Consider the following 56,760-nt stretch of genomic DNA (forward strand, 5'->3'; position numbering starts at 1 on the left):
CGATCTCGAACTGGTCGCGCTCATGCGCGAGGTCGCGAGCGTTCCGGTGATCGCCTCGGGCGGTGCCGGCAAACTCTCCGACTTCGCCCCCGCTGTCCGCGCGGGTGCCGATGCGGTTCTCGCCGCATCCGTCTTCCACTCCGGTCTTTTCTCGATCGGTGACGTGAAGACCCAGCTCATGGGCGAAGGAATCGAGGTGCGCAGATGAGTGACCTGAGAATCGACCGGGTTCGCTTCACGGCGGACGGTCTCGTTCCGGCGATCATCCAGCAGCACGACACCCGAGAGGTTCTCATGCTGGGGTGGATGGATGCCGAGGCTCTCCGCCGCACGCTCACCGAGGGGCGCGTGACCTTCTGGTCGCGGTCGCGGCAGGAGTACTGGCGCAAGGGCGACACCTCGGGCCATGCGCAGTTCGTCAAGGATGCCCGCCTCGACTGTGATGGCGACACGCTCCTCATCGAGGTCGATCAGGTCGGCGCGGCCTGCCACACGGGTGATCGCACATGTTTCGACGCGGATGCGCTGGCCCCCGTGATCGGCGAACGGTGACGCGGCGCGGGCGCCTGTTTGCGGTGCTGGCGATCGTCGCCGGCGGCGCGCTGGCGATCATCTCGTCCACGCAGACGTGGATGGACATCGCCCTGAGTGCGGGCGCGACCGATCCGGTTCCGGTGCCGGGAGCTGCGGCGGTCACGCTGTTGGCACCACTCAGCCTTGCCGCGCTTGCCCTCGGCCTGGCCTTGACCGTCGTCGGTCGGGTGCTGCGCTACGCGTTCGGCGGGATCGCGGTGTTCATCGGTGTCGCCCTGTGTGTGCAGGCGCTCCGCGTCGGCTTCACCCTGCCCGTCGACGCGATCGCGGGAACGGTCACGACGACCACCGGTCTCACCGGAGACGACGCCGTCGCCAGCCTCGTCGTGTCGATCACGCCGACGATCTGGCCGTATCTGACCGGGATTGCGGGCGCGATCATCGGCCTCGGCGGCGTCCTGACACTCGCGACCGGTCATGCGTGGGCCTCCGGAGGTCGTCGCTATCAGACGGCTGACGGGGCCGCACCGGCGTCGCGTCCGCATGACGCGATCGACTCGTGGGACGACCTCTCGCGCGGCGACGATCCGACCTCCCGCTAGACTCTCTCAGAGAACACGCGCCACCGAAGGAGAACAATGAGCGACTCGATCGACGACCCCGGCCACGGACATTCGCCGGCCGCCTGGACCGCCGTCGTGATCATGCTCGTTGCGGTCACGCTCGGCACACTGTTCTTCTTCCTCGACATGCCCGCGCTCGTCTGGGCGTCCGCCGGGCTCCTGGCGGTCGGTGGCATCGTCGGCTGGGCGATGGCTCGCGCGGGCTACGGTGCCCACGGCGACAAGTACACGCCGAAGCAGCACTGACGTGCTCGACGGCCTCACGGCCGGCGCGGTAGCGGATGCGGAGGCTCGCGCACAGGCGCGTCCTCTCGCCCTCGTGGAGAAGACCGCCCTGGCACAGCCCCCGGCCCGCGATGCACTCGCGGCCCTCGCCCCTGCCGCGCAGGTGAAGATCATCGCGGAGGTCAAACGCGCGAGCCCGTCTCGCGGTGATCTCGCGGAGATTCCCGATCCGGCGCTGCAGGCATCCTTGTACGAGCAAGGTGGCGCTTCGGCGATCTCGGTGCTCACGGAAGGCCGGAAGTTCAAGGGATCGCTCGCCGACCTCGAGGCCGTCAAGGCGCGGGTGTCGCTGCCGGTGCTGCGCAAGGACTTCATCGCGACGCCGTACCAGGTGCTCGAGGCCCGGGCATCCGGCGCGGATCTTGTCCTGCTGATCGTCGCGGCGCTCGAGCAGCCCCTTCTCGCCGAACTGCACGAGTTGGTTCGCGAGCTCGGGATGACTCCGCTCGTCGAGACGCACTCGCGAGAAGAGCTCGATCGTGCCGGTGATCTCGGCGCGCGACTCATCGGCGTGAATGCTCGCAACCTCTCGACCTTCGAGCTCGACCGTGACCTGTTCGGGTCCCTGGCCGAACATTTCCCGTCGGATGCCGTCAAGATCGCCGAGTCGGCCGTCCTCACTCCGGCGGATGTGCAGCACTACCGTGCCGGCGGCGCCGATGTCGTCCTGGTCGGCGAAGCCCTTGTCACGAACGACCCCGTCACGACCCTGACGGCATTCTTGGAGGCCGGCTCATGAGCCTGCGTGACCAGCACGGACCGTTCTTCGGTGAGTTCGGCGGACGTTTCATGCCCGAGTCGCTGATCGCGGCGATCGATGAGCTGACGGCGGTCTACGAGGCCGCGAAGATCGACCCGACCTTCCAGGCCGAGCTGAGCGCGCTCCTGAACTCCTATGCGGGCCGTCCGTCGGCTCTCACCGAAGTAGCGCGATTCGCCGAGCACGCCGGGGGAGCACGGATCTTCCTCAAGCGGGAGGACCTCAACCACACCGGTTCGCACAAGATCAACAACGTGCTCGGTCAGGCGCTGTTGACCAAACGCCTCGGCAAGACGCGCGTGATCGCCGAGACGGGCGCCGGACAGCACGGCGTCGCGACCGCAACGGCGGCGGCCCTGTTCGGCCTCGACTGCACGGTGTACATGGGTGAGGTCGACACCGAACGCCAGGCTTTGAATGTGGCGCGGATGCGGCTGCTCGGCGCCGACGTCGTCGCGGTCACCACCGGATCTCGGACGCTGAAGGATGCGATCAACGAGGCGTACCGGGATTGGGTCGCCTCGGTCGATACCACGAACTACATCTTCGGCACCGCTGCCGGTCCGCACCCGTTCCCCGCGATGGTCCGCGACTTCCAGAAGATCATCAGCGAGGAAGCCCGCGAGCAGCTCCTGAAGGAAACCGGTCGCCTTCCCGACGCCGTTGTCGCGTGCGTGGGCGGCGGATCGAACGCGATCGGCATGTTCGACGCGTTCCTCGACGATGAGACCGTGCGCCTGTACGGCGTGGAAGCGGCCGGCGACGGCGTCGACACGCTCAAGCACGCGGCATCCATCGAACGTGGACGACCCGGTGTGCTCCACGGCGCCAAGACCTATGTTCTGCAGGACGAAGACGGTCAAACCGTCGAGTCGCACTCGATCTCGGCGGGGCTCGATTACCCCGGTGTAGGGCCGGAACACGCCTGGCTGGCCGACATCGGGCGCGCGACCTACATTCCGGCGACGGATACGGAGGCGATGGACGCGCTGCGGCTCCTCAGCCGCACCGAAGGCATCATTCCGGCGATCGAGTCGGCGCACGCCCTCGCCGGCGCGCTGCGTCTGGGTCGCGAGCTCGGTCCCGATGCGATCATCGCTGTGAACCTCTCCGGCCGCGGTGACAAGGACATGGACACGGCCGCGAAATGGTTCGGTCTGTATGACGAGGGTGCAGATCCGGTCGAAGCCGGGCCGTCGGCCGACGCAGCCTCGGGTGAAGGGATCGAGCTGTGAGCCGGGTCGCGGCCGCGATCGACGCCGCACACGCCGAGGGTCGTGGCGCCTTCATCGGCTACCTCCCGCTGGGCTATCCCGACCTGCAGACGAGCATCGATGCTGCCGTCTCTCTGGCGGAAAGCGGCGCCGACATCCTCGAGCTCGGCCCCCCGTATTCCGACCCGGTGATGGACGGAACGGTCATCCAAGAAGCGACCGTCGCGGCTCTCGCGGGGGGATTCCGCATGCGCGACACGTTCACCGCCGTCCGTGAGATCAGCGCGCGCGTGGATGTCCCCGTGCTCGTGATGACGTACTGGAATCCCGTCATGCAGTATGGCGTCGACCGTTACGCGGACGACCTGGTCGCTGCCGGGGGAGCAGGTCTGATCACCCCCGACATCACGCCCGATGCGGCCGCCGACTGGATCGCCGCGTCGGAGCGCACGGGCCTCGACCGCGTCTTCCTCGCCGCGCCCACCTCGACCGACGAACGCCTCGAGATGATCGCGCGTGCGTCGACGGGCTTCGTCTACACCGTGTCCACGATGGGCATCACAGGGGAGCGCGCCGAGTTGGATGCCGCCGCGCGCGCGCTCGTCGGGCGACTGCGTGCACACGGAGTCGAGAACGCGTGTGTGGGTATCGGCATCTCGACGCCCGAACAGGTCGCCGGCGTTGTGGACTATGCCGACGGTGCGATTGTGGGCACGGCCCTCGTGCGCGCACTCCGCGACGGTGGCGTCGAGGGCCTGGCGGCCGAAGCGCGCGCCCTGGCCGCCGGTACCGCCCGCTCCTGACGCGCGGTCGCTCCCCGTCGCCGCCGGCGACGAACTCCGCAGAATGTCACCAACTCCGCAGGGATAACCGGCATCCGGTGCGGACATCTCGACATTCTGCGGACATCGTGCGGTGTGAACGCGGCGTCGACGGCCGTCGGTCCACCTGAGGGCGAGCGGGATGCCGCCGACACCCGGCGCGACGGGGCACGTTCGCGGAGCGAAGTAGACTTCGTTCGTGCTTTCCTCCGTCGCCGTCGTGACCTCCATCCCGAGCCCGGGCATCAGCTCGTTTCCACTCGGGCCGCTGACCATTCACTTCTACGCCCTGTGCATTCTCGCCGGCATCGTCGTCGCGGCGTTCATGACCAACCGGCGCCTGACGAAGCGCGGTGCCGAGCCGTGGGTGGTCATCGACATCTGCCTGCTGGCTGTGCCGCTCGCGATCATCGGTGCGCGCATCTTCCACGTGCTGACCCACCCCGATTTCTACTTCGGCGAGGGCAAGAACCTTTGGGCGGTCTTCTTCATCTGGGAGGGCGGGATCGCGATCTTCGGCGCTCTCATCGGTGGCGCGGTCGGTGCCTGGCTCGGTTGCAAGTGGACGGGCATCCGGTTCTGGAGTTTCGCCGATGCCCTGGCACCCGGACTCCTGCTGGCCCAGGCCATGGGCCGCTTCGGAAACTGGTTCAACCAGGAACTGTTCGGACTGCCCACCGACCTCCCCTGGGGCCTGGAGATCGATTACCAGAACGCTGCGTGGCCGGCGGGCCTGCCGGAGGGGACGTTGTTCCACCCGACGTTCCTCTACGAAGTGATCTGGAACACGCTCGGCGTCCTGTTCCTCCTCTGGGTGGGCAAGCAGTTCCGCCTGCAGTGGGGGCGTCTGTTCGCGCTGTACCTCGTCTGGTACAGCGCGGGACGCATCGTCTGGGAGTCGATTCGCATCGATCCCAGCGAGATCTTCTTCGGAGTCCGCACGAACGTGTGGGCGGCGATCTTCGGGGTCGTCGTCGGTCTCGTGATCTTCTTCGTGCAGAAGCGGCGTCACCCGGGCCTCGAGCCCTCGCCGTACCAGCGCGGACGCGAATGGTCCGCCGACGGGGCTGTACACTCACAGAACACCGATGACTTCGTGGACGTGAGCGCACCCCCCACGTCCGACGTCAACGCAGGCACCGCCACAAGCGCCAGCGCCGTTAAGTAACGCATCCGGGCCGACGTCGTCCCAACTTGAAACAAGAGTGAGGACGGTTGCCATGCAAGCGAGCCCCCGCCACAGTGTCGGCACCGCCGGAGGAGTGTTCCCCGCCGCGCAGGGTATGTACAACCCGGCGTTCGAAAAGGATGCCTGCGGGCTGGCGATGGTCGCCACGCTCCGGGGCCACGCGGGCCACGACATCGTCCAGCTGGCGCTGGAAGCCTTGCGCAACCTCGAGCACCGCGGTGCGATCGGGTCGGATGCGGGTACCGGTGACGGTGCGGGCATCCTCACGCAGATGCCCGATGCATTCCTCCGCGAGGTCGTGGACTTCGACCTGCCACCCGCAGGCGAGTATGCCGCCGGCATGGCTTTCCTCCCTCTCGATGAGACTGCCCGCGGCGAGATCAAGGCCGGCGTCGAGGGCATCGCCCTCTCCGAAGGGCTGACGGTGCTCGGCTGGCGTGACGTGCCGACCGAACAGGAACACCTCGGCAAGCTCGCCCACGACGCGCGCCCCGCGTTCGAGCAGCTGTTCGTCTCCCGTCCTGCGGTGGGCGACGCACCCGCGCTCAGCGGGATCGACCTTGACCGTCGTGTGTACCGACTGCGCAAGCGTGCGCGCCGCGAGCACGACGCGTACTTCGTCTCCCTGTCGGCCCGGACGCTGGGTTACAAGGGCATGGTCACGACGCTGCAGCTCGAGCCGTTCTATCCTGATCTGCAGGATGAGCGCTTCCAGAGCGAGTTGGCGGTCGTTCACTCGCGCTATTCGACCAACACGTTCCCGTCGTGGCCGCTCGCCCAACCGCTGCGGATGCTGGCGCACAACGGCGAGATCAACACCGTGAACGGCAACCGCAACTGGATGCGTGCCCGCCAATCGCAACTCGAATCCGAGCTGATCGGCGACATCCGCCCCCTGCTGCCGATCTGCACGGGCGGCGCGAGTGACTCGGCGTCGTTCGACGAGGTCTTGGAGCTGCTCACCCTCACGGGCCGCAGCCTTCCCCACGCCATCATGATGATGGTGCCGGAGGCGTACGAGAAGCAGGCGGACATCACGCCCGAACTTCGTGCGTTCTACGACTACCACTCCATGCAGATGGAACCGTGGGACGGTCCCGCCGCCCTCATCTTCACCGACGGCACCCTGGTCGGCGCCACTCTGGACCGCAACGGCCTCCGCCCCGGACGATGGACGGAGACCACGGACGGTCTCGTCGTCATCGGCAGCGAGACGGGTGTGCTCGATTTCGAGTCGTCGCGCATCAAGCGGCGCGGACGCCTGCGCCCGGGCCGGATGTTCCTCGTGGACACTGCGCAGCAGCGCATCATCGAAGACCACGAGATCAAGGCGCAGCTCGCCACTCAGGAGCCGTGGCAGGAGTGGCTGGACAGCGGTCGCGTCCGCCTCAAGGACCTTCCCGAGCGCGAGCACATCGTGCATCCGATCGCGTCGATCACGCGCCGCCAGCGCACGTTCGGCTACACGGAAGAGGAAGTGCGCATCCTCCTCACGCCGATGGGGCAGAACGGTGCGGAGCCGCTCGGCGCAATGGGATCCGATGCCCCGATCGCCGTGCTCAGCGAGCGCCCGCGCCTGCTGTTCGACTACTTCACGCAGCAGTTCGCGCAGGTGACGAACCCGCCGCTGGACTCGATCCGCGAAGAGGTCGTCACCTCCCTCGCCCTCGGTCTCGGGCCCGAGCGCAACCTCCTGTCCTGGGGCGCCGAGCACACCCGGACGATCACGCTCGATTTCCCGGTGATCGACAACGACGAATTGGCCAAGCTTCAGAACATCGACAAGGCCCTGCCTGAGCGTCGGTCGGTCACGATCCGCGGGCTGTACCACTTCGACCAGGGTCCCGGTGCGCTCGAAGCGCGCCTCGAGGAGATGTACGCAGAGGTCGACGAGGCGATCGCGCAGGGCGCCGAGTTCCTGATCCTCAGCGACCGCGACTCGAACAAGGACCTTGCCCCGGTGCCATCGCTGCTCATGGTCTCGGCGATCCACCACCACCTGATCCGCCGCGAGAACCGGATGAAGGTCGGACTCGTGGTCGAGGCGGGCGACGTCCGCGAAGTCCACCATGTCGCGACGTTGATCGGGTACGGCGCGTCGGCGGTCAACCCGTATCTCGCGATGGAGACGGTGGAATACCTCGTCCGCGCCGGATTCATCACGGGGATCTCGCCGGCGAAGGCCGTCAAGAACCTCATCTATGCGCTCGGCAAGGGCGTACTGAAGATCATGTCGAAGATGGGGATCTCGACCGTCTCGTCGTACGCCGGCGCGCAGGCCTTCGAAGCCGTGGGGCTCTCGAAAGAGTTCATCGCCCAGTACTTCACCGGCACCGAGACCAAGCTCGGCGGCATCGGCATCGCCGAGATCGCGATCGAGAATCAGGCTCGGCACGCGTACGCCTACCCCGAAGACGGCGCAGCCCGCGCTCACGAACGGTTGTGGACCGGCGGCGAGTACCAGTGGCGCCGTGACGGTGCTCCGCACCTGTTCACGCCCGACACGGTGTTCCGCCTGCAGCACTCGACGCGCGAGCGTCGCTACGACGTCTTCCGTGAGTACACGAAGCTCGTCGACGACCAGGCCGCGGAGCTGAAGACCCTCCGTGGCATGTTCGGTCTCAAAACGGCCGGACGCCAGCCGGTGCCGATCGACGAGGTCGAGCCCGTATCTTCGATCGTGAAGCGGTTCTCGACCGGCGCGATGAGCTACGGCTCGATCTCGAAGGAAGCACACGAGACGCTCGCGATCGCGATGAACCGCATCGGCGGCAAATCGAACACCGGTGAGGGCGGAGAAGACGTCGACCGGCTCCTCGATCCCGAGCGCCGCAGCGCGATCAAGCAGGTCGCATCCGGTCGGTTCGGCGTCACGAGCATGTATTTGACGCACGCCGATGACATCCAGATCAAGCTCGCGCAGGGCGCCAAGCCCGGCGAGGGAGGTCAGTTGCCGCCCGCGAAGGTGTATCCGTGGATCGCGCGCACTCGTGGTGGTACCCCCGGCGTCGGGCTGATCTCGCCGCCGCCGCACCACGACATCTACTCGATCGAAGACCTCAAGCAACTCATCTTCGACCTGAAGCGTGCCAACCCGGCCGCTCGCGTCCACGTGAAGCTCGTGAGCCAGTCCGGCATCGGTGCCGTCGCTGCCGGGACGGCGAAGGCCCTCGCGGATGTGATCTTGGTGTCCGGTCATGACGGCGGCACGGGTGCGAGTCCGCTCAACTCCCTCAAGCACGCGGGTACTCCGTGGGAGCTCGGTCTTGCCGAGACGCAGCAGACGCTCATGCTCAACGACATGCGCGATCGCGTCGTCGTGCAGGCCGACGGTCAGCTCAAGACCGGACGCGATGTCATCATCGCCGCGCTCCTGGGCGCGGAGGAGTTCGGGTTCGCGACGACGGCACTTGTCGTCGAGGGATGCATCATGATGCGCGTCTGCCATTTGGACACCTGCCCCGTGGGTGTGGCGACGCAGAACCCGGTGCTGCGCGCGCGGTTCTCGGGAAAGCCCGAGTTCGTCGTGAACTTCATGGAGTTCATCGCGCAGGAAGTTCGCGAATACCTTGCCGAGCTCGGGTTCCGCAGCCTCGAGGAGGCGGTCGGCCACAACGAACTGCTCGACGTGAACGGCGCGATCGAGCACTGGAAGGCCAGCGGCCTGGACCTCACGCCGATCCTGGAGGGTCCCGCCTTCGCACCCGACGTGCCGCGACGCAACACCCGCCACCAGGACCACGAACTCGAGCAGCACTTCGATGTACCGCTGATCGAGCAGGCTCAGGACGTCATCGCCCACGGCGGGCACTTCGAGGTCTCGTTGCCGATCCGCAACACGGAGCGTGCCGTCGGCACGATGCTCGGCAACCGGGTGACGCTGGCGCACGGCCAGAACGGCCTGCCGACCGGCTCGATCGAAGTGAACCTCACGGGCTCCGCCGGTCAATCGTTCGGTGCCTTCCTGCCCGCCGGGATCACCCTGCGTCTTGAGGGGGACTCGAACGACTACGTCGGCAAGGGTCTCTCCGGGGGCCGGATCGTCGTCCGTCCGCCTCGGGAGGCGAGCTTCGACGCCGCGCAGAACGTCATCGCCGGAAACGTCATCGGATACGGCGCGACGCAGGGAAGCATGTTCCTCCGCGGTGTCGTGGGGGAGCGGTTCCTCGTCCGCAACTCCGGTGCGACGGCGGTCGTGGAGGGTGTGGGCGACCACGCACTCGAGTACATGACGGGCGGATTGGCCATCATCCTCGGGACGACCGGGCGCAACCTCGGCGCCGGGATGTCGGGCGGAACGGCCTACGTCTACAAGCTCGATCACAGTCTCGTCAACCGCGAAGCGCTCACCACGGGCGAGCTCGAGCTGCTCGAGCTCGGATCGGGTGACGTGGAAATCCTCCGCGACCTGCTCGAGCAGCACGTCGCCGAGACCGAGTCGGCGCTGGCTGCCGGCATCCTGGACGATTTCGAGGCCGAGGCCGCGAACTTCGTCCGTGTCCTGCCGCGCGACTACGCCGCGGTCCTACAGACCCGTCAGGACGCGGTCGCTGAGGGGCTCGACCCCGATGGTGACATCGTCTGGACCCGCATCATGGAGGTGACCGGTGGCTGATCCCAAAGGCTTCCTGAAAGTCACCGAGCGCGAGCTCCCCGCGCGTCGGCCCGTTCCCGTCCGCATCATGGACTGGAAAGAGGTGTACGAACCGGGGGACACCGCGGTCCTGCGCCGCCAGGCAGGGCGCTGCATGGATTGCGGCATCCCGTTCTGCCACAAAGGGTGCCCGCTGGGCAACCTCATCCCCGAGTGGAACGATCTCATGTGGCGTGGCGAGGGTCGCGCGGCGATCGAGCGTCTCCACTCCACGAACAATTTCCCCGAATTCACCGGACGCCTGTGCCCGGCACCGTGTGAGAGTTCGTGCGTGCTGGGTATCAACCAGCCCGCCGTCACGATCAAGCAGATTGAAGTCTCGACGATCGACGAGGCGTTCGCGCACGGGTGGGTCGAGCCCGAGCCCCCCGGGCGCCTCACCGGCAAGACGATTGCCGTCGTCGGATCCGGCCCCGCCGGACTCGCCGCCGCGCAGCAGCTCACGCGCGCCGGACACACGGTCGCCGTGTATGAGCGTGACGACCGGATCGGCGGACTGCTGCGCTACGGGATCCCCGACTTCAAGATGGAGAAGCGCCACATCGAGACGCGGTTGCGTCAGATGCAGGACGAGGGCACGCGCTTCCGCGCCGGTGTCGAGATCGGTGTCGACATCACGTGGGACGATCTGCGGGCCCGGTACGACGCGGTCGTGATCGCGACCGGATCGACGCTGCCGCGTGACCTTGCGATCCCTGGTCGCGACCTCGCCGGTGTGCACTTCGCGATGGAATACCTCATCGAATCCAACAAGGCCGTCGCCGGAGATCAGGTGCCGCACCAGATCCACGCCGAAGGCAAGCACGTCGTCGTGATCGGTGGCGGTGACACTGGCGCCGACTGCATCGGCACCGCGCACCGCCAGGGCGCGCTGAGCGTCACGAACCTCGCGATCGGCCAGCAACCACCCAACGAGCGTCCCGGTCACCAACCGTGGCCGATGGACCCGAACGTGTTCGAGATCTCGTCTGCGCACGAAGAGGGCGGAAAGCGCACCTACCTGGCTTCGACGGTCGAGTTCCTCGCCAACGATGCCGGCGAAGTACGCGCCGTCCGTGTGGCCGAGACCGAATTCGTCGACGGGCGCCGCGTCCCCAAGAGCGGCACCGAGCATGAGATCCCGGCCGACCTCGTCCTGATCGCGATGGGTTTCACCGGCCCGGAGCGCAGCACCCTCGACGAGCAACTCGGTACCGTGTTCAGTGGCCGCGGCAATGTCGATCGCGGAGACGACTACCAGTCGACCGCCCCCGGCGTTTTCGTTGCCGGTGACGCCGGCCGTGGCCAGTCCTTGATCGTCTGGGCGATTGCGGAGGGCCGTGCGGCTGCCGCCGCCGTGGACGAATACCTCATGGGGCGTACGACCCTGCCGTCGCCCGTCGCTCCGCGCGACGTGGCCATCGGCCTTCTCCCCGCGTAGGCTGAAAACCATCCCCGATAAACCGAAAAACGACCGACCGGAGTCAGTGAAGTGAGACGCGCGAAGATCGTCGCCACCCTCGGTCCCGCCACATCCACGTACGAGATGGTTCGCGCCATCATCGACGCGGGTGTAGACGTGACACGATTCAACCTCAGCCACGGCGACTATGCCGAGCACGATGCCCGATGGGCGAACGTGCGCAAGGCCGCAGACGATGCGGGGCGCGCTGTCGCCATCCTCGTCGACCTGCAGGGCCCCAAGATCCGACTCGGCAAGTTCGCCGCCGGACCCCACCATCTCGCCGTCGGCGATGTGTTCAAGATCACGACGGACGACATCCTCGGCACCCAGGAGATCGTCTCGACGACCTTCAAGGGCCTGCCCGGCGATGTCGCGCCCGGCGACCAGCTGCTGATCGACGACGGCAAGGTCCGCGTCGAGGTCACGGCTGTGGACGGCCCCGTCGTGACGACGAAGGCCCTCGTGGCCGGTGCCGTCTCGAACAACAAGGGCATCAACCTGCCCGGTGTCGCCGTGAGCGTCCCCGCACTCTCCGACAAGGACGAAGCCGACCTCCGCTGGGGTCTGCAGCACGGGTGCGACCTCGTCGCCCTGTCGTTCGTGCGTAACGCCGCGGACGTCACCCGAGTGCACGAGATCATGGCGGAGGAGGGCCGCAAGGTCCCGGTGATCGCCAAGATCGAGAAGCCGCAGGCCGTCGACAACCTCGAAGAGATCATCGACGCCTTCGACGGCATCATGGTCGCTCGTGGCGACCTTGGTGTCGAGCTTCCGCTGGAGGCCGTGCCGATCGTGCAGAAGCGTGCGGTCGAGCTCTGCCGCCGGATGGCGAAGCCCGTCATCGTCGCGACGCAGATGCTCGAGACGATGATCGAGAACCCTGTCCCGACTCGCGCCGAGACCAGCGACGTCGCCAACGCGGTGCTCGACGGAGCGGACGCGGTCATGCTCTCCGGCGAGACCAGCGTCGGCAAGTACCCGGTCGGGGTCGTCGAGACCATGGCCCGGATCGTCGCGTCGACAGAGGAGCACGGCCTCGACCGCATCCCGCCCGTGACGGCGCGTCCTCGGACGCAGGGGGGCATCATCACGCTCGCCGCGAATGAAGTGGCCGAGTTCGTCGAGGCGAAGTACATCTGCATCTTCACCGAGTCCGGCGACACGGCGCGGCGCATGTCGCGTCTGCGCCCCGGGATCCCCATGATGGCGTTTGCCGCCGACCCGGCGATCCGTCGCCGTATGGCGCTCACGTGGGGTGTGCAGTCGACGCTCGTCGAGCACGTCGCCCACACCGACCTGATGTTCCTGCAGGTGGACGACTTCTTCCTCGGCAACGGCCTCGCCGCCGAGGGGGACAAGGTCGTCGTGATTTCCGGTTCCCCTCCAGGAATCGAAGGAACCACCAACGACATCCGTATCCACCGGATCGGGGACGCCGTGCACGGCAAGGCGCCGATCTACAAGGCCGAGGCCTGACACGCGGATAGGTGAAGGGCGGATGCCGGGGGAGACCCGGGCATCCGCCCTTCTTGTTCGTGCCGGTGGTGGGAGTCGAACCCACACGACCTTTCGGTCAACCGAGTTTGAGTCGGTCGCGTCTGCCATTCCGCCACACCGGCCTGTGCCTCATCGACGATACCGTAGGATTCAAAGGTGACTGAGCAGGAACTGACCCCGCCGCCTTCGGCAAACGCCCCGCGACGCGTCGTCGTCGCCGAGGACGAATCGCTGATCCGCCTGGACATCGTCGAAATTCTCCGCGACAACGGCTTCGATGTCGTCGGTGAGGCCGGTGATGGCGAGACCGCTGTGCAGCTGGCAACCGAGCTTCGTCCCGATCTCGTGATCATGGATGTGAAGATGCCCATTCTCGATGGCATCAGCGCCGCCGAGAAGCTCTCGAAGAACCATGTGGCGCCGGTCGTCCTCCTGACGGCGTTCAGCCAGAAGGAGCTCGTCGAGCGGGCGAGTGAAGCGGGAGCCCTGGCGTACGTCGTCAAGCCGTTCACGCCGAACGACCTGCTGCCCGCGATCGAGATCGCCCTGGCTCGCTACGAGCAGATCATCACGCTCGAGGCCGAGGTCGCCGACATGGTCGAGCGCTTCGAGACCCGCAAGCTCGTCGACCGCGCCAAGGGCCTCCTGAACGAGAAGATGGGTCTCAGCGAGCCTGAGGCCTTCCGCTGGATCCAGAAGGCGTCGATGGACCGTCGCCTGACGATGCAGGACGTCGCGAAGGCGATCATCGAGCAGCTCTCCCCGAAGAAGGGCTGAGTCGGCTCCTCGCCCGCCTGTGAAGACTCACGGGTGAGGTGAGGATGCCGCGCGAGCTAGGCGCGCGGGAGATCCTTGATCATGTTCGTGATGCGGATCGTCGAGCAGCGCCGGCCCTGATCGTCGGAGACGACGATCTCATGCACCGTGATGCTCCGCCCGAGATGGACCGGGGTGCAGACACCGGTCACGACGCCACTGGTCGCCGAGCGCGTGTGCGTCGCGTTGATGTCGACACCGACGGCGAGGCGTCCGGGCCCGGCGTGGAGGTTCGCCGCCATCGAGCCGAGCGATTCGCCGAGCACGACGTATGCCCCGCCGTGCATGAGCCCGACGGGCTGTGTATTGCCTTCGACGGGCATGGTCGCGACGGCGCGATCGACGGAGAACTCGCTGAGCTCGAGGCCCATCTTCTCCGCCAGGGCGCCCATGCCGCGCTGCATGGCCCACGCGAAGCCGTCGGTATCGGTGGGTGTGTACTCAGCGGTCATCGTTCACCTTCGGGCGCGTCTGTGCGGGGATTTCCGGTGTCGGCACCCGCGTCTAGAGTTGCTTAGGTGACGGACTCCGGAAAGCCTACCCTCCTCGTCGTCGACGGCCACTCGCTGGCGTATCGGGCGTTTTTCGCGCTCCCGGTCGACAACTTCACCACGAAGGACGGTCAGCACACCAACGGGATCTACGGGTTCCTGTCGATGTTCGTGAACCTCGTCAAAGCGGAAAGGCCGACGCATCTCGCGGTCGCATTCGACACGTCGCGCCATTCCTTCCGCACTGACGTGTACCCGGAGTACAAGGCAACCCGCTCTGAGTCGCCCTCCGAGTTCAAGGGCCAGATCCCGCTCCTGCAGGAGTGCCTGGCGGCGATGAACGTCACGGTCCTCACGAAGGCAGGTGTCGAAGCTGACGACATCCTCGCGACTCTCGCCACGCAGGGTGCGGAGCAGGGCTTCGACGTGTTGGTCTGCTCGGGGGACCGTGACACGATCCAGCTCGTCACCGACGACGTCACACTTCTCTACCCGAGCGTGCAGGGCGTTTCGCAGCTCAAGCGCTACACCCCCGACGCCGTCGTCGAGAAGTACGGGCTTCCCCCGGCGAACTATCCGGACATCGCCGCACTGGTGGGTGAGACGAGCGACAACCTGCCCGGAGTCCCGAAGGTGGGAGAGAAGACCGCCGTCAAGTGGCTCACGCAGTGGGGCACGCTCGACGCGCTGATCGAGAATGCCGAGAAGATCCCCGGCGTCGTCGGCGGAAATCTCCGCGAGCACCTCGATGACGTTCGACGCAACCGGTCGCTGAACGCGCTGCTGCGTGATGTCGAGCTGCCAGCCGGACCGGCCGATCTCACCCTGCAGTCCGTCGACGCGCAGGCCGTGCGCGACATCTTCGCCCGGCTCGAGTTCAAGACGCTCCTCCCGCGCGTGTTCGAGGCGATCGGCGCCGACGCCGAGGAGGTTGCCGCATCGGCTCCACCCGCGGTCGTCGCGCCGCCCCCCGCCGAGCTCGATGGTCCCGGTCTCGCGACGTGGGTCGCCGGCCACACCGGGGAGATCGCGCTGACCGTCACGGTCGCCGGCGGTCTGCCCGCCCGCATCGGCGTGGCCACGGCCGACGCCGCAGCCGAAGCGACCTGGTCGGATGTCGTGGCCAGTTCCCTGGCCGAGTGGCTCACCGGCAGTGCTCCGAAGGTCATCGCCGACGCCAAACCGCAGGTCAAGGCGCTTCGACGTGCGGGCCTGCGCCTGGGCGGACTCGCGTTCGATCCAGTTCTCGCCGGGTGGCTCCTGCGGCCGAGCTTCCCCGACAAGGGGCTCGCGGATCTCGTCGACCGCTATCTCGATGAGAAGCTCCCTGAAGCCGATCCGACGCAACTGGTGCCCGAGACCGAGGGAGCGACCGCGGGACAACTCTCGTGGTACAGCCTCCGTGTCGCGGCGGCTGTCCGCGCGGAGCTGCCGGCTCCGCTCGCGACGGTCCTGAGCGACATCGAACTGCCGACACTCGACGCTCTGGCAGACATGGAACTCGCCGGGGTCGCGGTCTCGCACGAGAAGCTGTCGTCATTCTCCGCAGAGCTCGGGGCGCGGTCGGAGACGGTCGCACAACAGGCTTTCGCCGAGATCGGTCGAGAGGTGAACCTCGGTTCGCCCAAGCAACTGCAGGACGTGCTCTTCGAACAGCTCGAGCTCCCCAAGACGCGCAAGACGAAGACCGGCTACTCGACGGATGCGGCCGTCCTGGCCGATCTGCAGGAGTCGCATCCGCATCCGTTCCTGGATCTGCTGTTGCAGCACCGTGAGGCGACCAAGTTGCGGCAGATCATCGAGTCGCTCGACGGCGCCATCGGCGTAGACGCGCGGGTGCACACCACCTACGTGCAGACCGGCAGTCAGACCGGGCGGCTGTCGAGTACTGACCCGAACCTGCAGAACATTCCGATCCGCAACGAGGAGTCCCGCCGGATTCGCGCGGCGTTCGAAGTCGGATCCGAGTTCGAGACGCTGCTCACGGCGGACTACTCGCAGATCGAGATGCGCATCATGGCGCACCTCTCCGGCGATGCGGGGCTCGTGGAGGCCTTCAATTCGGGGGAGGACCTCCACCGCTTCGTGGGTGCCCGAGTCTTCGGTGTCGAACCGGCCGATGTGACCCCGGCGATGCGGACGAAGGTCAAGGCGATGTCGTACGGCCTGGTCTACGGGCTCAGCGCGTTCGGCCTGTCCAAGCAGCTGCGCATTGAGCAGTCCGAGGCGAAGCTGCTCATGACGGAGTACTTCGCGCGATTCGGCGCGGTCCGCGACTACCTCCGCTCGTCGGTCGAGCAAGCGCGCATCGACGGCTACACCGAGACGATCTTCGGTCGCCGGCGCCCGTTCCCCGATCTCGCGAGCCCGAATCGAGTCCTGCGAGAGAACGCCGAGCGCGCCGCACTGAACGCCCCGATCCAGGGGAGCGCAGCGGACATCATGAAGATCGCTCTGTTCCGCATCCACGACGAGTTGCGCACCGGCGGACTGTCCTCTCGCGTGCTCCTGCAGATCCACGATGAGCTCGTCGTCGAGGTCGCGTCGGGGGAGTGGGACGATGTCGAACGCATCGTCCGCGACCGCATGGGCGATGCCGCTGACCTGACCGTGCCGCTCGACGTGCAGATCGGCCGCGGCGCGAACTGGGACATCGCGGGCCACTGACCACCGGCGCCCGCCCGACGGCCCGGTGCCGGTGCTCGGCGGCGATCGCGACCGCGCGCGCGTCATCCGGCTGATATTGCTCCTATCGCGCCCGGGTACCGCGATCCGAGCCGGACGAACCACCGCCCGCACTCAACCGGCGGGAGGCGCGATCCACACCCCTGCGGACGGATACCGTGCGTCGTAGGCTCGTACGCATGACTGATGCACCGCGCACTTCCACGCCGATCGATGCGATCGCCGACGCCTGGGTCGACACCGTCGCCGAGCTCTCTCCGGGGCTGGCCACCTACATCGGGCGCTTCGAGCACAACGACCGTCTCGACGATCTGTCGCCGGCGGGGACCGAGTCGCGTCTCGCCGCGACGCGCGCGACCTTGAGCGCTCTCCAGGCAGCTGAACCCGTCGATGAGGTCGACCGGGTCACGAAGGCGGATCTGTCGTCCGATCTCGAGCTGAACATCGCCCTGCACGAGGCCGGCGCGCACCTGCGGGACGTCAACGTCATCGCGTCACCCGCGCAGGACCTTCGCAGCGTCTTCGACCTCATGCCCACCGACACGGTCGAGGATTGGTCCGTTGTCGCGACGCGCCTGAAGGCCGTCCCCGACGCACTGCACGGCTACATCGAGACTCTGCGTGAAGGCATCGCGTCGGGCGTCGTCCCGGCGCGCCGTCAAGTGAGCGAAGTGATGGCCCAGATCGCGCGCTACACCGCCGACGCCGGATTCTTCGCGACGTTCGCCGCCGAGGCAGCTCCGGTCGAAGGTCATCTGCCGGCATCCCTCGCCCGCGACCTGTCCGACAATGCGAACGCCGCACGCGTCGCCTACGATCAGCTCGCCGCTTTCTTCGGCTCGGAGCTCGCCCCGGCCGCGACCGGGAAGGACGCCGTCGGCCGTGACCTGTACGCGCTGCACTCGCGCCGGTTCCTCGGTGCCACGATCGACCTCGATGAGACCTATGAGTGGGGGATCGAGGAGCTCGCGCGCATGGTCGCCGAGCAGGAATCGATCGCCGACGAGATCAAGCCCGGTGCCAGTGTCGAAGAAGCTGTCGCCTTCCTCGAGGCCGATGAGAGCCGCAAGCTCCGGGGCACGCGGGCCCTCCAGGAATGGATGCAGGCCACGAGCGACCGTGCGGTCGCTGAGCTCGGGAAGACCCACTTCGACATCCCTGAGCCGATCCGCACGCTCGAGTGCATGATCGCGCCGACGAACGAGGGCGGCATCTATTACACCGGGCCGACTGACGACTTCTCCCGTCCCGGTCGGATGTGGTGGTCGGTGCCGGAGGGCGTCGATTCATTCGACACGTGGCGGGAGCTGACCACCGTGTATCACGAGGGTGTTCCGGGTCACCACCTGCAGATCGCGCAGGCCGTCTACAACCGCGCAGAACTCAACTCGTGGCGCCGTCTGCTGGCGGGTTCGAGCGGTCACGCCGAAGGGTGGGCGCTGTACGCCGAGCGGCTCATGGAGCAGCTCGGCTATCTCGACGACCCCGCCGACCGCCTCGGCATGCTCGACGGTCAGCGCATGCGGGCGGCCCGCGTCGTGCTCGACATCGGCGTGCACCTCGAGAAGCCGCGGCTGGACGGCACCGGCACGTGGGACGCCGATTACGCCCTCGCCTTCATGCGCCGGAACGTGAACATGTCTGACGAGTTCATCCAGTTCGAGGTCAACCGCTATCTCGGCTGGCCGGGGCAGGCGCCGTCCTACAAAGTCGGCCAGCGCATCTGGGAGCAGATCCGTGACGATGCGGCCGAGCGCGCCGGCGCCGACTTCGACATCAAGGCATTCCACAAGAAGGCGCTGGCGGTGGGTGGGGTCGGTCTCGATACCTTGCGCATGGCTCTCGCGGAGTCTTGAGCGCGCGGGAATATCGCCACCGGTCGTCCGTTATATTCATATGGATAGAAAGGACGGCCGGTGACTTCTTCGCTGCAGCTGGGACTCGACACTTTCGGTGACATCACGATCGATGAGGACGGTCAGCGCGTGAGCGACGCGCAGGCTATTCGCGACACGGTCGACCAAGCCGTCCTCGCCGACCAGGTCGGGTTGCACTTCTTCGGCGTGGGAGAGCACCACCGGCACGAGTTCGCGATCTCGAGCCCCGAGATCGTTCTGGCGGCAGCGGCTGCGCGGACCGACAGCATTCGTCTCGGCACAGCGGTGACGGTGCTCTCCAGCGATGATCCCGTCCGCCTGTACGAGCGATTCGCGACGCTGGATGCTGTCTCACGCGGCCGCGCAGAGGTCATTCTCGGGCGCGGCTCGTTCACCGAATCCTTTCCGCTGTTCGGGTACGACCTCAGCGACTACGAGGTGCTCTTCGAAGAGAAGCTCGACCTCTTCTCGCAGCTGTTGACGGAAAAGCCGGTCACGTGGCAGGGCACGACCCGTGCGGGACTGCGCGACGCGGATGTCTTCCCGAAAACGGAGAACGGGATCACCGCCTGGGTCGGTGTCGGTGGATCGCCGGAGTCCGTCGTGCGTACCGCCCGCTACGGATACGGCTTGTTGCTGGCGATCATCGGGGGATCCCCGGCGCGGTTCCGCCCCTATGTGGACCTCTTCCACCGTTCGCTCGACCAGTTCGGTCGTGACGCACTGCCGGTCGGCGTCCACTCGCCGGGCCACATCGCCGACACCGACGAGCAGGCGTGGGAAGAGCTGTACCCCGCTATGGAAGCGAATCGCAATGCCATCGGCGCGGAACGTGGGTGGCCGCCCTACAGTCGGATGCAGTTCCAGCACGATGTGGGTCCGGACGGGGCCGTCTACGCCGGGTCGCCCGAGACCGTCGCGCGGAAGATCGCCGCAACCGTCTCCGTTCTGGATGCCGACCGATTCGACCTCAAGTACTCCAACGGCACCCTGTCGCATACCAAGATGATGCGATCGATCGAGCTGTACGGCACCCGCGTCGCGCCGCTCGTGACCGACATGCTGGCGGCACGGTAGCCGATCGCGACACGGACCGCGCCGTATCCGTAGCATTCACTCATGACGGATACCGCTGAAGCCACGGTCGCGAGGCGTTTGGACGCCCTGCCGTTCACCCGCGCGCACCTCAAGGTGCTCACGGGATCAGGTCTGGGCTGGGCGTTGGATGCAATGGACGTGGGCCTGGTGTCGTTCATCCTCGCGGCGCTGGTCGTCGAGTGGTCCCTGACGGGCGAACAGGCTTCCTGGATCGCCTCGGCCGGGTTCGTCGGGATGGCGATCGGCGCAAGCCTCGGCGGGCTTCTGGCCGATCGGTTCGGCCGACGCTCGGTGTTCGCGATCACGCTGCTCGTCTACGGGATCGCGACCGGTGCCAGCGCGCTCGCGGGCGGGATCGTCGCGCTGCTGATCCTTCGCGTCGTCGTGGGCCTCGGCCTCGGTGCGGAGCTTCCCGTCGCGAGCACCTATGTCAGCGAGTTCGCTCCCGCACGCATGCGTGGGCGGCTGATCGTGATTCTCGAAGCGTTCTGGGCCGTCGGCTGGACGGCGGCTGCTCTCATCGGCTTCTTCGTCATCCCGAACATCGATCAAGGCTGGCGGTGGGCGTTCGCGCTCGGGGCGATTCCCGCCGTCTATGCACTCGTAGTGCGATGGGGGCTCCCCGAATCGGCCCGATGGCTGGAGCGGCAGGGGCGGCGCGCGGAATCCGAAGCCGTCGTCACGCGCTTCGAGCAGTCCGCAGCGGTGGGTGCAGATCAGCGGCGCCGGACGGATCCTCCCGTGACGCCGGTGGCGGCGATGACCGGTGGATCACGGCTGCGCGTGCTGTGGTCGGCGGAGTTCCGCGTACGGACGGCCGCACTCTGGATCGTGTGGTTCTGTGTCAACTTCGCCTACTACGGAGCGTTCATCTGGATCCCGACGATCCTCTTCTCGCAGGGATACGACCTCGTCAAGTCCTTCGGCTTCACGCTGATCATCACGCTCGCCCAGCTCCCGGGTTATGCCGTCGCTGCCTGGTTGATCGAGGTGTGGGGGAGGCGCGTGACCCTGTCGGTGTTCCTCGCAGGTTCCGCGGTTGCCGCCGTGCTGTTCGGCACGGCGAGCACCGAGGGCGCGATCATCGCCGCCGGAATGGCGCTGTCGTTCTTCAATCTCGGCGCGTGGGGCGCGTTGTACGCCGTGACGCCGGAGATGTACCCGACCTCGCTGCGCGCGACGGGGTCCGGATGGGCGGCGGGTGTCGGCCGGATCGCCTCGATCGTCGCGCCACTCACGGTCCCGGTGCTGCTGGGCATGGGCGGGGCGCCGTTGTTGTTCGTCGTATTCGCGGCATTCTTCGTCCTCGCGGCCGCGGCCGCGTGGGGGCTGAAGGATGTGCGTGGCGAAGCCCTCGACGATCGCTGATCCCGCCGGTGCGCCATAGGCTGAACTGATGGATGCTGTACGTTTCGTCGCGATCGGCGACTCCTTCACCGAGGGCGTCGGTGACGAGCGTGCCGACGGGACCGTGCGCGGATGGGCCGATCTCGTCGCGCAGGGATGGGCCGCATCCCGAGGCGCAGAAATCGCGTATGCGAATCTGGCGATCCGCGGCAAGCTCGTCTGGCCGATCGTCGAACAGCAGCTGGAGCCCGCGCTCGCGTTGAAACCCACGCACCTGTCGTTCAACGGTGGCGGCAACGACATGCTCCGCCCCCGCACCTCGATCGGGTACATCGCCGACGCGTTCTCGCACGTGTTGCGCCGGTGCGACGAGGAAGGTGTGCGACTGATCCTGCTGTCGGGTGCCAACCCCTCCGCTCAGCTCCCGATGAGCAGGATGATCCAACGCCGCGGTGATCTGATGTCTGTGGCGGTCGTGGAACGCCTGGAAGATCGCTCGGATGTCATCCAGGCTCTCAACTGGCCGGACGTCGCTCTCAGCGATCCCTCGTTCTGGTCGGAGGACCGGCTGCACATGAACAGCCGTGGTCATCACCGCGTGGCCGCGCGCGTGCTCGAGGCCTTGGGGGAGCGCGTACCCGACGGCTGGTGGTCTCTGCCCGACCTTCCGGCGGAGGCCCGCATGGCGCGCGGCGAGTACTTTCGCGAGCACCTCGGCCCCTGGTTCCACCGGCGGTTGACGGGTACATCGTCCGGAGACGGCCGCGAGGCAAAGTTCGGTGGACATTGGGTAGCGGTCTCACCGTCCTGAGTGTGAGCGGATTCTTCGCATCCCACACTGTCTGGACCGCTGTCAAGGGTCTGGCACGGAGTGCGCGCCTTCGACACGATGAGGGTCGTTTCCTCTACCCGAAGGAGTACCCATGAGTATCGGAGCGGGCATCGCCCTCCTCGTCATCGGCGCCATCCTGGTCTACGCCGTCGACGTCGACGTCTCGTACGTCGATCTGGACCTGATCGGCTACATCCTGATGGGCGCCGGCGCGCTCATCTTCCTGCTGGGGCTCATCTTCATGTTCCGGCGCCGTTCCACCGCGCAGACCACTCGCACGGTCGACCCGGTCGGCGGAGAGCGCGTCACGCAGACCGAGTCCCGGACGAGCGGCGACCCGACGATCTGAGCACCCGCGCTGAGGCGGTGGCGCGTCTGCCGTCTCAGCGCGAGCGGCGCGGCGCGCGCGCCGGATCCATCCCGAGCAGAACGCGCGTGCGCCGACGCTCGATCACGATGAATGTCCAGCCGAGTATCCACAGGGGATACTGCGTGAGGAACGCGAGCCGGAACGCATCGAGGCGATACGTCTCCGGCGTGCCGGCACCCTGAAGATCGAGCGCAAGCCCGATCGCGAAGATGGCGATCAGGGCAGCGAGAAAGCCACCGACATTCGTGATGCCGGTCGCGGTGCTCAACCGGTGCGCCGGATTGTGAGTCCGGGCGTGGTCGAACGCGATCATGGATGCCGGGCCGCCCATCGCGAGGCCGAACGCGAGGACGTAGAGCAGCCACAGCGGGGCGGGGCCCGACCAGGCGATGACAATTGTCCAGACGATCATCTGCGTGGCGACCGCCGGAAGGACGAGCGCGCGCGAACGCAGATGGGGGATGCGGCGGGAGATCTCGCCCATCACCGGGCCGAGCAGCATGCCCACCGCCACGTAGACGGACGTGACTCCCGTTGCCTGGGCGCGGGTCAGCCCCTCGCCGGCCATGAGGAACGGCACACCCCACAAGAGGATGAACGCCGTCCCCGCGAACGGAGTCGTGAAGTGCGACCAGAACGCGAGGCGAGTGCCCGGATGGGCCCATGCGGCACGAATGCCGACGCCCGTGTCGATCGACGAACGGACGACGCGGATCGCCCCGGTGTCGGTGTTGACCGACACATCGGCGGCACGGTCCGGGGGGTGGTTGCGGATCAACAGTCCGACAAGGATCGCGAACACGACGCACAGCCCCGCGATGCTCCCGAACGTGATCGTCCACGTCGTGGCATGCAGAAGCGCGGCCAACGGCGCGAGCGCTACCAACTGTCCGCCCTGCCCGACGAGTCCGGTGAGCTGGCTCATGAGCGGTCCGCGTTGAGCGGGGAACCAGGTCGCGACGAGGCGCAGGACGCCCGGGAAGATGGCGGCATCACCCGCTCCCAGCAACGCCCGAGCGAGGATCGCGACGCCGACACTGGGAGACAGTGCCATTGTGAGCTGGCCGATGGCCATGAGCAGCATGCCGATCGTCATGATGGGGCGCGCTCCGTAGCGGTCCAGGAGCAGTCCGACCGGGATCTGCATGCCGCCGTAGACGGCCAACTGCACGACGGCGAACATCGACAACGTCGCGGCATCGGCCTGGAATCTGTCTGCCGCATCCACCCCGACGGCCGACAGCGAACTGCGGTTGACAACGGCGAGCATATAGGCCGCGACGCCGACGCCCCAGATCAGCCACGCCCGAGCATCCGGTCCCGCGGAGCGGTCGCGAGTGGGGGAGGGCACCTGTCCACGCTACTCCCGGTACTGCGTGCGGTCGCCACCGCTTAGAGTTCCTGCGTGGTTGATTTCGAGTTGGCTCGTCTCCCCGCGGGATCCGTGACGCTCCACGACGCCCGTCGGAAGATCCGCCGAACGGTAGATCTCGAACCGTTCGAGATCGGCGTGTACGCCGTCACACAAGAACAGGTTGCCGAGTTGCTGGGCGAGCCGGCACCGCATCCGCGTCGGCCTGCCGTCGACATGAGCTGGCTCCGGGCCGTGCGTCTGTGCAACGCGGCTTCCGAGTGGGAGGGCCTCGACGCTGTCTACACCTTCGACGGCGAAGACGTCACCTGGCACGTCGATGCGGACGGATACCGGCTGCCGACCGAGGCGGAGTGGGAGTACGCGTGCCGGGCGGGCTCGACGGGGGCCCACTACGGACCCTTGCCCGACGTTGCGTGGACAGCGGGGGACGGGCTCAGTCATCCGCAGAATGTCGGTGGCAAGTTACCGAACCTCCACGGACTCTTCGACACGCTCGGAAACGCGTGGGAGTGGTGCTGGGATCTGCTGGACCCGGCACGGTATCGGGACTATCGCGTGTTCCGCGGCGGCGGATTCGCCGACGATGCCTGGAGCGCCCGCGCATCCACGCGACGCGGGGGAGCACCCCGCATGCATCATGACGATGTCGGGGTGCGCTTCGCCCGGGGTGGGTTCGAGGGAAACGGCGCAGCGCAGGGTTGGTCGGCTGCGGCCGATCGGGAGCGGGCCGAGGTCGACGGCCCGTTGCCGCCCGGCTGGACGCCGCTGCGATGAGATGCGAAGGCGGGAGGATGTCGGGTCTGTGTTGCACGCGCGAGACGGATCTCCAGGCTCGTGGTTGACTCGACGGGTGACGGATGACATGACGCACGCGCTGCAGCTCGAGGTCGACCTTGCCGCGCCGGTGGGCCGCGTTTGGACGGCGCTGACCACCACCTACGGCCTCCGCGCGTGGTGGTGGGCGGAGTGGGAGGACGTGCGTGTCGCGGTCGATGCCCGCGTCGGCGGCACCTACCGGATCGAGGCCGACTCGGAAGGCATCGTGGTCGCGGGCGAGTACACGGACGTGGATCGCGGGTCGGGCCGGCTGGCGTTCACGTGGGTGTGGTCTGACAGCGATGGGACGTCGGTCGGCGAATCCTGCACGCTCGTTCTGACGGAAATCGCGAGCGGGTGCCGTGTCTCACTGGACCACACCGGCCCCTGGAGCGATCCGGCGCCAGCGGAGCGTTGCCGGGTGGAGTGGACAACCATCCTGGAGCAGCTCCGCGGTGCTGTCGAGGTTGCCCGGCCAGAGGGAGTCGGGCGACTCTTCGGATGATCGTCGCCCCGATGAGTTGACATAATGTGCATTATCGGCAATCGGCGCGAAGCTCAGAGGAGACCAATCAGCACACCGCCAACCGAGCCTGCAATGACGACCAGCCAGGGTGGAAGCCGGAATGCCGTGAGGAACACGAAACACACAGCGGCGAGGCAGAATGCCGCGACGCCGGTGACCGCCGTTGTGAACACCGGCGAATACAGAGCCGCCGCCAGAATGCCGACGACGGCAGCATTGGCACCCCGCATCGCGGCCTGAGCCGCTGCGCGCCGACAGAGTGTGTTCCAGAACGGCAGCACGCCGATCAGCAGAAGGAACCCTGGCAGAAAGATGCCGACCAGCGCGATCATCGCGCCCCACAGACCGCCGGGTCCGATGTCCGCGATCGCGCCGAGATATCCGGCGATGCTGAACAACGGCCCGGGCATCGCCTGGGCGACCCCGTATCCCGACAAGAACTCCGCCTCCGACACCCATCCCGGGTCGACGAGACCTGCCTGCAGGAGAGGCAAGACCACATGTCCACCGCCGAAGACGAGCGCGCCCGCACGGGCGAAGATGTCGAAGAGCGCGAGTGGGCCGTTGCCGGTCACCAGCACGATCAGTGGTCCCCCGAGGAGCAGCACCACGAGGACCGTCAGGCTCACGTACCCCGCCGTGCGTGACACGGGAAAGCGAATCATCTCGGACTGCGGTCCGGTCGGCGCCCGGCAGAGAACCAGTCCGCCGATGACACCGATCGTGATCGCCAGGATCTGACCCCCGGAACCTGCAACCATCGCCGCGCACACGAGTGCGAGCGCGGCGATGCCCGCTCGGCGCGCGTCGGGGGTGAGAGTGCGGGCCATCCCCCAGACGGCCTGGGCGACGATCGCGACGGCGACGATCTTGAGGCCCGAAACCACGCCCTCGCCGATCGGTCCCGACACGAGTGTCGCCCCGTACGCGAAGGCGATCATCAGAACGGCCGAGGGCAGGGTGAACGCCACGAACGCGGCGATAGCGCCCCATCCCCCCGCACGCACGAGGCCGATGCCGAACCCGACCTGGCTCGAGGCCGGTCCCGGCAGGAACTGTGACAGCGTGACAAGATCGGCGTACTCCCGGTCGTCCATCCACGCGCGGCGCTCCACGAACTCCGTGCGGAAGTAGCCCAAGTGCGCCACCGGTCCCCCGAACGACGTCAGCCCGAGTTTCAGGAAAACGCGGAACACCTCGCCCACGCTGGGGCGAGGGGCGACCTCTGCTTCGTTGTTCATGCTCGGTCCTGTGTCAGGGTGGGATCGCGGTCACCCTATCGATACAGGGTGAACGGGATCCGAACCGCGTCGTGCGACGGCATAGTCTCGAATCATGTTCGACACGCTGACCGGGTTCGTCGTCGTCGGCGTGGCGATCACTCTCGGCTGGATCCTCGGGCGCATCGATCTCTTGGGCCCTCATGCCCGCCACGTCCTGAGCCGGATGACCTTCTTCGTGCTGTCGCCGTTTCTTCTCTTCGTCGTCTTGGCTCAGGCCGACGTGCGCACCCTCTTTTCGGCTCTGTTACCGGTCTCGGCGATCGCGGCCGTGGTCATCTTCGTCATCTACGCGGTGATCGCCCGTTTCGTGTGGCGCCGCAACATCGGCGAGACCCTGGTGGGAACACTGTCGGCGGGTCAGGTCAACTCGAACAACATCGGCATCCCGCTGTCGCTCTATCTGCTCGGAAGTGCGGCTTTTCCGGCGCCGGTGATCTTGTTGCAGCTCCTCGTCTTCACGCCGATCACGATGGCGATCTTCGAGGCGACGGGGAGCGGTCACCGGCGTGCCTTCCCGATCATCCGCCGCACGCTCACAAATCCCATCGTCGTCGGATCCGTGCTCGGTGTTCTGGTCTCGGTATCCGGAGTTCCGTTGCCTCCGATCGTCCTCGATCCGGCGCAACTCATCGCCGATGCGTGCGTGCCCATTCTGCTCATCAGCTATGGCATCTCGCTGCACGGTCAACGGGTGTTCGGCCCCTCGGGACGACGCCGCGACATCCTTCTCGCTTCGGGTCTCAAACTTCTCGTCATGCCGGTGATCGCGTGGGCGGTCGCAGATTTCGTCTTCCACCTCAGCGCCCGGGATGTGCTCGTCGTCACTGTCTTGGCGGCGCTCCCCACCGCGCAGAACGTTTTCAACTACGCGCAGCGATTCGATGTCGGCGAGACGATCGCCCGCGACACCGTATTCCTCACAACGGTCGGATGCATTCCGATTCTGCTGTTCATCACGGTTCTTCTCGGGTAACCCACTCCCCCGGTCGATGACGCGTCAATGCCGCGAGCGCACGCTGCATGGCGCTAATGTGAGGTGTCATCCTTCACAGGACTCTCCCAGAAAGGGATCCCATGGCATCTGGACCCACCCTCGAAAAAGCCGCAACCAACGGAATCCGCACGGCGCTCGGCCTCGGTGGCCTGCTGTCGGTCATCCTCGGCATTCTGATCCTTGTCTGGCCGGGCAAGACAGCGATGGTCGTCGCGGCGATCATCGCGATCTACGCGATCGTCGCCGGCCTGATCTACGTCGGCCTCGGCCTTTTCTCCGTAGGCAAGGGCGGCTGGGCACGCATCGGACACATCGCGCTCGGCATCCTCTTCATCATCGCGGGCATCATCGCCTTCACGAACCTCGGCGCGACCACCGTCTGGCTGGCTGCCTTCCTGGGCATCCTGGTCGGCATCATGTGGATCATCGAGGGCATCGTCTCGCTCTCGACCCTCGGCAACGCACCGTCGAAGGGGTGGACGATCTTCTTCGCGATCGTCTCGCTCATTGCCGGTGTCACCTTGCTCTTCTCGCCCCTCTGGGGAGCGGTCGTGCTGTGGTGGCTGCTGGGCATCTCGGCGATCGTGCTCGGCATCATCCAGATCTTCCGGGCGTTCTCGTTCGGCAAGAACTAGTCCGCACCACGCAAAACGCCCCGGGGATCGATCCTCGGGGCGTTTTGTGTGCGGTCACTCGCCGCCGAAGGAGCCCACGTCGCCGACGAGCCGCGTGTTGTCGGCCGCGATGGGCTCGACGACGGCCAAAGCAATCTGAGCGGCGAACTCCGACACGTTGTAGAGTTTGCCGGCCGATTCGCGCCGCGACGCGATCGCACCGGGATTGGCGCGTTCGAGAAGCGTCGCGGTGATCGTCCCTTCGATCATGTCGCCGGAGACGACCACGAACTCGATCCCCCGCTCGGCCAGCTCAGGAATGCGCGCACGGAGGGCGTCTTCCCCGGCGCGCTTCGACAGGGCGACGGCCTCGTACTCGGGCATCGTCGGGGTCGTCCGGATGAAGTGCGCCTGGTGGCTCGTGACGAAGACGACGCGGGAGCCATCGTGCAGGAACGGGAGGGCCGCCGAGAGCACGCTGAGCTGGGCGTCACGATTGAGTGCGAGCGCGTAGTCGTCCCCCATGCCCGCTTCCATGCCGCCCGAGGCATTCAGGACGAGGATGTCGAGCGTGCCGAACGTCTCGCCGATGGCTGCCATCATCGCCGCGACCGATCCTTCGTCGGTGAGGTCGGCCCCGACGACGAGCGTCTCAACGCCCAGCGCGTCGAGCTCGGTGGCCAGCTTCTGCGCGCGCGGTGCCTTGTTGCGGTAGTTGATGACGACGTTCGCCCCGCCCTCGGCGAGGTAGCGAGCGGTGTCCGCTCCGATTCCGCGCGACGAACCCGTGACGAGGGCAGTGCGGCCGCTGAGGGTGCCGGCGGGGATGGGCTGGGACATGGGCGCTCCTGCGATGACGTTGACGGATGCCGGCGTTCTCGCCAGATCCCTTCGACACTATCAATCGGTCGCCGGGCCGCGCCGGGCGACGGCCACGGCTTCTGAGAGCCGGAGTGTTAGGGTTCGAACAACACCGAAGATGGGAGCGGAGATGCTGCCCGACCTTTCGCAGTACTTGTGGATCGCCTGGCTGGTCTTGGCCGTGCTCTTCGTGATCATCGAGCTTCTGACGCTCGAGTTCACCTTCCTCATGCTCGCTGCCGGCACCGCGATCGGCGGCCTCGGGGTGAACCTGCTGGGTGGCTCGTGGTGGTTGCAGGTCCTGGCCGCAGCCGTCGTGTCGGCACTCCTGCTGTTCACGATTCGGCCGTTGCTCCTGCGTGTCCTGCACCGATCGAGCGTGCTCCATCCGACAAATGTCGATGCCATCTACGGCATGGGCGCACGCGTGGTCGCGCCGTTCGTCAACGGGCGAGGCTCGGTGCGTCTGGACAACGGTGAACAGTGGACCGCCCAGCTCGCCGATACCGACGGAGAACTTGCGGTGGGCGCGCGCGCTTTCGTCACTGCCGTGCGGGGCGCGACCGTCGAGGTCACGCCGGAAGCCGCCACAACGGAAAGGAGCGTTGACGAATGATCGATATCGGACCCTTCGCCGGCCAGATCTTCATCATCGTGCTGCTCGCGGTGATCGCGATCTTCGTGGTCGTCGTCATTTTCAGGTCGGTGCGGATCATTCCGCAGGCCTACACCGGAGTCGTCGAGCGCCTGGGTCGTTATCAGCGCACCCTCTCCCCCGGGTTGAACCTCCTGGTGCCGTTCATCGACCGCCTTCGTCCGCTGGTGGACATGCGCGAGACGGTCGTCTCCTTCCCGCCACAGCCCGTCATCACGGAGGACAACCTCGTCGTCTCGATCGACACGGTCGTCTATTTCCAGGTGACCGATGCGCGCGCAGCAACCTACGAGATCGCCAACTACCTGGGCGCTGTGGAGCAGCTGACCACCACCACCCTTCGCAACGTCGTCGGTGGGCTCAACCTCGAAGAGGCCCTCACGAGCCGTGACGAGATCAACGGTCAGCTGCGTGTCGTGCTGGATGAAGCGACCGGCAAGTGGGGCATCCGTGTGTCGCGTGTCGAGTTGAAGGCGATCGATCCGCCGCACTCCATTCAGGACTCCATGGAAAAGCAGATGCGCGCCGAGCGCGACCGTCGCGCGGTGATCCTCACGGCCGAAGGATCCAAGCAGTCGCAGATCCTCGAAGCGGAGGGGCGTCGTCAGGCCGATATCCTCCGGGCCGAGGGCGAGAAACAGGCCGCGGTGTTGCGCGCTCAGGGCGAATCGGAGGCCATCAAGATGGTCTTCGACGCGATCCACGTGGGACAGCCCGACGAGAAGCTGCTGGCGTATCAATACCTGCAGACACTGCCGAAGATCGCCGAGAGCTCCTCGAGCAAGCTGTGGATCATTCCGAGCGAACTGACCGAGGCGTTGCACGGCATCGGGAATGCCTTCGGCGGTCGTGCGACAGAACCGTCCCCGCGCCCGCGCGGTGATGACAGCGGCAGCGTGAGCGAGGCGGCAGCGGAGGCTTCTGCCGCAGCGGAGGCTGCTGCGTCCGAGGCGGAGAAGATCACATCTGCCGCGCAGACGCTTCCCGGCGGGCCCCTCCCCGCGCCGTGACGCATCCCTGGTTCACCGCATCCGCTTCCCCGCGGGTGCTCGCTCATCGTGGCTTCGTGCCGCCGGATGCCGAGGGCATCGTCGAGAACTCCGTCGCTGCGGTAGCTGCCGCGCATGCGGCCGGCGCGCGCTACGTCGAGTCCGACTGCCACGTCACGTCGGACGGGGTGGTCGTGCTCTTTCACGACGATGACCTGCGTCGCGTCGCGAACGACCCGCGCCCGATCGCCGCGGTCACACACGACGAGTTGCATCGGCTCATGGTGCATCGCGGAGGTCTCCTGACTGCCGCCGACGCGATGGACGCGTTTCCGACACTGCGGTTCAACCTCGACGTCAAGGCCGGCGCTGCGGCGGGGTCGGTAGGTCGGATCGTCGCGCCCCACGCCGACCGCGTCCTGCTGACGAGCTTTTCGGACGAGCGGCGACGGGCGGCGCTGGCCGCCGCTCGTGCGCGCGGTGGAGAGCCGGCGACCTCCGCCGGGAAAACGAGCGTTCTGCGTGGACTCGCGGCGGTCGCGACCGGGTCGGCGGCCCTCATCCGCCGTGCGTTGACCGGCATCGACGCGCTCCAGGTTCCGGAGCGCCAGGGCCGGGCACGGATCGTGACGCGACGCATGCTGGATGCCGTGCACGCCGCCGGCGTGGAGGTGCATGTGTGGACGGTCAACGATCCCGCGGACATGACGAGACTGCTCGATCTGGGTGTCGACGGACTCGTGACAGACCGCGCAGATCTGGCGCTGCGAACGGTCGCCGGACGGGCCTGAGTCGCCTGCGTGCGCACGCTCTTCGCGGGCTGAGGATCCCCTGTGAAAGGAAGGTCAGGGCGGCCCGTTCGGATGATGCGCACAGGTGAGTTCGTTATACCTGACAACGACGAGAGGACCACACAATGGCAGATCGCAGCTTGCGCGGCATCCGACTCGGCGCTTCCAGCCTACAGAGCGAGGAAGGCGTCGTGTTTCATGAGCGCGCCAATCACACCTACGTTTGCACGCAGTGTAAGCGTGAGACCGTTATGACCTTCGCGGCGGACGCCGAGCTTCCCGAAGCGTGGGAATGCCGCACCTGTGGTGCCGAAGCCGTGCGCCGCATCGGTGACTCCGTGGCCGAGATCGACCACTCCGGAGACAAGGTCGCCCGCACCCACTGGGACATGCTGCTGGAGCGCCGCAGCATCCCCGAGTTGGAAGAACTTCTCGAAGAGCGCCTCGCGCTCCTGCGTGAGCGCCGTGGCGCAGACACGTCTCGTCTGAGCGCCTGAGCTCAGACCGCTGAGTCGACGCCGGCTCCCTGCCCTCCGTGGCGGGGCGCCGGCGTCTTCGTCGTGCCGCCGCGGCGTCGGACGAGGACACCGATGACGGCGAGCACGATCACACTCCCCCACCCGAGAACGCTCTGGATCGCCTCGCCGGCGACGACCGCGGGAGTGAGTCCGGTCCGCAACGGTACATCGGTCACCATGGCGCCGGGCTCGTCCGCGGGCAGCGCGTCGAGCGTCGCGCCGTCGGGCGCGATCACCTGACTCGTCCCGACGGTCGAGAGGTTCACGACAGCGCGACCGGTTTCGATCGCCCGCATCCGCGCGAACGCGAGTTGTTGCAGATTCTCGTCCGTCCCGCGGAAGTCAGCGTTGTTGGTCTGGAACATGAAGACCTCGGCTCCGGCCTGAGCGCCCTCGCGGATGACATCGTCATAGATGACGTCGAAGCAGATCGCGAGCCCCACGCCCACGCCGTCGACATCGACGAACGGCGCCGTCGTGCCGGGCGAGAACTCGCGCTGGATCAGACCGATCAGATCGGGAGCCAGCAGCATGAAGAAGGCACGGTTCGGCACGTACTCGCCGAAGGGCACCGGATGCCGCTTGTCATACGTGCTGACGGGGTTGTCGGCACCGGCATCCCACAGCATCGACGAGTTGAAGTACTGCTCGCCGCGTGCGGTGACGGCGCCGATCAGCAACGGCGCGTCCAACCGCTCGGAGAGATCATCGAGCGTGCGCGCGACCGATGAGTTCGTCGTGGGGTCCGCATCGACGCCGCCCTCGGGCCACAGCAGGACGTCGATGTCGTCATCTTCGATCGGTTCCGTGGCGGCGAGCTGTGCCCGGAAGACGTCGTAGGCCTCACGCTCATCGAAGTAGCCCGCGGGGCCGTTCCCCTGCACGGCACCGACGCGGAGCATCCCGGCATCCGTCGTCGGGAACTGCGGCACGGAGAGGAGCAGAATCGCGGGCAACGCGTACGGCAGCGCGGTGCGAATGTCGGCGAACGCACCCCGCCGAAAGTACTCGATGAGGGCAGCGCAGACGAAGACGATCAAGAAGGACAAGCCGCTCATCCCGGTCCAGGAGGCGACCTCAGCCAGGGGTGAGCTCGCCTGCGTCACCGCGACGCGGGCCCACGGGAACCCCCCGTACGGGAACGTGCCGAGGAGCTCTTCCCGCGCCACCCAGAGCGCCGCGACGAGCGCTGGCAGGCCGATGAGACGCCCGGCTGCGCCGGGGGCGAGCCGCGGCATCAAGCGGTAGGCAAGAGTGATCGGCACGGCGGCGGCAGCCGTCAGCGCCGCCTGGAGCACCGACAGGGCGATCCAGGGGACGGGACCGAGGTAGCGGGCCGTGAAGGACAGGTTCACGAAGAAGAGAGCGGCGCCGAAAAGGAATCCGACGAGGACGGCGCCCCACGCCCGGCGGCCGATGAGACTCACGAGCGCAAGCGGAACGGCGACGAACACCGTCGGCCACCAGGCCAGGGCTGGGAATGCGAGGGTGAGGATCAGCCCGCCGGCGATCGCGGCGAGGGACGCGGCCCACAGCGGTAGCAGCGGTCGTGGGCGTTCGGGCACACACCGAGCCTAATCGTGCGCCGGAGTCAGACGGACGCGTAGGCCACGATTCCGCGGCGCACCGCGTCGAGGGCTTTTCGGGCGGTCGTCGCGACGGGCGGCTCGGCCACGATCGAGAGCTGATCCAGGAGATCGATCGTCTGCTTCGTCCAGCGGACGAAGTCGCCGGCGGCAAGATCCGCCTCGTCGAGCACACGGTCGAGGGTGCCGCCGCGTGCCCACGAGTGCATGGCCGCTGCGAGGCCGGTGGCGACGGGATTCGAGCCTCGGAGATGATGATCCTGTTCGAGGTCGTCGAGACGCGCCCAGAGCTCCTGTGTCGCGTTCAGAGCCGTGCGGAACGGTCCGCGGGGCAGACCGTGCTCGCCGGGTCCGGCTTCATCGCGTCGCGGCTCGTAGACGAGGCAACACGCGAGTGCCGCCATCCCGGCCGTGTCGAGATCGGTCCAGATGCCCGTGCGGAGCGACTCCGCCACCAGCAGGTCACGCTCGCCGTAGATCCGTTTCATCGTCGCGCCGGCGGGCGTGAGGCTCGTCGCGCCCGACGCATCGACCGTGACGTAGTCGAGCGCCGCGAGGACGTCCACGACACGATCGAAAATGCGCGCGACCGTGCCGGTGCGGGTGTCGATCTGCTGGCGCAACTTGTCGGTCTGCCGCCGGAGTTTCCAGAAACGCTCGGCCCACCGGGCGTGCTTCTCACGGTCGGGGCAGGTCTGACACGGATGCCGCTGCAGGCGGCGCCGGAGCGATTCGATCTGCTCCTGACGGTGTTTGCGGGCAGCCGGAGGCGCGGACCGATCGCTCTTGCGCTCCAGATCAGTCAGTTCCCGCCGCATCCGCGCGTACTCGGAGTAGTCACCCCGATCGCAGGTCATCGCCTTGTCGTAGCCCGCGAGCGATTCTTCGGCATCCTTCACCTGACGCGCGAGACCGACGACCGCACGGTCGGCCTGGAACTGCGCGAACGACGACTCGAGGATCTCGCGCGCGCGAGGGCGACCGAATTGGTCGATCAGATTCACGGCCATGTTGTACGTCGGGCGGAAGCTCGAGTTCAGCGGATAGGTGCGCCGCGACGCGAGCGCCGCGACCGCCTGCGGGTCGAGCGCTTCCGTCCACTGGATGACAGCGTGGCCTTCCACATCGATGCCACGCCGACCCGCGCGACCCGTCAGCTGGGTGTACTCCCCCGACGTGATGGCCACGCGCGCTTCGCCGTTGAACTTCTCGAGCTTTTCGAGCACGACGGTACGCGCCGGCATGTTGATACCGAGGGCGAGTGTCTCCGTCGCGAACACGGCTTTGACCAGCTTGCGTTGGAAGAGCTCCTCGACGACCTCTTTGAACGCGGGCAGGAGGCCGGCGTGATGAGAGGCTACGCCCCGCTCGAGATTCTCGCGCCAGTCCCAGTATCCGAGGACGGCGAGATCCTCGTCTTGGAGCGTCCGCAGGCGTTCGTCGATGATCTGGCGGATCTCGTCCCGCTCGTCGCGGTTGGTCAACCGCACGCCCGCGCGGCGAACCTGCTGCACTGCCGCGTCGCAACCGACACGGCTGAAGATGAAGAAGATCGCGGGCAGCAGGTTGGCTCGTGCCAGCAGTTCGACGACGTCGGGGCGGTCGAGTCGCTCGATGCGCTGAACGTTCGCGGAGCGCACGGGTCGCGAGCCGCCCTTGTGCGGACGCCGCGCACCGCCGGCATGACCACCGGAAGAACGGAACTGGTGCGCGCGCTGATTGTTGTCGAAATTCGCCCCCTTGGGCGAGCGGATGCGCATGAGCTCCTGGTTGACGAGCGCGGTCGCGACCCCGGCGCGGTCGTCGAAGAGTGGCAGCAGGTCTCCGCGCACCAGGACGTGCTGTTCGAGCGGAACCGGGCGGATCTCGGAGACGATGACCTCGTTGTCGCCACGTACCGTGTCGAGCCAGTCGCCGAATTCCTCGGCGTTGGACACCGTCGCCGACAGCGACACGAGACGCACCTGCGGCGGCAGATGGATGATGACTTCTTCCCAGACGGCACCACGGAAGCGGTCGGCGAGGTAGTGCACCTCATCCATCACCACGAAACGCAAGCCGTGCAGCGCGGGCGAATCGGCATAGAGCATGTTGCGCAGGACCTCGGTGGTCATCACGACGACGCGAGCGTTCCCGTTGATGTTCGTATCGCCCGTGAGGAGGCCCACCTCGGAATCGCCGTATATCGCCTGCAACTCACGGAACTTCTGATTCGACAGGGCCTTCATCGGTGTCGTGTAGAACGCCTTGTCCCCCGGCTGGAGCATCGCCAGGTGGATCGCGAACTCGCCGACGATCGTTTTCCCGGCACCCGTGGGCGCGGCAACGAGGACGCTGCGATCGTCTTCGAGCGCGTGGCACCCGGCGAGCTGGAACGGATCGAGGTCGAACCGTTGCGCCTCGGCGAACGCGGTGGTGAGGGGATGTGCCTGACGGCCCTGAGCCTGGGCATAACGCACCGCGGGATTAGTCACAGGTTCAGACCAAGCGCCTTCTCGCGCTTAGCGCGTCGGCGATCGAACAGGACAGACAAGCCCGCGGCAGCGAAGAAGAGCACCGTGAGGATGCCGGCGAGCATCAGCATGCTGACAATGTCGGCCGCGGGCGTCGCTAGTGCAGCGAAGACAGACGCGACCAGGATGGCCACCCGCCACCCCTTCAAGATCGCCATGCCGCTCATGACGCCGGCGAGGTTGAGGGCGACGAGGAACACCGGCAGCACGAAGGAGACGCCGACAACGAACAAGAGTTTGAAGACGAAATCGTAGTAGTACTTCGAGTCGTAGATGTTCGAGGCGCCCTGGGGCGTGAACGACGCCATCAGCTCGACGATGTGCGGCATAATCAGCCAGCCGACGAGCACACCCGAGGCAAACAACGGGATCGCCGCGGCGACGAAGCCGACGGTGTACTTGATCTCCTTGCGGGTGAGACCCGGCATGAGGAATGCCCAAAGCTGCCACAGCCACACCGGCGCGGAGATGATGATGCCCACAGCGAGCGAGATGCGCAGCCGCATGTCGAAGGGGCCGGTGATGCTCTGATACATCAGTGTGACGACATCGTCCTTGCCCCGCTGCTCCGCGACGACGCGAATCGGCTCGGTCATCGCCCAGATGATCTGGTCGGTGAAGACGAACGCGACGATCATGCCGACCACGAGGGCGAGAATCCCGATGATGAACCGCCGCCGAAACTCCCTCAGATGCTCGCCGAGCGGCATCCGCCGGTCGCGGCGGGAGGCGCCGTCCTCGTCGACGCGCGGCGATTCGACCGTGGCCACCGGGTCAGATCTTGGGGTCAGCCGCACCGGGGTCGACCGTCGTGGCCGCGGTGGTCACGCCGGTTCCGGGTGTCGCCGACGGTACGGACGGCGTCGCGGACGACGCGTCCTCTTCCTTCATCGCCTTCATCTCACCTTTGAAGACGCGCGCGGACTGACCGACACTCTTGGCCAACGCCGGGAGCTTAGCCGCCCCGAACAGGAGCAGGATGATAATGACGAGGGCCAGCAGGTGCCAGCCGGTCAAGCCTCCGAGCATGAGGGTCTCCTCCGTTGTGGGGTTGTAGGTCAGTCTACCCGCAGGCTTCGCAGAGACGCTCAGCGGTACTGGGCGAGCCCCGCTTCGGCCCACGCGGCGGCCGAGTGGCGCGCCGACTCGGGGGCGAGGATTTCGAGCTCTCCGCCGAGGCGCGCCGCGGCGCGCTTGAGGCTGCGCGCGTCGCCGACGCGGGCGCGGGCGGTCACGATATCGCCCTCGGCCCGGGTCTCATCGACCGCGAGGAGATCGGCGAGCAACGGCGCCGCCGCGCGGCGATAACGCACGTCGACCGCGATATCCGTGTCGGCGGGCTCGAAAAGGTCGGGCACGCTGTCTTCGGCGTGCGCGATCGGGATGTCGGTCACGCGGACGTCCGCGACGCGGTCAAGGTGGAACGTGCGCATCGCCTGACGCAAGTGGCACCAGCCCTGCAGATACCACTGTCCCGAGGCGATGTGTACCTTGACGGGATCGACCGTGCGGATCGTCGACGGCGCATCGGGTGCTTTGTAGCTGAAGGCCAGAGCGACGCGGTCGCGCAGTGCCGCCGCGACGGCGACGCGGACGTCATCGACGGCATCGGGAGCCACGATGAGTTCTGCCGGAGCGCTGGATGCGCCGCGGGCGAGTTTCGCCAGGAGACCTTGGACGATCCCGCTGTCGCCGACGCCGGGAAGAGTGGCGGCCAGTTGCAGGCCGGCCAGCAGCGCCGCCGCCTCCCGCGCGGTGAGTCGCGGCGTGCGCTCGAGGCCCACCGAATTGGTGATGACGATGAGGTCGCGTTCATCCAGGAGGTCCCAGTCGATGTCGAAGAGATCATTGGCCATCTGCCAGAAGCCGCTTTCGCCCGGCAACCCGATGACGGTGAGCTTCTCGACCATCCCGCGCATCTGATCGGGCGAGACTTCGAAGGCATCGGCGGCTTCGATGAGCGACACCTCGCCTTTGCCGATCAGGTAGGGCACGAGCTGCAGAATCAGAGCGGCCCGATCGGTGGCCACCAGCGGTCGCGTCGTCATGTCGGGTCCTCCATGTCGGAGTGGAGCGCGAGCGCACGTTGCAGTCGCGCGATGACCTCGTCGCGGAGCGCAGCCGGCTCCACGACGCGAACCTCGGGACCATACGAGGCGAGCTCGTCGGCGAAGATGTGGACGTCGACGTAGGGCACGCGGATGCCTTGTTCGGCCGGCTGCGCACGACGACTCAGCCGCAGCGCTGCCTCGGTGCCCGGGTCGACTTCCAGGAGTGCACGCTGGCGTGCGGCCAGATCGACGAGGCCCGCAAGTGCGTGCTCCCCCGCATTCTCACGCAACGCGATGTCGAAGGTCGTGCGCGTGATGTGCACGTCCGACACGATCCTCGCCAGGAGGAAGGTGCGTGGTTGATCGTGGGCCAGGTCAATGCCGTAGACGTGCCAGCGTGCCTCATATTCCAGGAGTGCGAGCGGCTGGATTCGGCGCACGTGGGCGGCATCCTCTCCCGCCTTCAGATACGAGAACTCGACGACGCGGCCCTGCTCGATCGCGCGCTGGAGAGGGGCGAACGAGGGTGCGCGCAGACTGATGCGCGGCGAATATCCGATGATGGGGGCATCGACGTCGATGCCGAGGGCACGGATCTTGCGGAGTCCGGCGCGGGCATCGGCCGACATCGAGCTTTCGCTCCAGACTCCGCCGGCGAGGTTCAGCACCGCGATCTCGGCGGAGGTGAACTCGATGTCTGCGGGAAGCTCGTATTCCGCCGTGGGAATCCGGTAACGGGCGTCGCGCAGATCATCGGGGTCGGCGTAGTCGCCGATCGTTTCCACCGGGATGCCGAGGCCTCGGATGTTCTCCTTGTCGCGCTCGAACATCTTCTCGAGGGCGTCTTTGGATGCTCCGGAGTCACTCTGCTCGCGGTAGCCGGCGACCGACGACAGGATTGTGTCCTTCGTCAGTCCCTGCTCGGTGGCCATGAGAGCGACCACGAGGTTGACCAGGCGCTCCTCGGGAGCAGTGCGCGTCGATTCCTTGGCCACGCGACCATCCTAGGCGGCGGGTGTGCGACCGGCTCCGCGACGCGAGCGTCAGGACGTCGCGGGTGGGTCGATCCCGAGGATGTCGATCACGAAGACGAGGGTCGAGGAAGCCGGGATCGATCCCGACGCTTGGTCGCCGTAGCCGAGTTCGGGCGGGATCACCACGAGGATCTGCGAGCCGACGGTCTGACCGTCCAGGGCTTGGGCGAATCCGTCGACGACACCGTCCAGGGTGACCGCGGTCGATGCGCCCTTGTCCCAGGTCGAATCGAAGACTTCGCGGCCGGCCCAGGTGACACCCGTGTAGTGGATGCGGATCGAGTCGTCGGCGGTCACGGCCGGTCCCGCGCCCTTCTTCAGCACCTCGACGGCGAGATCCGTGGGGGGCGGAGTGCCGGGGACGATGATCCCGGGCGCACCGTTCGGCGCCAGGACGACCGAGGGCATGCCGCGCCGGTCGTTGTACTGCGGTGCGCCGTCGGCTGCGGCCAGGTACACCTTCTGCAAGTCCATGACGACGACGGCGGAGGTGCCCTCGGCGAGACCGAGGTTCGACGCCGCGGCCTCCGAGAGGTCGGATGACGGGATGGCGCCGACGATGCGCGAGCCTTCCGTGGCGCACATCATCATGGTCGCGAAGCCGGCGTAGTCGGTCTGCCACTGCGACAGGGGCATGACCTGTGTGCCGGACGTCAGGATGGTCTCCCCCGTCGCGCCGTTCGCGATGGCGACCGTGAAGACGACATCCTGCGTCTCGGACGTCACGGTCGTTCCTTCGCCGACCGTCTCGTCGGCGAAGACGGTGTGATCGACGTAGACCGGCGAGTTCACCTGCACTGCGGGAGCCCCTGTGTCACCGGACACATCGAACAGGCCGAGAACCGTCGAATCGTTCACCGGACGCTCGCACGACGCGGTGGGCGACATGGCGGAGCAACCGACGAGGGTCAGAGCGGTCAGGCCGACGACGGCCAGGGCAGCAGGGATCCGGAGCACCGCATCAGTCTACGACCTCGTCAGAGCCGTTCCCCGCCGCGGCGAGGCGGGCACCGTCGACCGCGCGCTGTGCGTCGCGCACACGTTTGCGGAGGTTTTTGTCGGTGATCTGACGGTCACCGACTGCTCCCGGCGTCCACGCGTCGACGTCGACATCGGAATACGTCGGCTTCTTCAGGGCGCGCTTGCGGACATCCGGCGGGATCGCGCCGGGGGCCAGCCGCCTGGCCGTCAGGAGGAAACCGGTGTGTCCGATCATCCGATGATCGGGGCGCACGGCAAGTCCCTCGACATGCCAGCCGCGGATCATCGTCTCGGTGGCTTCGGGCTCGGTGAACAGGCCGGTGCCGCGAAGGTACTCGGCGACGCGGCTGAGCTGCGTCGCCGTCGCGATGTAACACAGCACGACCCCACCGGGCGTGAGCGCGTCGGCGACGACGTCGATGCACTCCCAGGGTGCGAGCATGTCGAGGACCACTCGGTCCACGGATGCCGGCTCCACTTCCCTCGGCAGCACCTCGGTGAGGTCTCCGACCGCCACGCGCCACGTCTCCGGCTCATGTCCGAGGAACGTCTCGACGTTCGCACGGGCGACGTCGGCGAATTCGGCGCGGCGCTCGAACGAGATGAGACGTCCGGATGCGCCGATCGCGCGCAGGAGCCAGAGCGAAAGAGCTCCTGATCCGACCCCGGCCTCCACGACGGTCGCCCCGGGGAAGATATCGGCGGAGGCGAGGATCTGCGCGGCATCCTTCGGATAGATGATCGCGGCCCCCCGTGGCATCGACATCACGAAATCCCGGAGGAGCGGACGCAGGGCGAGATACTCGTGACCCCCGCTGTTGGTGTGCACCGAACCGTCCGGTTGGCCGAGGAGCGCCTCGTGTTTCAGCACGCCGTGATGCGTGTGCAACTCACCACCCTCACGCAGGGTGATGGTGTTGAGGCGGCCCTTGGGGCCCGTGAGCTGCACGCGATCTCCCAGGCGGAACGGGCCACTCGGGCGCAGATCGGTGTTCATGAGCGACCTCCGTCGCGGTGGGTGGTCGCGTGGGCGTGGAAGTCGGTGAGGTCCTGGGGCGTGCGACCCTCAAGAGTCGGCCAGATGGTGGCGCCCGTGCCGATGAGCGACACCATGAGCGGCACGCCGATCGTCGGGATGCCGGCGGCCACTGCCGCCCCCACGCCGGTCGGCGAGTCTTCGATCGCGACGGTGTCGGCCGGAGCGACCCCCAGCGCCGCGCACGCCTGCAAGTACGGATCGGGGTGGGGCTTGGGGCGCGTGGCGTCATCGCCGGACACGATGACGTCGAACGAGTCCGGATCCAGGCGGGACACGACGAGCTCGGCCATCGACCTCAGCGACATCGTGACGAGCGCCGTGCGGACACCGGCCGCACGGAGATCGCGGAGCAACTCCGCAGCCCCGGGGCGCAGCGGATTTCCGCGTTCCGCGAGCTGATTCATGACCTGCTCGGTCAGGTGCTGGACGATCTCGGACACGCTCATCCGGACCCCGGCATCCTGCAGGATCGCGCCGGAGGACTCGAGCCCCTGGCCCACGAGGGTCAACGCCTGCTCGTGCGTCCAGGTGCCGCCGAAGCTTTCGACCAGCGCCGTTTCGGCGCTCATCCAGTAGACCTCGGTGTCCACCAGGGTCCCGTCCATGTCCCAGAGAACGGCGGCGGGGAGCGAAGAGGTCATCGGTCCATGTTAGCGATGACGGCTCCGCACCCGTGTGCTCCGACCCGGCCGGAGGCACTCGGCGTATCGTGGGGGGATCGATTCGCAGAGGGTGAGGAGAACGGTGGACACACTGGGGCAGCGGGTTCTCGTGATCGCGTTCGACGGTTGGAACGATGCCGGCGAAGCGGCCTCGTCGGCGGTCGCGCGTCTGCGCGAGGGTGCCGACTACACCGCGGTGCTGTCGGTCGATCCCGAGCTCTACTTCGACTACCAGTACACCCGGCCGCAGATCGCTCTCGAGACCGACGGGTCGCGCACCCTCTCGTGGCCTGAAGCGACCCTCTGGCGTCCGCCCGCCGAATCCGACGGCACGCGTCTGTGGATCCTCACCGGAGTCGAGCCGGCCCGCGCGTGGCAGGCCTTCGCCGCCGAGCTGATCGACGCTGCACTCGCGGAAGACATCACCGGAATCGTGGCACTCGGGTCGATGATGTCGGATGTGCCGCACACGCGGCCGATCTCGATCTTCTCCGGCAGTGAGAACGAGCAGCTTCGGACATCACTCAGCCTCGAGCGACCCACGTACGAGGGCCCGGTCGGCATCCTGAGCGTGTTGACGCTCGCGGCCGAGCAGGCCGGCATCCCGTCGGCGGCACTCTGGGCGTCGATCCCGCACTATGTCGCGGGCCACAGCCCGTCGCCCAAGGCGACGCTCGCGCTGCTTGACCGCCTGTCCGAGCTCACCGGCGCCGAGTTCACGCGCGATGACCTGCCCGCGGCGGCCGTCGCGTGGGAAGCCTCGATCGACGCGGCCGCCGCCGATGACGAGGAGATGACCGAGTACATCCGTCAGCTCGAGCAGACGCGCGACACGTGGGACTCCCCCGAAGCGTCGGGTGACGCCATCGCGCAGGAGTTCGAGCGGTATCTCCGCCGCGACGGCGAAGGGCCGGGCAAGCCGGGCCGGGACTTCCCGCCGCGTCAGTAGGCCTGCAGCACGCCGATGCTCAGCAAGATGATGAGCACGACGCCGAGCGCGAGGCGGTAGATCACGAACGGCAGGAAGCTGCCGCGCTTGAGATACTGCATCAGGAACGCGATGACCGCGAGTCCGACGCCGAAGGCGACTGCTGTGGCGACGGCGGTTTCCACGAGCGTGAAGACCTGCTCGCCCGGCTCTCGCAGCGCCTGCAACAGCTCGTACAGCCCGCTGCCGAAGACCGCCGGCACCGCCAGGAGGAAGGCGACCTCGGCGGCCGCGGGTCGTGTGTAACCGAGCGCCAATCCCATCGTGGTGGTCGCCCCGGAGCGCGAGACCCCCGGAATCAAGGCAAGCGCCTGCGCGAACCCGAGCGCCACGCCGTGCGGGTAGGTGAGGTCTTCCTCGTTGCGCGTGCGGCGGCCGAGAGCGTCGGCGGCCCCGAGCAGGAGACCGAACACGATGAGCACGATCGCGACGAGCCACAGGTTGCGGAACGTGTCGCGGATGACGTCCTGGAAGAGGAAGCCGAGCACTCCGATCGGGATCGTTCCGAGGATGACGATCCACCCCATCCGCGCATCGGGGTCGTTGCGCGGAACGGCGCCGGTCAGTGATCGCGCCCACTGCGCGATGATCCGCATGATCCGACTCCAGAAATACACCAGCACCGCCAATTCGGTGCCGATCTGGGTGATCGCGGTAAAGGTCGCGCCCGGGTCTTGGGCCGACGGCAGCATCTCCCCGGCGATGCGCAGGTGTGCGCTCGACGAGACCGGAAGGAACTCGGTCAGTCCCTGCAGCAGTCCCAGGATGATCGCCTCGATGAGGTGCATGACGGCCTTTCGCGGGGGTTCAGTACGTACGGATCAGATCGGTGAGCACGCGCTGACCGAACACGAGCGCGTCGATCGGGACACGCTCATCCACACCGTGGAACATACCGGTGAAATCGAGCTCCGCGGGAAGGCGCAACGGCGCGAACCCGTATCCGGCGATGCCGAGCTCCGCCAGCGCTTTGTTGTCCGTACCGCCGCCCATGAGGTACGGGACGACGGGAATGCCGGGATCGTGCCGGTCGAGGGCCGCGACCATGGCCTCGACGAGCGCGCCCGAGAACGGTACTTCCAATCCGATGTCACGGTGCGCGATATCGATCTCGATGTCGTCGCCGACGATCCGCTGGATCTCGGCGAGGACCGCGTCCTCCTGTCCGGGGAGCGTGCGCACATCGATCGCGGCAATCGCGGCATCCGGAATGACGTTGTGCTTGTACCCGGCCGTCAACCCGGTCGGATTGGTCGTCGTGCGCAGCGTCGACCGCAGAAACCCGGATGCCGGTCCCGTGCGATCCGCGACGCCATCCGGGTCCGACGGGTCCGCGCCGCAGAGGGCCGCGAGACCGTCGATCGTCTGTTGGGTGGTGTCGGTCAGCTCGACCGGCCACGCCGTGCGTCCGAGGGTCGCCACGGCCTCGGCGAGCCGCGTGACGGCATTGTCCGGGTGGAAACGGCTCCCATGCCCGGCCGTCCCGCGCGCGCGCAGCCGCAGCCAGACGAGGGCCTTCTCCCCCACCTGCAGCAGATAGGCGCGTCGATCACCGACCGGGATCGAGTAGCCGCCGACCTCGCTGATGGCCTCCGTCGCCCCGGCGAACCACTCCGGCCGGTCGCGCACGACGAGTTGCGAGCCTTCGACACCGCCGTTCTCCTCGTCGGCGAAGAAGACGACGATGAGGTCCCGGGCCGGTTGCTCACCGGCACGCAGGAGCTCGGCGACCGAGGTGAGGATCATGGCGTTCATGTCCTTCATATCGACGGCACCGCGGCCCCAGAGCATGCCGTCGCGGACGACCCCGCCGAAGGGGTCGACGCTCCAGTCATCGGCGACCGCCGGAACGACATCGAGATGTCCGTGCAGGACGAGAGCGGGCTTGCTCGGGTCGCGGCCCGGGATCCGAGCCATGACATTCGTGCGCCGGAGGATTGGCTCGTAGTACTCAGGCGTCAGGCCGAGTGACTCGAGGTAGGCGCCGACGTACTCGGCCGCCTCACGCTCACCGTTCGCGCGGCCCTCGCCGTAGTTCGTGGTGTCGAAGCGGATCAGGTCTCGTGCGACCTGGGCGACTTCGGGGAGCTCCTCAGACATGCGCTCCACGCTACCGGCCGCCGTAGGCTTCGCTCCGCCGCGTCCCCGCGTGCACCGGATTCGGATGGATGCCGCGGATGCGGCGTGCGGCGAGCCGCAGCATCCGATTCTGGTGACATTGTCCGAATCCGGTGACCGCACAAAGCCTCCTCCCCCGCGGGCCCGGACGCGGATTTGTCCACCGATCGGTCCGCGTGCGCCGCGGGCTATGGCCGTGCTCGGCAGGGTGGGGCGATGGACCTGACCGCGTGGATCGACGAACGAGGCGGCATCGTGCACCGCCAGACTCTCCTGGATGCCGGAGTCTCGCCGCGCGCGCTCCGCACAGAAATCGCGAACGGCGCCGCCGCTCGTGTCCGCCGGTATTGGGTAGCGACGCCGGCTGCGCCACCCGTTCTGGTGATCGCTGCGGCGCACACCGCGCAGATCTCGTGCATCACCGCGGCGCGTCACTTCGGCTGGTGGATCCCGCCGGACGCAGACGCCCGCATTCACCTGCGAGTTCCTCCCCACGCGCAGACTCCGCTCTCGGAAGACCGTGAGATCGTGACCCATTGGTCGCGCGCCCTGGTCCCGACCAGTCGCACAGCACTGGTTGCGTCGATCTACGACGCACTCGAACATGTCGCCGAGTGTTTGCCGCGCGAGCACGCGCTCGTCATCTGGGAGTCCGGCATCCGCGCCCTGCGCCTGTCAGCGGAGGAGATACGACGCGTCGCTTGGCGGACACCGCGCGCACGCGAGCTCGCTGCGATCATCACCGGCCTGATGGATTCGGGGCTTGAAACGAACTTCGCGACCAGACTCGCGCCCTGGGGCCTCGCCATCCGGGCACAGGTCGTGATCGCGGGGAACGCGGTCGATGCCCTCGTCGGCGACCGACTGGTCGTCCAAATCGACGGCTTCGCGCACCATTCGTCCTCCGCCGACCGAACGCGGGATCTCGCGCACGATCGCGAGCTCATCGCGCGCGGCTACACGGTGCTGCGGTTCTCGTACGTCGAGGTGCTCTACCGCTGGGAACAGGTGGAGCGCGCGATCGCCCGCGCCATCGCCCAGGGATGCCATCTGGCCGCGTGACCTCCGCCGCCCCTGCACCGGATTCGGATGGATGCGGCAGATTCGGATGAGAACAACCCGTGGCACCCGAATCCAGTGACACTCGCCGAATCCGATGTGCCGGGTGGATGCCGGTGTCCGCCGCGGACGCACGAAAAAGGGCCCCTTTCGGGACCCTTTTCGATCTGTGCGCGAGGGGGGACTTGAACCCCCACGCCCTATCCGGGCACTAGCACCTCAAGCTAGCGCGTCTACCTATTCCGCCACCCGCGCAGATCTTTTTTCGGTTTCTCAACCGAAGAACGACATTAGCATGACCCGCGGTCCGCTCAGAAATCGAGGTCAGACCGCGACCCCGAAGGCGAGGCCGAGGGCATAGGTCACCGCGGCCGCGCCGTACCCGATCGCGAGTTGGCGCAGTCCGCGGCGCAGCGGCGGCGCGCCGGAGAGCAAACCGACCATGGCGCCGGTCGCGAGCAACGCGACGCCCACGAGCACGAGCGCGAGCACCACGGCGGCGGTGCCGCTCATGCCGAACAGCCACGGCACGGCAGGGATGATGGCGCCCGAGGCGAAGAACAGGAAGCTGGATCCGGCCGCGCCCAGCGCGCTTCCGACGGTTTCGTGCTCGGCGGACTGCTCGGGAGCGCGCGCGTAGGGAACGGACCGGTCGGCAGCCTGAGCGACCTGGATCACATGCTGCGCGGCCACGAGGGATTCTTCAGCCGCCATCCCGCGGGTGCGGTAGACGAGAGCCAACTCGTTCGCGTCGAGGTCGAGATCGGGCAGCACCTCGTCGGCATCATTGCTCGGCTCCGTGGCATCGAGGAGTTCGCGTTGCGAGCGGATCGAGACGAACTCCCCCGCGCCCATCGACAGCGCCCCGGCGAGGAGGCCGGCGATGCCGCTGAACAGCACGAACTGCGGTGCCACGCCGGTGGCGCCGATACCGAGAACCAGTGCCAGGTTGGAGACGAGCCCGTCGTTCGCTCCGAACACGGCGGCGCGGAATGTTCCCGAGAGGCGGCGGCGGCCGCGGGCGGCGAGGCCGCGCACGACCTCACCGTGGATCCGCTCGTCGGCGACCATGCGCGCCGTCGCGAACGGTTCGCTCTCGTAGGGTGAGCGGCCCTCGGCATTCTGCGCGAGGGCGAGAACGAAGATCGAACCGAAGCGGCGGGCCAGCAGGCCCAGCATCCGCGACCCGGAACTCGCGCGTGGCAATCGCGGCGGTTCGCCCCCGAGCAGTTCGAGCCAGTGGTGCTCGTGGCGCCGCTCGGCGTCGGCGAGAGCCAGCAGGATCTCCCGCTCCTCGCCGTCGCGACGCCGCGCGAGGTCACGGTAGACCTGACCCTCGGCGCGCTCGTCGACGAGGTATTGCGCCCAGCGACGACGATCCCGTGCGGTGGGCTGGACAGGGTGGGGAACACTCACCATCACACGCTAATCCGCAGGTGTTTCGGGCACGGTACGGATGCCGGGATTGCCAGCATTTCGGGCTTCCGAAGCAGGGCCGGTCAGGAGTGCACGCGCCGTCGCAGAACCTCGATACGGGCCTGGAGCTGCGCGACCGTCGCGCGGGCCACTTCGGGCCCGCCGCACACCCGTCGCAGCTCCGCGTGCACTGCGCCGTGCGGCTCACCACTCTGCCGGGCGTACAGTCCGACCAGACTGTTGAGAAGCTGACGCTGCTCCTTGAGGGTGCGATGCAGGGCGGGCGGCAACCCCGGATCCATGGCATCCGACGAGACCTCTGTCGTGGCGGCACCCGACTCCCCCGCTTCGCGCACTCGGCGATGACGCGATTGTCGGGATTGCCGCTGCATCAGCAGTTCGTGCACGTGTTCGGGCTCGAGCAGGCCCGGAAGCCCGAGGAACTCTTCCTCTTCGGGTGTACCGGGAACCGCGAGCTGGCCGAATTCCCGACCGTCGAACAGCACCCGATCGAAGTGCGCGACGGATCCGAGCGCCTGGTAGGAGAATTCCTGCTCGAGCTCATCGGAGGCCTTCTCTTCGCGTTCCGCATCGGCGAGGAGGTCGTCGTCGAGGAGGCCGTCGTCGTCCTTCTCGCGGTCGAGCGCGTGGTCGCGTTCGCGTTCCATTTCGCCCGCGAGCGCGAGCAGTTGCGGGACGTTCGGGAGGAAGATCGATGCCGTCTCACCGCGCCGACGCGCGCGCACGAAGCGCCCGATGGCTTGCGCGAAGAACAGCGGCGTCGACGCGCTCGTCGCGTACACGCCCACCGCGAGCCGCGGGACATCGACACCCTCCGACACCATCCGCACGGCGACCATCCATCGCGACGTCGATTGGGCGAATGTCTCGATCCGGCCGGAGGCGGCCTTGTCATCGGAGAGCACGACGGCGGGCTGTTCGCCGGTGATGTCCCGGAGGATCGCGGCATAGGCCCGGGCGGCGGTCTGATCGGTCGCGATGACGAGACCACCGGCATCCGGGATGTCTTCGCGTACTTCGGACAGCCGTCGATCGGCGCTGCGCAACACCGCCGGAATCCAGTCGCCTTCCGGATCGAGAGCGGTCCGCCACGCCTGCGCCGTGACGTCCTTCGTATTGTCCTGACCGAGGTGCGCCTCGAGCTCGTCGCCCGCTTTCGTGCGCCAGCGCATCTTCCCGGCGTAGACCAGGAACAGGACGGGGCGCACGACACCGTCAGCGAGCGCGCGGCCGTAGCCATAGTTGTAGTCCGTGCGCGACAGACGGATGCCTTTGTCGTTCGGGTGATATTCCACGAACGGAATAGGAGCGGTGTCGCTGCGGAACGGCGTGCCGGACAGGAGGAGTCGGCGCGTTGCGCGCCCGTACGCGTCGCGCAGCGCCTCTCCCCAGCTGAGGGCGTCACCCCCGTGGTGGACCTCGTCGAGCACGACGAGCGTGCGTGCTTCGATCGTCAGCCTCTGGTGGACCGAAGACTTCACCGCGACCTGCGCGTACGTCACGGCGGCGCCGTGGTAGTGCCGAGCCGGCGCGTGCTGCCGATTGCTGAACCGAGGATCCAGGCGGATACCGACCCGCGCTGCCGCATCGGCCCACTGCGTCTTCAGATGTTCGGTGGGTGCGACGACGACGATCCGATCGATCACGCCACGACGCAGCAACTCGCTGGCCAAACGCAACGCGAACGTCGTCTTGCCGGCGCCGGGGGTCGCCGCCGCGAGGAAGTCCCGCGGGCCCTTGCCGACACCATCCGGCCCGTCGGCATCGAAGTACGCCTCGAGCGCCTCGGCCTGCCAGGCACGCAGATTCTGCGCGGTTCCCCACGGTGCCCGCTGTGGGAACGCAGGCGAGAGATGCTCGGCTGCAAAGCTGCCGAAATGCTCCTGCTCGTCCGCGTCCACGAGTGACCACCCTAAGCGCTGGGACGGACACGGTAGCCTCGAAGTGACCACAAGTCAGGAGAGTCATGGCGAAGAACGAACCCACGCCGGATCAGCACCGCACGCCGTATGTGCCCAATGAGACGGCGCACCCGTGGCGACGGATGGTCTCGATCGGTGACTCGTTCACGGAGGGCATCGGTGATCCGATTCCCGGCACCGTCGATGAGCATCGCGGATGGGCTGATCGGGTCGCGGAGGTACTCGCAGAACAGGTCGACGACTTCGCCTACGCGAATCTCGCTGTCCGCGGAAAGCTCATCGGGCAGATCATCGCCGACCAGGTCGAACCGGCGCTCGCGCTCAGCCCCGATCTCATCACGTTCTCGGCCGGCGGCAACGACGTCCTCCGTCCCGGAAGCGACCCGGATGCTGTCGCGCAGCGATTCGAGGATGCCGTCGCGCGGCTGTGCTCGCAGGGAGCGACGGTCGTCGTGTTCACGGGCATCGACACGGCGTTCACACCGGTCTTCCGTGGAATCCGCGGTCGTGTCGCGATCTACAACGAGAACATCCGCGCGATCGCCGACCGCTACGACTGCATCGTGGCCGATCAATGGGCGCTCAAAGAGATCCAGGACATGCGGTTCTTCGACGACGACCGTCTCCACATGAACGCTCTCGGTCACCACGAGGTCGCGCGCATGGTGCTCCGCGCGCTCAACGTGCCCAACGACCTCGCGCCGATGCAACCCGATCCGGTCCCGCGCATGACGTGGCGGTCCGCTCGCGCCGGCGATCTCGTGTGGGCACGCGCCCACCTCGTGCCGTGGGTGCTGCGTCGGCTCCGTCATCAGTCCTCGGGAGACAACATCACCGCCAAGCGTCCGGATGCCGGCCCCGTCGGCATGCCGGTGGTCACCGAGGCGCCCGCGCGCGACCGCTCCGCCGGGCCCGGCTCGCGGACCTGACGAGCCCTCAGGGACGCAGCGCCCAGAGCGCGACGGCAGCCGCCGCCGCCACGTTCAGCGAATCCACTCCCCCGGCCATCGGGATCGTGACGACGCTGTCGGCGGCTTCGAGCGCGCGACGTGACAGACCGTCGCCTTCGGCCCCCATCAGCAGAGCGACACGTTCCGGCCGGCTCGCGACGAAGTCGTCGAGGGGCACCGCCTTCTCGTTCAGTGCGAGAGCCGCGACATGCATTCCCGCATCGGTGAGGATGCCGCGGGCATCCCGCCAGGCCGGCATCCGCGTCCACGGAATCTGGAAGACCGTGCCCATGCTCACCCGCACGCTCCGCCGATAGAGCGGATCGGCGCAGCGCGGGCTGATCACTACCGCGTCCGCTCCCAGCCCTGCCGCCGCACGGAAGGCCGCTCCCACGTTCGTGTGGTCGACGATGTCCTCGAGGATCAGCACGAGACGCGCGTCGGCGATCACCTCCGGCATCGGCAACAGTGCGGGGCGGTGCATGGCGGCGAGAGCACCGCGGTGGACCGCGTACCCGGTCAGATCTTCGGCCACGGCATCCTCGACGACGAAGATCGGCGCATCGCCGGCGAGGTCGCGCACGTCGTCGAGCCACTTCTCCTGCACGAGGAATGACCGCGGGCGATGGCCCGCAGCCAACGCGCGGGAGATGACCTTGGCCGATTCCGCGATGTAGAGGCCCCCGGCGGGTTCGAGGATGCGCCGGAGCGCCACATCGGTCAGGTTGCGGTAGTCCGCCAACCGATCATCGGTGGGTTCGGCGATCCTGAGGACGGGCATGGCTCCATGGTGACACGGCATCCGTAACATCCCGGAAAAGCAGGACGCGTAGGCTCGGCCCCGGAGAGGATGGGATGTCCACCGTGCTCGAGTTGGATCCACAGGCGACCGCTGCCGTCGGCCGCGCGATCGACGCGCTCGCCGGGCGCCGCATCGCCATCCTCACCGGCGCGGGCGTGTCGACCGATTCCGGCATCCCCGACTACCGCGGAAAAGGCGCTCCGACGCGCACTCCCATGACCGCGCAGCAATTTCTGGCGAGCGATTCCGCCCGCCGTCGCTACTGGGTGGGCAGTCACCTCGGCTGGAGCGCGTTCGCGGCATCCGCCCCGAACGACGGCCACACCGCGCTGGCAGATCTCGAACACCATGGCGTCGCGAGCGGCATCATCACGCAGAACGTGGATGGACTGCACCTGCGCGCCGGCAGTCGCCGCGTGGTCGAACTGCACGGCACGATGCGCCGCGTGTTCTGCACCCACTGTGGACAGGTGTTCGACCGACGTGATCTCGCGGTACGGGTGGAAGCCGACAACCCGTGGATCACGGTGCCCGAGAATGTCGAGCTGGGCCCGGACGGTGACGTGCTGCCGTCATCGAGCGAGGGGTTCATCGTCCCGGATTGCTCGATCTGCCAGGGCATGCTCAAACCCGACGTCGTCTTCTTCGGCGAGTACATCCCGATCGAGAAGTTCCAGGAGGCGGAGCAACTCGTCCGCTCGAGCGACGCGCTCGTCATCGCCGGATCGTCGTTGGTCGTCAATTCCGGCATCCGGCTCCTCGAACGCGCGCGACGCCGGAAACTGCCCGTCGTGATCATCAACCGCGGGCAGACGAGGGCGGACGCGCGGGCGACGGTCAAGGTGGATGCCGGCACGACAGAGGTACTCCGGGCGCTGGCTCGTGCGCTCCCTGCCCTGCGCTGAGCGGACCTCTCTCGCTGCCAGGCGGCGTAGGCTCGAACCGTGACAACGCTGCTGCTGGTGCGCCATGGTGAGACCGACTGGAACGCGGCGCGCCGTATTCAGGGATCGACCGACATTGCGCTCAACGACACCGGACGCGCGCAAGCACGCGAGACGGCCGCGGTACTCGCCGAGCGCTTCGCCGGCGTGAACCCGCTCGTGGTGTCCAGTGATCTGTCGAGAGCGCGCGAGACCGCGGAGATCATCGCTGCGGCTCTCGGCACCGATCTTGCGCACACGTATCCCCAGTTGCGTGAGCGCGCCTATGGCGTCGCCGAGGGCCTGTCCATCGAGGAATACCACGAGAAGTTCGGCGTGTGGGACCGTGAGAATGTGCCGGATGCCGAGACCTCCCCCCAGCTCCGCCGACGTGCGGTGGGGGCGGTCCGCCGCGTCGTGCGCGACGCCCGGCGGCTCCACTCTCCGCGGGACGTGCCGGTGATCGCGGTGTCCCACGGCGCGCTCATCTCCCAGCTCATCCGGCACGCGAGTGGTGACACCCTGCCGCTCGTGGGTGAACGCCTCGCGAACGCATCGACGCACGAGTTCCTGGTCGAGCGCCACCACCTGAGCGTCCGCTCGTACGCCGCCGTGCCTATCGGCTGATCCTGCGTCGCGGGGTCGCGTAAGGCCGCATCCGCGGCGGGATGCGGCGCGTACTGCCCCCTCAGCAGCGTACGGGCGCCGTCGCTACGCCCGGGCGAGCACCGACCGCGCGTGGCGGAGGATGGGCTCGTCGACCATACGGCCCTCGAATGCGAACACACCGCGCTCGCCCGCGGCGGCAGCAAGGACGCCCCGGGCCCACGCGATCATCGCCTCGTCCGGACGATAGGCGGCGCGGATCGTCTCGACCTGGGCCGGATGGATGCACGCGCTCGCCGCGAATCCGCTCGCGGCCGCATCCTGCCCTTCGCGCCGGAGCCCCTCGTCATCTGCGATGTCGAGGTGTACCGCATCGATCGCCGGCTTCCCCGCGGCGCCGGCAGCCAACAGCACTCGCGCACGGGCGTGACGGGCGACATCGCGGTAGAGACCCCGCGAATCACGGCTGGACGTGCCACCGAGCGATGCGATCAGGTCGTCCGCCCCCCACATGAGGGCGATGACGTTGTCGAGCCGGGCGATCTTCTCCGCCGCGACGACGCCGGCAGCGGTCTCGCACAGCGCGATCACGGCGAAGCGCGGATCCACGCGCGACATGTGTGTGGGAGAGGAGGCCTTCGCGAGCATGATCGTGCGGAAATCGGTCTGCGACAGGGTGGCGATGTCGGCGTCGAAGTCCGCTGTGCCCAACGGGTTGACGCGGACGATGACTCGTGCCGGGTCGAGGTGCGCAGCGATGAGTGCGCCGCGCGCGGCGGCTTTCGCACCGGGGGCAACGGCGTCCTCCATGTCGAGGATGACGGTATCCGCTCTCGCCATGGCCTTCGCGAAGCGCTCGGGACGGTCTGCGGGGCAGAAGAGCAGCGCCGGACCGAACCCCGTTCTCATGCCGGTGCCCCCTCGGGCCGACACCACATGAGGGCGACCCGTGTCGCGGTCGCGACGACGTCGCCGTTCTGGTTGCGCCCGGTGTGCCGCATCGTCACGACGCCCTGGCCGGGGCGCGAGGACGATGGGCGGGCATCGATGATCTCCGTCTCGGTCGTGAGCGTGTCACCCGCGAAGAGCGGATGCGGGAAGGAGATGTCCGACAGGGCGACTTGCGCCACGAGTGTGCCCTGTGTGAGCTGTGACACGGAGGCCCCGACCATCGTCGCGAGCGTCCACATCGAGTTGACGAGACGCTGGCCGAACGGCTGGGTGGCCGCGTACGCGGCATCCATGTGCAGTGCCTGCGTATTCATCGTGAGCGAGGAGAAGAGCACGTTGTCGGTCTCCGTGACCGTTCGCCCCGGACTGTGGCGATAGCGTGCCCCGACCACGAACTCTTCGACGTAGAGGCCACGCTGGACGATGTCGGTCATCGCGTGTCCCCCGCCGTGAGACCGAGTGCGCGCGCGATGACGAGGAGCTGCACTTCGGTCGTCCCCTCGCCGATCTCGAGGATCTTCGAGTCACGGAAGTGGCGCGCCACCGCGTATTCGTTCATGAACCCGTTGCCGCCGAAGATCTGGGTGGCATCCCGCGCGTTGTCCATCGCGGCGTCGCTCGCGGTGAGCTTGGCGATCGCGGCTTCCGTCTTGAACGGCAGGCCTCGGTCGCGGAGCCGCGCGGCGTGGAGCCATGCGAGCCGCGCGTTGTGGACCCGCATCTGCATCCGCGCGATCTGGAACTGGATCGCCTGTCTGCCCGCGAGCGGTTCCCCGAACACGCGTCGGGTGTGTGCGTAATCGATCGCCGCTTCCAGGCATCCTTCCGCCGCTCCCGTCGACAGCGCGGCGATCGCGATGCGTCCTTCGTCGAGGATGTGCAGGAAGTGGGAGAAGCCTCGCCCCCGCGCGCCGAGAAGGTTCCCTTCGGGCACGCGCGCCGATGCGAAGGACAGGGGATGAGTGTCGGACGCATGCCAGCCGACTTTGTCGTACGCGGGCCCCACCGTGAATCCCGGGGTTCCCGACGGGACGATGATCGTCGAGATCTCCTTGCGCCCGTCCTGCTCCCCCGTGACGGCCGTGACCGTGACGAAGCGCGTGATCGGTGTTCCCGAGTTCGTGATGAACTGCTTCGCGCCGTCGATGACCCACTCGCCGTCGTCGAGCCGTGCGGTTGTCCGCGTGGCCCCGGCGTCCGACCCCGCCTCGGGCTCCGTCAGCCCGAAGCCCGCGAGAGCGCGGCCGGAGAGGAGGTCGGGCAGCAGTTCGGCGCGTTGCGCATCGGTGCCGAAGCGGAAGACCGGCATGGCGCCGAGGCTCACGCCGGCTTCCAGAGTGATCGCGATCGACTGGTCGACGCGCGCCAGCGCCTCGATCGCCAGCCCGAGCGCGACATAGTCGCCCCCCTGTCCGCCGGCATCCTCGGGGAAAGGGAGACCGAACAGGCCCATCTCCCCCATCTGAGCGACGACCGGCATCGACAGGGTCTTGGTGCGATCCGCGTCGTATGCCTGCGGGGCGACCACCTCATCGGCGAATGTCCGCACCAGGGCGGCGAGCTCGCGCTGGTCCTCCGTCAGGCCGTACGTGGACAAATCCAGCGCTCCCATGCCATCTCCTTCGATGTCTGCGGATGCCGAGAACGGCGCCTGCTGGCGCGCCCGCGCGGCTATGGGTTAGTGTTCATTAACCCGAGCGTCATCAGGTTAGCGAGGATTAACTGGAATGGCAACGACATCCCCCACCGCAGACGCCACCGCCCGTGAGCGCGCGAAGGTCGACCGCCACGACGCCCTGCTCCGCGAAGCCGCGCGCCTGTTCGCCGCGCGGGGCTTCGACGGCGTGAGCCTGGAAGACCTCGGGTCCGCGGTCGGGGTCACCGGCCCTGCGGTCTATCGCCACTTCGCCAGCAAACGCGCTCTCCTCGGAGCAATCCTCGTGCGCGCAAGCGAAGACCTTCTCAGCGGTGGACAAGCCGTCGTGAGCGAGCCGGCTGATCCCGGGGCGCACCTGCGTGCCCTCGTCGGATTCCACGTGACGTTCGCGCTCGCCGACGCCGACGTCATCCGCGTGCACGATCGAGACCTGCCGCATCTCAGCGATGAAGACCGGCACCGTGTGCGGCGACTTCAGCGCGAGTACGTTGAACTGTGGATCGTCGTCCTCGGTCTGCTGCATCCGGACCGTTCGCCCGATGAGCTGCGTGTGCGTGCACACGCCGGATTCGGGCTCATCAATTCGACGCCGTACAGCGTGCGCGCCTTGGCGAAGGCGCCCCGAAATGCGGTCGTGCACGATGTGCTCTCGGCCATGACGCTCGCCGCACTGCGCGACTAGCCGAGGAGCATCGCCCGCCCAGGCTCGCGCAGCACGTCGCCCACCGCCGCGAGGAACCGGGATCCCTGTTCTCCATCGACCAGACGGTGGTCGAACGACAGGCTGAGGGTCATGACATCGCGCAGCACGATCTCGCCGCGGTGCTCCCAGGGACGTGAGCGCACGGCTCCCACCCCGAGAATTCCGGCCTCCCCCGGGTTCAGGATCGGTGTGCCGGCGTCGACCCCGAAGACCCCGAAGTTCGTGATCGAGAACGTGCCTCCGGTGAGAGCCGACAGCGGAGTGCGGCCCGTACGGGCCGTGGCGGCGAGCTCGCCGATCGCGTCGGCCAGCTCCACGAGCGTGAGTCGTTCGGCATCGGTCACGTTCGGCACGATGAGTCCACGCTCGGTGGCCGCGGCGATTCCGAGGTTGACATAGTGATGCTGCACGATCTCGGCTGCTCCGGCGTCCCATCGGGAGTTCAGCGACGGCTCGTGGCGCAACGCGAGACAGGCGGCCTTCGCCACGACCGCCAACACGCCGATGCGATGGCCCTCGAGGCGCCGATCGGCGCGAAGGTCTGCGAGCAGCCGGCTCGTCTCGGTCACATCGATCTCGAGGAAGCATGTGACGTGCGGCGCGGTGAAGGCGCTGCGCACCATGGCCTCCGCGGTGTGCTTGCGCACTCCGCGAATCGGTGTGCGGGTCTCGCGCCGGCTATCCGTGGTGGGTGCGGATGCCGGCACCTCTGCCGGAGTGGCGTGCTGAGCCGCGTACCGCTCAACGTCCTCACGCCCGATGACGCCGGTGACCCCCGTGGCTTCGATCAGGGAAAGGTCGACGCCGAGCTGTTTCGCC

The 56,760-nt window shown here is 67.4% G+C and carries 54 protein-coding genes and 2 tRNA genes (2 of these 56 running past the window's edge); 32 read left to right on the forward strand and 24 right to left on the reverse strand.

Features of this window, described 5'->3' with window-relative positions:
• The 11 genes from hisF to pyk form a co-directional block, all read left to right on the forward strand.
• On the forward strand, nt 1-208 hold the 3' end of the coding sequence (hisF, locus tag N4R40_RS00560; RefSeq protein WP_261605419.1) for an imidazole glycerol phosphate synthase subunit HisF. Its footprint begins 557 nt before the window's first position; 208 of the gene's 765 nt are visible here — the last part of the coding sequence; its start codon lies beyond the left edge, outside the window; the stop codon is at nt 206-208.
• Entirely contained in the window at nt 205-552 is a 348-nt protein-coding gene (hisI, locus tag N4R40_RS00565; RefSeq protein WP_261605420.1) for a phosphoribosyl-AMP cyclohydrolase, read from the forward strand. The genes hisF and hisI overlap by 4 nt, the downstream gene beginning before the upstream one ends.
• Nucleotides 549-1,136: a Trp biosynthesis-associated membrane protein gene (locus N4R40_RS00570; RefSeq protein WP_261605421.1), complete on the forward strand. Its 588-nt coding sequence runs from the start codon at nt 549-551 to the stop codon at nt 1,134-1,136. Before hisI ends, N4R40_RS00570 begins: the two co-directional genes overlap by 4 nt.
• A 36-nt stretch (nt 1,137-1,172) precedes the next feature.
• A complete protein-coding gene (locus N4R40_RS00575) occupies nt 1,173-1,403 on the forward strand; it encodes a DUF6704 family protein (protein ID WP_261605422.1) in 231 nt (76 codons plus the stop codon).
• A 1-nt stretch (nt 1,404) separates the two neighbouring features.
• On the forward strand, nt 1,405-2,181 hold the full coding sequence (trpC, locus tag N4R40_RS00580; protein ID WP_261605423.1) for an indole-3-glycerol phosphate synthase TrpC: 777 nt from the start codon (nt 1,405-1,407) through the stop codon (nt 2,179-2,181).
• Nucleotides 2,178-3,437 (forward strand): tryptophan synthase subunit beta, encoded by a 1,260-nt coding sequence (trpB, locus tag N4R40_RS00585; protein WP_261605424.1) that lies wholly within the window; start codon nt 2,178-2,180, stop codon nt 3,435-3,437. The genes trpC and trpB overlap by 4 nt, the downstream gene beginning before the upstream one ends.
• On the forward strand, nt 3,434-4,219 hold the full coding sequence (gene trpA / locus N4R40_RS00590; protein WP_261605425.1) for a tryptophan synthase subunit alpha: 786 nt from the start codon (nt 3,434-3,436) through the stop codon (nt 4,217-4,219). Before trpB ends, trpA begins: the two co-directional genes overlap by 4 nt.
• Before the next feature lie 217 nt (nt 4,220-4,436).
• Nucleotides 4,437-5,405 (forward strand): prolipoprotein diacylglyceryl transferase, encoded by a 969-nt coding sequence (gene lgt, locus N4R40_RS00595; protein ID WP_261605426.1) that lies wholly within the window; start codon nt 4,437-4,439, stop codon nt 5,403-5,405.
• Between the two features lie 52 nt (nt 5,406-5,457).
• A complete protein-coding gene (gene gltB / locus N4R40_RS00600) occupies nt 5,458-10,041 on the forward strand; it encodes a glutamate synthase large subunit (protein ID WP_407665799.1) in 4,584 nt (1,527 codons plus the stop codon).
• Entirely contained in the window at nt 10,034-11,500 is a 1,467-nt protein-coding gene (locus N4R40_RS00605) for a glutamate synthase subunit beta (RefSeq protein WP_261605427.1), read from the forward strand. The genes gltB and N4R40_RS00605 overlap by 8 nt, the downstream gene beginning before the upstream one ends.
• 51 nt (nt 11,501-11,551) lie before the next feature.
• Nucleotides 11,552-13,000, forward strand: coding sequence for a pyruvate kinase (gene pyk / locus N4R40_RS00610; RefSeq protein WP_261605428.1), 1,449 nt, complete (start codon nt 11,552-11,554; stop codon nt 12,998-13,000).
• A 60-nt stretch (nt 13,001-13,060) separates the two neighbouring features.
• Here pyk and N4R40_RS00615 read toward each other — a convergent pair.
• A tRNA-Leu gene (locus tag N4R40_RS00615) sits at nt 13,061-13,143 on the reverse strand.
• A 34-nt stretch (nt 13,144-13,177) separates the two neighbouring features.
• Between N4R40_RS00615 and N4R40_RS00620 the strand changes: the two genes are divergently transcribed.
• Entirely contained in the window at nt 13,178-13,798 is a 621-nt protein-coding gene (locus N4R40_RS00620; protein WP_261605429.1) for an ANTAR domain-containing response regulator, read from the forward strand.
• A 56-nt stretch (nt 13,799-13,854) separates the two neighbouring features.
• On the opposite strand, the gene N4R40_RS00625 is transcribed toward N4R40_RS00620, so the two are convergent.
• Entirely contained in the window at nt 13,855-14,289 is a 435-nt protein-coding gene (locus N4R40_RS00625; RefSeq protein ID WP_261605430.1) for a hotdog fold thioesterase, read from the reverse strand.
• 66 nt (nt 14,290-14,355) lie between these two features.
• Here N4R40_RS00625 and polA point away from each other — a divergent pair, with 66 nt between their 5' ends.
• The 6 genes from polA (at nt 14,356) to N4R40_RS00655 (ending at nt 22,516) form a co-directional block, all read left to right on the forward strand.
• Nucleotides 14,356-16,995, forward strand: coding sequence for a DNA polymerase I (polA, locus tag N4R40_RS00630; RefSeq protein ID WP_261605431.1), 2,640 nt, complete (start codon nt 14,356-14,358; stop codon nt 16,993-16,995).
• 197 nt (nt 16,996-17,192) lie between these two features.
• Nucleotides 17,193-18,869: a DUF885 domain-containing protein gene (locus N4R40_RS00635; protein WP_261605432.1), complete on the forward strand. Its 1,677-nt coding sequence runs from the start codon at nt 17,193-17,195 to the stop codon at nt 18,867-18,869.
• A 60-nt stretch (nt 18,870-18,929) separates the two neighbouring features.
• A complete protein-coding gene (locus N4R40_RS00640) occupies nt 18,930-19,967 on the forward strand; it encodes an LLM class flavin-dependent oxidoreductase (protein WP_261605433.1) in 1,038 nt (345 codons plus the stop codon).
• Between the two features lie 42 nt (nt 19,968-20,009).
• Nucleotides 20,010-21,356: an MFS transporter gene (locus tag N4R40_RS00645; protein WP_261605434.1), complete on the forward strand. Its 1,347-nt coding sequence runs from the start codon at nt 20,010-20,012 to the stop codon at nt 21,354-21,356.
• A 28-nt stretch (nt 21,357-21,384) separates the two neighbouring features.
• Nucleotides 21,385-22,146 carry an SGNH/GDSL hydrolase family protein gene (locus N4R40_RS00650; RefSeq protein WP_261605435.1) on the forward strand — a complete coding sequence of 254 codons (762 nt, stop codon included), beginning with the start codon at nt 21,385-21,387 and terminating at the stop codon, nt 22,144-22,146.
• Between the two features lie 112 nt (nt 22,147-22,258).
• A complete protein-coding gene (locus N4R40_RS00655; RefSeq protein ID WP_261605436.1) occupies nt 22,259-22,516 on the forward strand; it encodes a DUF6458 family protein in 258 nt (85 codons plus the stop codon).
• A gap of 34 nt (nt 22,517-22,550) precedes the next feature.
• On the opposite strand, the gene N4R40_RS00660 is transcribed toward N4R40_RS00655, so the two are convergent.
• Nucleotides 22,551-23,888 (reverse strand): MFS transporter, encoded by a 1,338-nt coding sequence (locus tag N4R40_RS00660; RefSeq protein WP_324291873.1) that lies wholly within the window; start codon nt 23,886-23,888, stop codon nt 22,551-22,553.
• 54 nt (nt 23,889-23,942) lie between these two features.
• Between N4R40_RS00660 and N4R40_RS00665 the strand changes: the two genes are divergently transcribed.
• Both N4R40_RS00665 and N4R40_RS00670 read left to right on the forward strand, forming a co-directional pair.
• On the forward strand, nt 23,943-24,686 hold the full coding sequence (locus tag N4R40_RS00665) for a formylglycine-generating enzyme family protein (protein ID WP_261605437.1): 744 nt from the start codon (nt 23,943-23,945) through the stop codon (nt 24,684-24,686).
• A 76-nt stretch (nt 24,687-24,762) separates the two neighbouring features.
• Nucleotides 24,763-25,233, forward strand: a complete 471-nt coding sequence (locus N4R40_RS00670; RefSeq protein WP_261605438.1) for an SRPBCC family protein — start codon at nt 24,763-24,765, stop codon at nt 25,231-25,233.
• 53 nt (nt 25,234-25,286) lie between these two features.
• Here the strand turns inward: N4R40_RS00670 and chrA are convergent, their stop codons facing one another.
• Complete coding sequence (gene chrA / locus N4R40_RS00675; RefSeq protein ID WP_261605439.1) at nt 25,287-26,495, reverse strand: chromate efflux transporter; 1,209 nt, start codon at nt 26,493-26,495, stop codon at nt 25,287-25,289.
• A 94-nt stretch (nt 26,496-26,589) separates the two neighbouring features.
• On the opposite strand from chrA, the gene N4R40_RS00680 reads away from it, so the two are divergent.
• Nucleotides 26,590-27,510, forward strand: a complete 921-nt coding sequence (locus N4R40_RS00680; protein ID WP_261605440.1) for an AEC family transporter — start codon at nt 26,590-26,592, stop codon at nt 27,508-27,510.
• Between the two features lie 101 nt (nt 27,511-27,611).
• On the forward strand, nt 27,612-28,166 hold the full coding sequence (locus tag N4R40_RS00685; RefSeq protein WP_261605441.1) for an HdeD family acid-resistance protein: 555 nt from the start codon (nt 27,612-27,614) through the stop codon (nt 28,164-28,166).
• 54 nt (nt 28,167-28,220) lie between these two features.
• On the opposite strand, the gene N4R40_RS00690 is transcribed toward N4R40_RS00685, so the two are convergent.
• Nucleotides 28,221-28,985 (reverse strand): SDR family oxidoreductase, encoded by a 765-nt coding sequence (locus tag N4R40_RS00690; RefSeq protein WP_261605442.1) that lies wholly within the window; start codon nt 28,983-28,985, stop codon nt 28,221-28,223.
• Nucleotides 28,986-29,136: 151 nt separating this feature from the next.
• On the opposite strand from N4R40_RS00690, the gene N4R40_RS00695 reads away from it, so the two are divergent.
• The 4 genes from N4R40_RS00695 to N4R40_RS00710 all read left to right on the forward strand — a co-directional run bounded on the left by N4R40_RS00695 (nt 29,137) and on the right by N4R40_RS00710 (nt 31,938).
• Nucleotides 29,137-29,622, forward strand: coding sequence for an NfeD family protein (locus tag N4R40_RS00695; protein WP_261605443.1), 486 nt, complete (start codon nt 29,137-29,139; stop codon nt 29,620-29,622).
• On the forward strand, nt 29,619-30,671 hold the full coding sequence (locus N4R40_RS00700; protein ID WP_261605444.1) for an SPFH domain-containing protein: 1,053 nt from the start codon (nt 29,619-29,621) through the stop codon (nt 30,669-30,671). The genes N4R40_RS00695 and N4R40_RS00700 overlap by 4 nt, the downstream gene beginning before the upstream one ends.
• Nucleotides 30,668-31,441 (forward strand): glycerophosphodiester phosphodiesterase family protein, encoded by a 774-nt coding sequence (locus N4R40_RS00705; protein WP_261605445.1) that lies wholly within the window; start codon nt 30,668-30,670, stop codon nt 31,439-31,441. Before N4R40_RS00700 ends, N4R40_RS00705 begins: the two co-directional genes overlap by 4 nt.
• A gap of 125 nt (nt 31,442-31,566) precedes the next feature.
• Nucleotides 31,567-31,938, forward strand: coding sequence for an RNA polymerase-binding protein RbpA (locus N4R40_RS00710; RefSeq protein WP_261605446.1), 372 nt, complete (start codon nt 31,567-31,569; stop codon nt 31,936-31,938).
• Between the two features lie 2 nt (nt 31,939-31,940).
• On the opposite strand, the gene lnt is transcribed toward N4R40_RS00710, so the two are convergent.
• The 9 genes from lnt to N4R40_RS00755 all read right to left on the reverse strand — a co-directional run bounded on the left by lnt (nt 31,941) and on the right by N4R40_RS00755 (nt 41,804).
• On the reverse strand, nt 31,941-33,524 hold the full coding sequence (gene lnt, locus N4R40_RS00715; protein WP_261605447.1) for an apolipoprotein N-acyltransferase: 1,584 nt from the start codon (nt 33,522-33,524) through the stop codon (nt 31,941-31,943).
• 26 nt (nt 33,525-33,550) lie between these two features.
• On the reverse strand, nt 33,551-36,019 hold the full coding sequence (locus N4R40_RS00720; RefSeq protein WP_261605448.1) for a DEAD/DEAH box helicase: 2,469 nt from the start codon (nt 36,017-36,019) through the stop codon (nt 33,551-33,553).
• Complete coding sequence (tatC, locus tag N4R40_RS00725; protein ID WP_261605497.1) at nt 36,016-36,768, reverse strand: twin-arginine translocase subunit TatC; 753 nt, start codon at nt 36,766-36,768, stop codon at nt 36,016-36,018. The genes N4R40_RS00720 and tatC overlap by 4 nt, the downstream gene beginning before the upstream one ends.
• Nucleotides 36,769-36,832: 64 nt before the next feature.
• Complete coding sequence (locus tag N4R40_RS00730) at nt 36,833-37,087, reverse strand: twin-arginine translocase TatA/TatE family subunit (protein ID WP_261605449.1); 255 nt, start codon at nt 37,085-37,087, stop codon at nt 36,833-36,835.
• Between the two features lie 59 nt (nt 37,088-37,146).
• Nucleotides 37,147-38,106 carry a helix-turn-helix transcriptional regulator gene (locus tag N4R40_RS00735; RefSeq protein ID WP_261605450.1) on the reverse strand — a complete coding sequence of 320 codons (960 nt, stop codon included), beginning with the start codon at nt 38,104-38,106 and terminating at the stop codon, nt 37,147-37,149.
• Nucleotides 38,103-39,041, reverse strand: coding sequence for a helix-turn-helix transcriptional regulator (locus N4R40_RS00740; protein ID WP_407665803.1), 939 nt, complete (start codon nt 39,039-39,041; stop codon nt 38,103-38,105). The genes N4R40_RS00735 and N4R40_RS00740 overlap by 4 nt, the downstream gene beginning before the upstream one ends.
• A gap of 111 nt (nt 39,042-39,152) precedes the next feature.
• Nucleotides 39,153-40,100, reverse strand: coding sequence for an FKBP-type peptidyl-prolyl cis-trans isomerase (locus tag N4R40_RS00745; protein WP_261605452.1), 948 nt, complete (start codon nt 40,098-40,100; stop codon nt 39,153-39,155).
• A 4-nt stretch (nt 40,101-40,104) separates the two neighbouring features.
• Complete coding sequence (locus tag N4R40_RS00750; RefSeq protein ID WP_261605453.1) at nt 40,105-41,121, reverse strand: tRNA (adenine-N1)-methyltransferase; 1,017 nt, start codon at nt 41,119-41,121, stop codon at nt 40,105-40,107.
• A complete protein-coding gene (locus N4R40_RS00755; RefSeq protein WP_261605454.1) occupies nt 41,118-41,804 on the reverse strand; it encodes an HAD family hydrolase in 687 nt (228 codons plus the stop codon). Before N4R40_RS00755 ends, N4R40_RS00750 begins: the two co-directional genes overlap by 4 nt.
• 103 nt (nt 41,805-41,907) lie before the next feature.
• Between N4R40_RS00755 and N4R40_RS00760 the strand changes: the two genes are divergently transcribed.
• Nucleotides 41,908-42,774 carry a PAC2 family protein gene (locus N4R40_RS00760; RefSeq protein WP_261605455.1) on the forward strand — a complete coding sequence of 289 codons (867 nt, stop codon included), beginning with the start codon at nt 41,908-41,910 and terminating at the stop codon, nt 42,772-42,774.
• Here N4R40_RS00760 and N4R40_RS00765 read toward each other — a convergent pair.
• Entirely contained in the window at nt 42,768-43,601 is an 834-nt protein-coding gene (locus tag N4R40_RS00765; RefSeq protein WP_261605456.1) for an undecaprenyl-diphosphate phosphatase, read from the reverse strand. The two genes, N4R40_RS00760 and N4R40_RS00765, sit on opposite strands and share 7 nt — an antisense overlap.
• A gap of 19 nt (nt 43,602-43,620) precedes the next feature.
• The gene (locus tag N4R40_RS00770; RefSeq protein WP_261605457.1) at nt 43,621-44,913 is read right to left on the reverse strand and encodes a M20/M25/M40 family metallo-hydrolase; all 1,293 of its coding nucleotides are present in this window, start codon (nt 44,911-44,913) and stop codon (nt 43,621-43,623) included.
• A gap of 234 nt (nt 44,914-45,147) precedes the next feature.
• Here N4R40_RS00770 and N4R40_RS00775 point away from each other — a divergent pair, with 234 nt between their 5' ends.
• On the forward strand, nt 45,148-45,993 hold the full coding sequence (locus tag N4R40_RS00775) for an endonuclease domain-containing protein (RefSeq protein ID WP_261605458.1): 846 nt from the start codon (nt 45,148-45,150) through the stop codon (nt 45,991-45,993).
• Nucleotides 45,994-46,160: 167 nt separating this feature from the next.
• Here the strand turns inward: N4R40_RS00775 and N4R40_RS00780 are convergent.
• From N4R40_RS00780 to N4R40_RS00790, 3 genes are all read right to left on the reverse strand, one after another.
• Nucleotides 46,161-46,245 (reverse strand) — tRNA-Leu (locus N4R40_RS00780).
• A 69-nt stretch (nt 46,246-46,314) separates the two neighbouring features.
• On the reverse strand, nt 46,315-47,406 hold the full coding sequence (locus tag N4R40_RS00785) for a VIT1/CCC1 transporter family protein (protein WP_261605459.1): 1,092 nt from the start codon (nt 47,404-47,406) through the stop codon (nt 46,315-46,317).
• An 83-nt stretch (nt 47,407-47,489) separates the two neighbouring features.
• Nucleotides 47,490-49,328, reverse strand: coding sequence for a DEAD/DEAH box helicase (locus N4R40_RS00790; protein WP_261605460.1), 1,839 nt, complete (start codon nt 49,326-49,328; stop codon nt 47,490-47,492).
• 65 nt (nt 49,329-49,393) lie between these two features.
• On the opposite strand from N4R40_RS00790, the gene N4R40_RS00795 reads away from it, so the two are divergent.
• Nucleotides 49,394-50,278, forward strand: a complete 885-nt coding sequence (locus N4R40_RS00795; RefSeq protein WP_261605461.1) for an SGNH/GDSL hydrolase family protein — start codon at nt 49,394-49,396, stop codon at nt 50,276-50,278.
• 7 nt (nt 50,279-50,285) lie between these two features.
• Here N4R40_RS00795 and N4R40_RS00800 read toward each other — a convergent pair whose 3' ends face one another.
• Nucleotides 50,286-51,080 carry a TrmH family RNA methyltransferase gene (locus tag N4R40_RS00800; protein WP_261605462.1) on the reverse strand — a complete coding sequence of 265 codons (795 nt, stop codon included), beginning with the start codon at nt 51,078-51,080 and terminating at the stop codon, nt 50,286-50,288.
• 74 nt (nt 51,081-51,154) lie between these two features.
• On the opposite strand from N4R40_RS00800, the gene N4R40_RS00805 reads away from it, so the two are divergent.
• Nucleotides 51,155-52,006 carry a Sir2 family NAD-dependent protein deacetylase gene (locus N4R40_RS00805; protein ID WP_261605463.1) on the forward strand — a complete coding sequence of 284 codons (852 nt, stop codon included), beginning with the start codon at nt 51,155-51,157 and terminating at the stop codon, nt 52,004-52,006.
• Nucleotides 52,007-52,045: 39 nt separating this feature from the next.
• Nucleotides 52,046-52,651: a histidine phosphatase family protein gene (locus tag N4R40_RS00810; RefSeq protein WP_261605464.1), complete on the forward strand. Its 606-nt coding sequence runs from the start codon at nt 52,046-52,048 to the stop codon at nt 52,649-52,651.
• A gap of 84 nt (nt 52,652-52,735) precedes the next feature.
• Here N4R40_RS00810 and N4R40_RS00815 read toward each other — a convergent pair whose 3' ends face one another.
• The 3 genes from N4R40_RS00815 to N4R40_RS00825 are packed head-to-tail and all read right to left on the reverse strand — an operon-like array spanning nt 52,736 to nt 55,193.
• Nucleotides 52,736-53,539, reverse strand: a complete 804-nt coding sequence (locus N4R40_RS00815) for an HpcH/HpaI aldolase/citrate lyase family protein (protein WP_261605465.1) — start codon at nt 53,537-53,539, stop codon at nt 52,736-52,738.
• On the reverse strand, nt 53,536-54,015 hold the full coding sequence (locus N4R40_RS00820) for a MaoC family dehydratase (protein WP_261605466.1): 480 nt from the start codon (nt 54,013-54,015) through the stop codon (nt 53,536-53,538). The genes N4R40_RS00815 and N4R40_RS00820 overlap by 4 nt, the downstream gene beginning before the upstream one ends.
• On the reverse strand, nt 54,012-55,193 hold the full coding sequence (locus tag N4R40_RS00825; protein ID WP_261605467.1) for an acyl-CoA dehydrogenase family protein: 1,182 nt from the start codon (nt 55,191-55,193) through the stop codon (nt 54,012-54,014). The genes N4R40_RS00820 and N4R40_RS00825 overlap by 4 nt, the downstream gene beginning before the upstream one ends.
• Before the next feature lie 115 nt (nt 55,194-55,308).
• Between N4R40_RS00825 and N4R40_RS00830 the strand changes: the two genes are divergently transcribed.
• Nucleotides 55,309-55,920: a TetR/AcrR family transcriptional regulator gene (locus N4R40_RS00830; RefSeq protein WP_261605468.1), complete on the forward strand. Its 612-nt coding sequence runs from the start codon at nt 55,309-55,311 to the stop codon at nt 55,918-55,920.
• On the opposite strand, the gene N4R40_RS00835 is transcribed toward N4R40_RS00830, so the two are convergent.
• Nucleotides 55,917-56,760, reverse strand: partial view of a dihydrolipoamide acetyltransferase family protein gene (locus N4R40_RS00835; RefSeq protein ID WP_261605469.1) — the 3' portion only. It continues 482 nt past the right edge of the window; the window shows 844 of its 1,326 coding nt (coding positions 483-1,326); its start codon lies beyond the right edge, outside the window; its stop codon occupies nt 55,917-55,919. The genes N4R40_RS00830 and N4R40_RS00835 overlap by 4 nt on opposite strands.

The sequence above is a fragment of the Microbacterium memoriense genome (assembly GCF_025398275.1).
Taxonomy (GTDB): domain Bacteria; phylum Actinomycetota; class Actinomycetes; order Actinomycetales; family Microbacteriaceae; genus Microbacterium; species Microbacterium memoriense.

Bases quoted from the DNA above. Each gene is read 5' to 3' on its own strand.
- hisI (WP_261605420.1), top strand. From the start codon at position 205: ATGAGTGACCTGAGAATCGACCGGGTTCGCTTCACGGCGGACGGTCTC.
- N4R40_RS00575 (WP_261605422.1), top strand. From the start codon at position 1,173: ATGAGCGACTCGATCGACGACCCCGGCCACGGACATTCGCCGGCCGCC.
- trpB (WP_261605424.1), top strand. From the start codon at position 2,178: ATGAGCCTGCGTGACCAGCACGGACCGTTCTTCGGTGAGTTCGGCGGA.
- gltB (WP_407665799.1), top strand. From the start codon at position 5,458: ATGCAAGCGAGCCCCCGCCACAGTGTCGGCACCGCCGGAGGAGTGTTC.
- N4R40_RS00625 (WP_261605430.1), bottom strand. From the start codon at position 14,289: ATGACCGCTGAGTACACACCCACCGATACCGACGGCTTCGCGTGGGCC.
- N4R40_RS00635 (WP_261605432.1), top strand. From the start codon at position 17,193: ATGACTGATGCACCGCGCACTTCCACGCCGATCGATGCGATCGCCGAC.
- N4R40_RS00645 (WP_261605434.1), top strand. From the start codon at position 20,010: ATGACGGATACCGCTGAAGCCACGGTCGCGAGGCGTTTGGACGCCCTG.
- N4R40_RS00650 (WP_261605435.1), top strand. From the start codon at position 21,385: ATGGATGCTGTACGTTTCGTCGCGATCGGCGACTCCTTCACCGAGGGC.
- N4R40_RS00655 (WP_261605436.1), top strand. From the start codon at position 22,259: ATGAGTATCGGAGCGGGCATCGCCCTCCTCGTCATCGGCGCCATCCTG.
- chrA (WP_261605439.1), bottom strand. From the start codon at position 26,495: ATGAACAACGAAGCAGAGGTCGCCCCTCGCCCCAGCGTGGGCGAGGTG.
- N4R40_RS00680 (WP_261605440.1), top strand. From the start codon at position 26,590: ATGTTCGACACGCTGACCGGGTTCGTCGTCGTCGGCGTGGCGATCACT.
- N4R40_RS00685 (WP_261605441.1), top strand. From the start codon at position 27,612: ATGGCATCTGGACCCACCCTCGAAAAAGCCGCAACCAACGGAATCCGC.
- N4R40_RS00690 (WP_261605442.1), bottom strand. From the start codon at position 28,985: ATGTCCCAGCCCATCCCCGCCGGCACCCTCAGCGGCCGCACTGCCCTC.
- N4R40_RS00695 (WP_261605443.1), top strand. From the start codon at position 29,137: ATGCTGCCCGACCTTTCGCAGTACTTGTGGATCGCCTGGCTGGTCTTG.
- N4R40_RS00700 (WP_261605444.1), top strand. From the start codon at position 29,619: ATGATCGATATCGGACCCTTCGCCGGCCAGATCTTCATCATCGTGCTG.
- N4R40_RS00710 (WP_261605446.1), top strand. From the start codon at position 31,567: ATGGCAGATCGCAGCTTGCGCGGCATCCGACTCGGCGCTTCCAGCCTA.
- tatC (WP_261605497.1), bottom strand. From the start codon at position 36,768: ATGCCGCTCGGCGAGCATCTGAGGGAGTTTCGGCGGCGGTTCATCATC.
- N4R40_RS00730 (WP_261605449.1), bottom strand. From the start codon at position 37,087: ATGCTCGGAGGCTTGACCGGCTGGCACCTGCTGGCCCTCGTCATTATC.
- N4R40_RS00735 (WP_261605450.1), bottom strand. From the start codon at position 38,106: ATGACGACGCGACCGCTGGTGGCCACCGATCGGGCCGCTCTGATTCTG.
- N4R40_RS00740 (WP_407665803.1), bottom strand. From the start codon at position 39,041: ATGGCCACCGAGCAGGGACTGACGAAGGACACAATCCTGTCGTCGGTC.
- N4R40_RS00750 (WP_261605453.1), bottom strand. From the start codon at position 41,121: ATGAACACCGATCTGCGCCCGAGTGGCCCGTTCCGCCTGGGAGATCGC.
- N4R40_RS00755 (WP_261605454.1), bottom strand. From the start codon at position 41,804: ATGACCTCTTCGCTCCCCGCCGCCGTTCTCTGGGACATGGACGGGACC.
- N4R40_RS00765 (WP_261605456.1), bottom strand. From the start codon at position 43,601: ATGCACCTCATCGAGGCGATCATCCTGGGACTGCTGCAGGGACTGACC.
- N4R40_RS00770 (WP_261605457.1), bottom strand. From the start codon at position 44,913: ATGTCTGAGGAGCTCCCCGAAGTCGCCCAGGTCGCACGAGACCTGATC.
- N4R40_RS00775 (WP_261605458.1), top strand. From the start codon at position 45,148: ATGGACCTGACCGCGTGGATCGACGAACGAGGCGGCATCGTGCACCGC.
- N4R40_RS00795 (WP_261605461.1), top strand. From the start codon at position 49,394: ATGGCGAAGAACGAACCCACGCCGGATCAGCACCGCACGCCGTATGTG.
- N4R40_RS00800 (WP_261605462.1), bottom strand. From the start codon at position 51,080: ATGCCCGTCCTCAGGATCGCCGAACCCACCGATGATCGGTTGGCGGAC.
- N4R40_RS00805 (WP_261605463.1), top strand. From the start codon at position 51,155: ATGTCCACCGTGCTCGAGTTGGATCCACAGGCGACCGCTGCCGTCGGC.
- N4R40_RS00815 (WP_261605465.1), bottom strand. From the start codon at position 53,539: ATGAGAACGGGGTTCGGTCCGGCGCTGCTCTTCTGCCCCGCAGACCGT.
- N4R40_RS00820 (WP_261605466.1), bottom strand. From the start codon at position 54,015: ATGACCGACATCGTCCAGCGTGGCCTCTACGTCGAAGAGTTCGTGGTC.
- N4R40_RS00825 (WP_261605467.1), bottom strand. From the start codon at position 55,193: ATGGGAGCGCTGGATTTGTCCACGTACGGCCTGACGGAGGACCAGCGC.
- N4R40_RS00830 (WP_261605468.1), top strand. From the start codon at position 55,309: ATGGCAACGACATCCCCCACCGCAGACGCCACCGCCCGTGAGCGCGCG.